Genomic DNA, 57,671 nt, shown 5'->3' with positions numbered 1-57,671 from the left:
ACTTCAGAAGTTATGCCTTATGCCGATAAGATGTTCGATTTGTTTAATGAAAGTTATGCGTCTTTATCCTCCTTCGTAGCTATTACCGATATTCAAAAAGCATATTTTAAGAAAAAATTTATCAGTTTTGTCAATCCAGAGTACATCAAATTTGTCGTCGATAAAGATGATGAACTTATCGGTTTTGCTATTGTAATGCCTTCCTTCTCTAAAGCCCTTCAAAAAGCTAATGGTAAGTTATTACCATTTGGATTCAGACACATTCTTAAAGCAAAAAAGAACAGTAAAGACGTTATTTTCTATCTTATAGGCATTCATCCAAATTATCAAAACAAAGGGGTTCATGCCGTGATTTTTAATGAGTATTATGACATTTTCACAGAAAAAGGCATTCAAACATGTTACAGAACTCCTGAATTAGAAGACAATGAGGCCATCCATAAAATTTGGAAACATTTTGAGCCTGAAGTCTACAGGCGAAGAAAAACATTCAGGAAGACTTTACAATAAAACCGCTAATTTATGAGTGATAAAATTGGACTAAAAGAAGCCATGTCCATTGGCATTGGCGGCATGGTGGGTGGCGGCATATTTGCTGTTTTAGGTCTTGCCGTATCTCTTGCAAAAGGTGCCACACCTGTGGCATTTCTATTCGCTGGTCTGGTCGCTTTTATGACGTCTTATAGCTATGTTAAATTAACCTTAGCATTTCCTGATAATGGTGGAACTGTTAAGTTCATCAATGAAGGTTTTGGTAGAACGGTGTTCAGCGGCGCAATAAACAACTTATTATGGATTAGCTACATCATTATGCTGTCCTTATATGCTTCGGCATTTGGTTCTTATGCACCCAATCTTTTAAGTTTAACTGATAGTGTGAAAATTGACACGCATATATATTCTAGTTTAATCATTTTACTGGCGACGCTCATCAATTATTATAGCATTAAAGTGGTAAGTAAAATTGAGTCTTATTCTGTTATCATCAAACTATTAATTTTACTAGGTTTTATTGGTGTCGGTATTTATGGACTCATAGACAACCCTAACCTAGCACAATTATCCATGAGCCAATGGGAAACTCCCCTTCAAATATTAAGTGCCGGAATGGTCATATTTGTGGCTTATGAAGGTTTTGAACTTATTGCCAATACTGGATCGAACATTCTAGATCCCAAAAAAAATATTCCTAGAGCATTTTATTATTCTGTCGGTTTTGTGATTCTTCTTTATATAGTTATATCAATTGTGACCGTAGGATCGTTAACATTTGACACCATAAAATCTGCAGAAGAATATGTATTAGCGCAAGCTGCTAAACCCATGTTGGGAACTATAGGATTTACGGTTATGACGATAGCAGCTTTAATTTCTACCTTTTCAGCAATTAATGCTTCTTTGTATGGCGGAAGTCGCGTGAGTTATGTGATTGCAGAAGATGATGAACTACCACATGAATTAACTAGTAAACTTTGGAACCAACCTATCGGATTAATTATTACGGCTGTCGCAACACTTTTAGTCGTTAATTTTTTAAATCTTGAAAGCATATCAACAGCAGGAAGCGTTGGGTTTTTAATCATTTTTGCAATAATCAATTTTACTGGTTTCCGTATCCATAAAAAAATTGATGCCAAGAGAGCTATACCTTTAATGGCTTTTTTATTATGTGCTGTATCGCTTGTTGTATTGATCATTAATCAATATCAAAATAACAGAACGGGTGTGATTGTCGCCTTATCCATTATTGCTTTTTGCTTTGTTATAGAATACATTTATAAACGGAAAATACATCACAAAAAATAAAAAAAACCGATTCATAATGAATCGGTTTTAATTTATATATCGTAGAACGTATAAGTAAGCTACTCGCCCATTGCTGCCATAACTGCAGCAGATAAGCGCTTGTAAGTGCCATTGTTGAGTCGTTCGCGAATAGCGTCAAAAGCATCTAAGGTTTCTTCTACATCCTTTAACGTATGTGTAGCCGTTGGTATCATTCTCAGTAAAATCAATCCTTTAGGAATCACAGGATATACAACAATTGAACAGAATATACCATAGTTCTCACGTAAGTCCCTAACCAAAGCCATGGCTTCTGGTATACTTCCTTTCAAATAGACAGGTGTCACACAACTTTGAGTTGTTCCGATATCGAAACCACGTTCTTTCAACCCAGATTGCAATGCATTTACGATGGTCCATAAATTGTCCTTCAACTCAGGCATCGTCTTCAGCATTTCAAGACGCTTTAAAGCACCAACCACTAATTGCATTTGCAATGATTTGGCGAACATTTGAGAGCGTAAGTTATATTTTAAGTAATCGATAATCTCTTGATCTGCAGCAATAAAAGCACCTGTGCTTGCCATTGACTTTGCAAATGTTGCAAAATACACATCGATATCCTCTTGAACACCTTGCTCTTCTCCAGCACCTGCACCAGTTTTACCTAATGTTCCAAAGCCATGAGCATCATCAACAAATAAGCGGAAATTAAATTTTTTCTTCAGGGCTACAATCTCTTTCAATCGACCTTGTTCACCACGCATTCCGAATACGCCTTCAGAAATCACTAAAATTCCACCACCTGTTTGCTCGGCCATTTTAGTGGCACGTTCCAAGTTTTTTTCTAAACTTTCAACATCATTATGCTTGTAGGTAAAACGTTTACCCATGTGTAAACGAACACCGTCAATAATACAGGCGTGTGCATCGACATCATAAACGATGATATCATCTTTCGAAACCAACGCATCCACCGTAGACACCATCCCTTGGTATCCAAAATTTAGTAAATATGCGGCCTCCTTGTTAACGAAATCTGCAAGTTCATTTTGTAATTTCTCATGAAGGTCTGTGTGACCAGACATCATTCTTGCACCCATAGGATAAGCCGACCCATACTGCGCAGCAGCTTCAGCATCAACCTTACGTACTTCTGGGTGGTTAGCTAAACCTAGGTAATCATTTATACTCCAAGTAATCACTTCTTTTCCCTGGAACTTCATTCTATTGGAAATCTGACCTTCGAGCTTTGGAAACACAAAGTAACCTTCAGCTTGAGAAGCCCATTTTCCTAAAGGTCCTTTATCCTTATAAATCTTCTCAAATAAATCCTTCATTAAAGCGAGTTTTTAGTCTTATTAGTTGGGACAAAATTAGTTAATTATATCATGACGACATAATATTTTTATGAACCAATGTTCATTTCCCAATTAAACATAAAAACCCTACCACGATAAGACATGATAGGAGTTTTAAAATGTTATAGTTATTATTTATTTTACGTACTGAATTTTTTCAGTCATTTCGGTTTGACTATCAAAGAACCCTTGATCTTCCATCCACTTATCATTATACACTTTACTCATGTATCTTGAACCGTGATCTGGAAACACAACAACGACTTTGTCTCCTGTCTTGAAAGTTCCTTCTTCATTTAGTTGCTTGAGTGCCTGCATAGCTGCGCCACTCGTGTAACCAACAAATAAACCTTCACTTCGAGAAATTTCTCGTGCTGTATGAGCGCTTTCTTCATCACTCACCTTGACAAACCTATCAATTAAATCGAAGTCTGTCGCGGTTGGAATTAAATTCTTCCCTAAACCTTCAATTCTGTAAGGATAAATTTCCTTTTCATCGAATTCTCTAGTCTCGTGGTATTTCTTTAAAACAGATCCATAAGCATCTACTCCTATCACTTGCACATTAGGATTCTGTTCTTTTAGATATTTGGAAATTCCTGAAATCGTACCTCCAGTACCACTGCAAGCTACTAAATGCGTAATTTGACCTTCCGTTTGTTCCCAAATTTCAGGACCAGTTGTATGGTAATGCGCATCCAAATTTAAAGCATTAAAATACTGATTAATATAGACAGATCCTTTGATCTCATCATGCAAACGTTTTGCAACTTGATAATAAGAACGCGGATCATCTGCACTCACATTGGCAGGGCACACATACACTTGTGCTCCCATAGATTTCAACATATCAATCTTATCTGCTGAAGATTTTGAACTTACCGCCAAGATACACTCATAACCTTTAATAATACTCACCATAGCTATACTGAAACCAGTATTTCCTGATGTTGTTTCGATAATGGTGTCTCCTGGAGTTAAGATGCCTTGTCTTTCAGCTTCTTCTATAATATGAAGTGCAATTCTGTCTTTTGACGAATGACCTGGATTAAACGCTTCAACTTTAGCATAAAAGTCGCCATCGAAATCTTGAGCCATTTTGTTTAATTTGATAAGAGGGGTTTTACCAATTAATTGTAAAACATTATCAAATACTTGTATGTCTTTTTTCATAAATGCTATTTATCAGTTTCATATTTTGGCAATGTGAAACATAAAACCTCGCAAAATTAAGGATTTTTTTTGAATTAGCTACTAATTCCTTCCAAGTCTAGTAAAAATGCATACTCTTGTGCATCCTCTTTTAAAGCTTCAAATCGTCCAGAAGCACCACCATGTCCAGCATCCATATTAGTGACCAAGTACAATTTGTTAGTATCCTGTTTATAAGTTCTCAACTTAGCCACCCATTTTGCAGGCTCCCAATACTGTACTTGAGAATCGTGTAAACCTGTTGTTACCAACAAATTGGGATAGGCTTGCTTTTTCACGTTATCATAAGGAGAATAGGATTTCATATAGTCGTAATATAATTTATCATTAGGATTGCCCCATTCATCATATTCTCCAGTGGTTAAAGGTATGGTTTCATCCAACATAGTCGTCACCACATCTACAAAAGGAACGGCCGCAATGACGCCATTATATAATTGAGGGGCTTCATTTAAAACCACACCCATTAGGAGTCCGCCTGCACTTCCTCCCATCGCATAGAGATGTTCTTCAGAAGTGAATCCTGAAGCGATTAAATGTTTCGAGCAATCAATAAAATCGGTGAACGTATTCTTCTTTTTTAAGAGCTTTCCGTCTTCATACCAATCTCTCCCCAAATATTCACCACCTCGCACGTGCGCTATCACATATATAAACCCTCTGTCTAATAAGCTCAATCTTATAGTTGAAAAATAAGGGTCGATGGTGGAACCGTAACTTCCATACGCATACTGCAACAGTGGAGCCGTTCCATTAATAGGTGTATCCTTTCGTCGCACTAAAGACATTGGAATCTTAGCACCATCTTGAGCAGTAGCCCAAATACGTTGTGAGGTATAATTATCCTTGTCAAAATTAGGATCCAAAACCTCTTGTTCTTTTTTAATCTCTTTGGTTTTTAATCTCATATTGAAATCAATAACCGAAGCTGGCTGTGTCAAGGAATTATAAGTGTAACGTAAAATTTCAGTATCAAAATCTACGTTGGTTCCTGTATTAGCTGTGTAGGTTTCATTGTCAAAAGGCAAGTAATAATCGTCACTTTGGTCCCAGCGTTTAATGCGTATTCGATTGAGTCCATTAGAGCGTTCTGTAATTACTAGGAAGTCCTTAAATATATCTAAATCTTCAAGCAGCACGTTTTTGCGATGCGCTATGACCTCTTGCCAATTCTCAATACGCGTTCTTGATTCTGGAGTTTTCACTAATTTAAAATTAGTGGCCTTTTCATGATTCGTCAATATATAAAACCAACCTTCGAAATGAGAAATACTATATTCTAAACCACGAATTCTTGGCTGAAAAACTTCAAACGCGTCGTCTGGCGAGTCTGCATTTAAAACATGGTATTCATTGGTCATTGTGCTGTAACAGGCAATGATAACATACTTTCGAGATTTGCTTTTGTAGACTGCCACACCGAAGGTGTCGTCATCTTCCGTGTAAACTAAAGTATCTGCTGTATCTAAATTGCCTATGTGATGCTTAAAAATCGTATCCGAACGCAAGGTCTGTTCATTCTTTTTGGCGTAAAAAAGTGTGGCATTATCATTGGCCCAAGTTGAAGATCCTGTCGTATTTTCAATGGCATCTGGAAAGACTTCATTCGACTTTAAATTTTTAATTCTAAGCGTGTATTGCCTTCTTCCGACGGTATCCAATCCGTAAGCTATCATGGAGTTATCCGGACTTACACTCAAACCTACTAATCTAAAATAAGAATGACCTTCGGCCATTTTATTACAATCAAAAAGAAGCTCTTCTTCGGCCTCTAAGGTTGCTTTCTTGCGTGTATAAATAGGATAATCCTTTCCTTTTTCATAACGAACAATATACCAATAACCATTGTATTTATACGGAACTGATGAATCATCCTCTTTTATTCTAGCTTTCATTTCCTCGAAAAGCGAGGTTTCGAACGCTTTGGTGTGGGCCGTCTCACTTTGATAATAATCATTTTCAGCTTTAAGATAGTCCAATACATCTTGATCCTCTCTTTGATTCAACCAAAAATAGGGGTCAATTCTGAGGTCATCGTGAATACTTAATTCTTTAGGGATTTGTTTGGCAATAGGGACGTCAACGGTTTTTTTCATAAATACATGCTTCGGAATAACAAGTCGGATTATTTTCTTTTTAAACCTGCGGCAATTTAGTAATTTTGCGTTTCATAATTTAAAACTTAACAATATGTTTGGAGATATGATGGGAATGATGGGCAAATTAAAAGAAACCCAAAAGAAAGTTGAGGCGACGAAAGAACGTTTACACGGTGTTCTTATCGATGAAAAAAGCAATGACGAGAAGCTCAAAGTAACGATTAGCGCGAATAGAACGATTAAAGCGATTGCTATTGACGACGAATTATTACAAGACAAGGATATGTTGGAGGATTACCTGATTTTAACACTTAACAAAGCCATTGAACGCGCTACAGCTGTTCATGAAGCAGAGGTCGCTGCAGTTGCAAAGGAAGGTATGCCTAACATTCCAGGAATGGATATGTTCAAATAATAAGGCTTATCAGAAATCGTTCAGAATATCTAAAAGGCGTTGATGCATCTCGACAGTATAGTCTAAATGGGTCACCATTCGAAGTTTATTACTTCCCATTCCTATAATACGTATGTTTTTTTTGGATAGCTGTTTTAAAAACTCGCTTTCGTCGACATGTGACTCTAATTCGAAAATAACAATATTGGTTTCAATAGGCTCTACTTTTTTTACGATAGACAAATTACGTAGAACGGCACCTATTTCATTGGCATGTTTATGGTCTTCTGAAAGTCGATCCAAATGGTAGTCTAAGGCATAAAGTCCTGCAGCTGCTGCAAATCCGACTTGACGCATACCTCCTCCCAATATCTTACGAACTCTAATGGCTCCAGACATAAGGTTGGCATCACCTATGAGTACAGAACCCATTGGACAACCTAAACCTTTACTCAAACAAACAGAGATCGTATCAAATAATTGTCCGTAATCTCTCGCATTAGCAGGTGTCGTTGCCATGGCATTCCATAGCCTAGCACCATCTAAGTGGTAACCAAGATTATGTTTATTACAAACTGCTTTGATGCGTTTCAATTCTTCAAAATCCCAACAAGCTCCTCCTCCTTTATTGGTGGTATTTTCTATTTCAACGAGTCGCGTCAACGGACTGTGATAAAAATCTGGCGGATTAATAGATTCTACGACTTGAGATGCTGTAAACATCCCTCTTTCTCCGTCAATCAATTTGCAAGAAATACCACTATTAAATGAAGCGCCTCCTCCTTCATAATTATAAATATGAGCATACTTATCACAAATCACTTGTTCACCAGGATGCGTATGTAATTTTAAGGCTGTTTGATTGGCCATACTACCAGTAGGAAAAAACAAAGCTTGATCTTTTCCAAACATGTCTGCTAAACGTTCTTCCAGCGCATTAACGGTGGGATCTTCTTTATATACATCGTCTCCTACCTCTGCCTCCATCATGGCATTTAGCATCCCTTTCGTAGGTTTAGTAACCGTGTCACTTCTTAAATCTATGATCATATTAATTAGAATTGTAATTACAAAAATCACTACCTATGGGTGAACCATCTGGGATCTTAGGAGCGTTTTTAAGTTTGAATTTATCTGAATGTTCCTTAAACTCTTTAATAATCCTCAAATACTGAGAATTATACGCTGTTAAGTTCTTAGACTCAAGCTCTTTTTCTATGACAGCAATGTAAGAATTAGCCAAAGCTTGCACTTGGAAATACGACGAATCATTTACGGCTAAATTCATCAAATATTTTAGGACATTGTTATTCACCATCTGCTGAATGTCATTCATATAAGGGTCGCTATGCGTCTTTTTAAACGTCGCTTCTATCAGTCTATTGAAGACGTCTTCTAAGCTCAATTGTGAATCATCCAACCGAGACTGAAGCAAAATGCGATTTGCACGCTCGGGATGTAGCAGTAACTTTAAGGTGAATTCACTTGCGGTGTTGGCAGCATTTAAAGGATCAAAAGCCACGCCTACCTGACTTGAAAATGACTCGCGACTTCTGCCGTATCCGAAGGCTCTTGGTGGAAATAACGCCAGCTTATCCTTGGGAATAGCTAAGGTTTCCGAAGCGATTGTACTTATAAGTGCCTCCAGTGCCTTTTTTTGTGTCTTAGCATCAATTGAAGCAACAATAGGCTGCCCATCGCCTTTTATCGCATAATTATAATCCAATCCGCCCACCACTTTTGTTGTGGCTTCGGTTTGGTATCTATGAAAAAAATACAACGGCACAAACACATCTTCCAACACGGAATATGGATCGCCAACACGAATATTATCTTTAGAGAAGTTTGAGATAGCTTTTGCCCTAATTTCTAAAATAGTATGTAATTCATCAGCCGCACTTTTGCCATTATCCCAAAGGTGTGCTAAAGCATGTGCGCCTCCTTGAGCTCTGGCATCTGCATCTGTAATAAATCTTAAACCTTTTTTTTGTGCGCCTTCTAAAATACTGTCTAGTGCTGCCTTTTCATTACGATTTTCATCAAATTCAGCGTAGCTGTAGGCTACAGTTACCTGATCCCATAAGCCAACACCTGTCTCATAGGCGTCACTAAAGTCAATTTGACCATCAGACATTCTTAACTTTGGATGAGGATAATCCATTACAGAAGCACGATTGTTAGTACTTGATGCAAAATTATGAGCAAAGCCTAAAGAATGTCCAACTTCATGAGCGCTCAGCTGCCTGATCCTTGCCAATGCCATTTCTAACATTGGCTGATAATGAGCATCACCTTTTGCAAAAGGTCGATTCATGAGCGCTTGCGCTATCATAAAATCTTGACGAATTCTTAAACTTCCTAAACTTACATGACCTTTAATAATTTCTCCTGTTCTTGGGTCAACTACACTTGCGCCATAACTCCAACCACGTGTTGACCGATGGACCCATTGGATGACATTATACCTACAATCCATTGGATCTGCATTCTCCGGAAGCATTTTCACTTGAAAGGCATTTTCAAAACCAATAGCTTCGAAAGCGTCATTCCACCATTGTGCACCTTCCAAAAGTGCTGAACGCACTGGTTCTGGCGTTCCTGGATCTAAATAATACACAATAGGTTCCACAGCTTCACTCCTGATAGCTTCAGGGTTTTTCTTTTCTAAACGATGGCGAATGATATATCGTTTTTTGATAGGCTCAAAAATGGGCGTAGCATAATCCATATAATTAAATGAAATGGCTCCGCTTCTGGGATCAAATGCTCGTTTTTTAAAATGATCATCTGGTAATTCAATAAAACTATGATGCTGTATGACACTCACTAAAGACGCTGTTGGTGTGACAGTCCTAATTTGTCGACCCTTAGGCTCACCTTTGAAAGTCAAAAGAGCTTCAAACTCGACGTTTTTCGGAAAGGCTTTGGTGCGCTCTAATGATAAGGCACTCTTACTGGAATCTAGCTTGTAAGTACCTTCAGATTTCAACCTTTGTATGACACCATGAGCGTCGTGCAATAAAAAAGGGGTTAAGTCGATAATGTAGTTAGAAGCATTGGTTTCGACTATTTTAAACCCGAACAATACTGATTTTGCAAATGCTTGGTCGATACTTTTTTTCTCTGAATCATTATCAGTTAAAGCTCTAAAGTCTAAATTGGGTTGTACCAATAGTAATTTATTGCCAGCCTTTTCAAACCTTACCAACCGCGTATTTCCCAATTGTCCGCGATCTAACCCAATATCATTAGAACCTACACCTGTAGCTAATGAATTAACATACAGAAAATCCGCATCCAACTTAGAAACTTCCAAATAAATTTTATCCGTAGACGCCTCATAATAAAAGTTAAAAAATCCTTGATAATTCTGTAGTGACTTAGACTTTAATATTTGTGAATTTACGGGAAGTGAAAGTCCGATATAACACAGCAAGAATAGTATTTTTCTCATCTTTGATAATTAAAGGTTAAAGCTACATAAAATTACTTTAAAAATAATAAGACGAATTACTTTTGCTTTGCTAGTTTTAATTATAAATTTGACACAAATTATTCACTATGATTACATCAGATCAAATTAAGGATCTCAATACACGCCTTGACAAACTAAGGCACTATCTTTGACATAGATGCCAAATTAATTGAAATTTCCAACGAAGAGGAACAAACATTCGATCCGAATTTTTGGAATGATTCTAAGCAAGCTGAATTGGTCATGAAATCACTTCGCGAGAAAAAAAGTTGGATTGAAGATTACAAGACCTCTAAGACCTTCGTAGAAGACCTCGAAGTGCTATATGAGTTTTTTAAAGAAGATGAAGCCTCTCCCGAGGACGTTCAAAATAGATATGAAAAAGCGTTGAACAGCATAGAGAAACTGGAGTTCAAGAACATGCTTTCAGATGAAGGAGATTCTTTAAGTGCCGTATTGCAAATTACCGCTGGCGCAGGTGGAACAGAGTCTTGTGATTGGGCTAGTATGCTCATGCGTATGTATTTGATGTATGCTGAAAAAAGTGGCTTTAAAGTCAAAGAGTTGAACTTTCAGGAAGGTGATGTAGCTGGTATAAAAACGGTTACTTTGGAAATTGAAGGTGATTTTGCTTTTGGCTGGTTAAAAGGTGAAAATGGTGTGCATCGTTTGGTACGTATTTCCCCTTTCGATAGTAATGCTAAGCGACACACAAGTTTTGCTTCTGTTTATGTCTATCCATTGGTGGATGACACTATAGAAATTGAAATCAATCCAGCAGATATCGAAATTACTACCGCACGCTCTAGTGGTGCTGGCGGACAAAATGTGAACAAAGTAGAGACCAAAGTGCAATTAACTCATAAACCCACGGGTATTCAAATTTCATGTTCAGAAACCCGTTCTCAGCACGATAATAGATCTCGTGCCATGCAAATGCTGAAGTCGCAATTGTACGAAATAGAATTGCAAAAGCAAATGGCGCAGCGTGAGGATATAGAAGCCGGTAAGATGAAAATCGAATGGGGAAGTCAAATTCGTAATTATGTCATGCATCCTTATAAGTTGGTAAAAGATGTGCGTACCAATCATGAAACAGGTAATGTCGATGCCGTTATGGATGGCGATATAGAACCTTTCTTAAAATCTTACCTTATGATGATGGGACAAAAGGAGGAGAATCCGAATGAGCTTTAATCATGCATTTAACACCGATGATTGATACCATTATTTTTGATTAAAGTAGTGTATTAATAGTCGGGAATCCTGAGTGACTTTACTGAAAATGCTATTTTTGTAGTTGATAATCACAAAACAAGTTAAAGCCACTCCATTTTTGAGAGTTTTTGGAATTCGTTTCAATTCTCTTAAAAACTTGGTTCAGAATTAAAAAACGGTCGCATAAATAGATTAACTATGATAAAAATATATCACAACCCTAGATGTCGTAAATCGCGTGAAGGATTAGAAATCATCGAAAATTCTGGCAAGGATTTTGAAGTCATTAAGTATTTGGAAAACCCATTGTCCGAAACAGAGTTAACATCCGTGATGTCTCTATTAGATATAGCTCCTATTGATCTCGTTCGTAAAAATGAAGCGATTTGGAAGTCAGATTATAAAGGAAAACAACTCTCAGATTCAGAAATAATTAAAGCCATGGTAACCCATCCAAAATTGATTGAAAGACCCATTGTAATCAATGGTAAAAAAGCAGTCATTGGACGTCCGCCATCACAAATAAAAGATATTCTCTAAGATGAAAACAATTTTTAAGTATCTCTTGTTATGCTTCTTCGTAACAACATCTGCTTTCGCTCAAACCGAACAGGAGAAGGCTCAAATGGAAAAATATAAGGAAAAGCTTGAAGGACAAAAGCAAGCCTATATCAAAGACTTTATTGCCACTTTAAAGGTTGATGATTTTCAAAAGGAAATCATCACTCAAAGTATGGATACCTATTTTGATGAAGTGACAAAGATTCATAAACTCGGATTAAGAGAATTAGAACGCAAAGACGCCATCAATAAATTAGACGCGCAACATTTCACAGATGTTAAGGCCATTGTTTCTGAAGACACCATGGACAAAATCATGGACGCAGTTAAAGGTGAATGGGATCATAAAGAGGCTAAAAAGAAACAAAAAAAACGGAAGAAAAATAAGAATTAGATCCGTTTCAGAACAAATTCAAAAGCAACCATCTATTTGTTTAATTTTTAAATTAAAAAGATTAACAAAACATTTATTTGTTTAACAAAAGATTAACCGAAGGACATAGACAATAAAATTAAATTTGTGGTTTTATTAATCTAACCATTTTCCTACGGCAACTATGAATCTTAAACTACCTTTTTTTCTTTTATTTACAATAATCTCTTCCTTTTGTTTAGCGCAAAAGGAAATAACGGTTTCAGGAACCGTTATAGATGCCGATGAGAAATACCCCTTAGAATACGCTACAGTTTCTATTTTAAAATCAAGTGATAAAACATTGGTAATGGGAGAGATCACCGATCCCAAGGGAAAATTTAAAATAGATATCGTTCCAGGCACATACGACGTAAAAATCGAATACCTTTCCTATAAAACCAAAACATACGAAAATAAAGTCCTTGATTCGGACATTAATTTGGGAACCGTAGGACTTACTTTAAACCTTGAAGCTTTAGATGCCGTTGAAGTCGTTGCCGAACGAACAACGGTTGAAATTAAACTCGATAAAAAAATATATAATATAGGTAAGGATTTAACCACTGCTGGTGGTACTGTGAGTGACGCTCTTAATAACGTTCCTTCGGTGTCTGTAGATATTGAAGGTGCGATTAGTCTCAGAGGAAATGAAAATGTTAGAATTCTAATCAACGGAAAACCTTCGGCTTTAGCTGGTTTTGGTGACTCTAATGTGTTGAGCCAACTACCTGCGGAAGCTATTGAACGTGTGGAAGTTATTACGTCTCCATCTGCGAGATATGATGCTGAAGGTACTGCAGGAATCTTAAATATTATTCTTAGGCAAAAAGAAACCTTAGGTTTTAATGGCTCATTAAATTTAAATTTAGGAAATCCTGATCTAGCTGGTGTTGCTGCCACCATCAATTACAGAACGGAAAAGTACAATTTGTTCTCGAACATAGGTTTTAGATATTTTGATGCTCCAAGAAATAGTTTTAGTAATATAGAATATTTTGATCGTATTGTTGATGGTGAAATTGTCCCTCCTGAATACGAATTCGTACGTGAAAAACAAGAAGTAACTCGATTAAATCGCAACTATAACGGTAATATAGGCATGGAATATTTTATTTCAGAAAAAACGTCTATAACAGGTAGTTTATTTTATAGATATGGTGAGGACGCGGATTTATCTGAAAACAATAGTAGGCGATTTAATGACGGTAACACTGTGGAAAGAACTTTACGTTTAGAACGCCAAAATGAAGAAGACAACAGTTACCAAATTGCATTAAATTACATCACTAAATTTAATGAAGGCGGACATCAGCTAACTGCTGATTTTCAATATGAACAAGATGCTGAAGATCAATTTACCTATATAGATGAAAATTATATTGTTTCTGAAGACACGAACCCTGAGCCTTTCCAAATAGAACAAATTTTTCAAACAGAAGATCAGAAGGAATATCTTATCCAAACAGATTATGTACTTCCAATTGGTGAAGATGCACGCTTTGAAGCAGGTTACCGTGGTAATTTTGAAAACGAAATTACCGATTACCGATTAGAACAAGAAAACATTTTAACGGGCGATTTTTTTGTGAATGATACCATTACCAACGTTTTTGATTATGACGAGAATGTAAATGCTGTATATTCTCAATATGGGACAAAGTTTGGTGAATTTTCATTTCTGCTCGGACTCCGTTTAGAACATACACAATTAAAAGGTAAAATCGATTCAAGGTTAACTGAGGCCGAATTAAACGAAGCTTTCGGATTTCCAATTGACACCGATTTTGATAAAAACTACCTTGGACTCTTCCCTACTTTAAATTTGATTTATAATTTGAAAAGCGAAGATAATCAGGAAGAAAGCATCACGCTAGGATATAATCGTAGAATCAATAGACCACGAGGATGGTTTATAAATCCATTTCCAACACGGTCAAGTAGAACCAACGTTTTTCAAGGGAACCCGAACTTAAATCCTGCCTTTTCAAGTGCTTTTGATTTAGGGTATTTGAAGCGTTGGGATAAAATTACCTTAACCTCTTCGGTTTACTACCAATATGAAACTGATTCATTTGAGCGTGTTCAGGAAAACACCGGACAACAAACTACCGATGGCATTGATATCATCAGAACGATCCCAGTAAACCTCTCTACTAATAAACGTACAGGTGCTGAATTTGGCATTCTTTACAATCCGAGTAAGTCATTACGTTTCAATACAAGTTTCAATTTCTTTCAGTTTGAAACTGAAGGTGAATTTAATGGGGTCGACTATGGCGCCAAAAACACGAGCTGGTTTGCAAGATTTAGTGGAAAAGTCACCTTGCCTGCTAAAATTGATTGGCAGACCAATGCCTTTTATAGAGGTGCTCGAGAGAACGCACAAACTCGAACAAAAGGTCTATTCTCGTTAGATTTAGCCTTTAGTAAGGAAATTTTTAAGGACAATGCTACAGTTTCATTGAACGTAAGAGACGTCTTTAATTCAAGAATTAGACGCTCATTTACAACTACAGAGTTTTTTAATAGAGAATCTGAATCTCAATGGAGACAACGTCAAATCACTTTATCCGTGATTTACCGTTTCAATCAACAGAAGAAACGTCAGCGTGACGGAAATAGAGGTGGTGATGATGGCGATGACTTCGATTTTGAAGGCTAAAAATAATGTGAGCTTACTTAAAAAAAATTAAATAGGTCGTAAAAAAAAAAGGAAACTAAAATTAGTTTCCTTTTTTATATCTAAAATGAACAGCTTAGTGTCCTGCTTCTCTTTTTGCTTTTCTTTCTTCTTTGATTTCTTTCATTCGTTCAATAAAGGCTCCACCAACCCAGTAAGGAATCACAAATGTAATCAAGAATATCATCAACCAAAACCCTATGGTAAGTATGGTCAAAAATGCTAAAAATCCTAAATATTGGTCAAATTCAAACATGTGGTTTTTTTTTGTTAATGCAAAGATATAATAAACCAATATGTTTTACAATACTTTGTTTAAGAATTATCAACAGCTTATGAAAAGTCTCAAACTAAACACCAACTTTTCCCACAAAAAACATTGAAAAACCCTAACTTTGTAACAACAAAAAACACATTACCAATTATGGAATTCAGAATAGAAAAGGACACTATGGGTAAGGTAGAAGTACCTGCTGATAAACTTTGGGGAGCTCAAACAGAACGTTCTCGAAATAATTTTAAAATTGGCGCACCAGCCTCTATGCCCTTGGAAGTTGTATACGGCTTTGCCTATCTTAAAAAAGCCGCTGCTTACACCAACGCAGAACTGGGCGTTCTTGATGAAAGCAAGCGCGATTTAATCGCACAAGTATGTGATGAAATTTTAGATGGCAAACATGATGACCAATTTCCTTTAGTTATTTGGCAAACGGGTTCTGGAACGCAAAGCAACATGAATGTGAATGAAGTTATTGCTAATAGAGCTCATCAGCTTGCTGGCAAGGTCATTGGCGAAGGTGAAAAAACCATTCAACCGAATGATGACGTTAATAAGTCGCAATCATCCAATGATACCTTTCCGACTGGTATGCACATTGCTATCTATAAGAAAGTAGTAGAAACTACTATTTCAGGTGTGATAAAATTAAGAAACACACTTCATGAAAAATCGCTTGCCTTTAAAGATGTTGTAAAGATTGGACGAACTCACTTAATGGATGCCACACCGTTAACGCTTGGCCAAGAATTTTCTGGCTATGTTTCGCAATTAGATCACGGTTTAAAAGCTTTGGAAAACACTTTGCCTCATTTGGCAGAACTTGCCTTAGGTGGTACTGCTGTTGGTACAGGTCTTAATACACCAAAGGGTTATAGTGAGCTTGTGGCAGACTATATTGCTAAATTCACTGATTTACCATTTGTATCTGCCGATAATAAATTTGAGGCCCTAGCAGCTCATGATGCCCTTGTAGAAACTCATGGTGCTTTAAAGCAACTGGCCGTATCCTTGAATAAAATTGCCAATGATATCCGTATGATGGCTTCAGGTCCAAGAAGTGGTATTGGTGAGATTATCATTCCTGCAAACGAGCCAGGAAGTTCTATTATGCCAGGAAAAGTCAATCCTACGCAATGTGAAGCATTAACCATGGTCTGTGCCCAGGTTATGGGTAATGACGTTGCGGTAACCGTTGGTGGAACTCAAGGACACTATGAACTCAATGTATTTAAACCGATGATGGCAGCCAATGTTTTACAATCTGCTCAGTTATTAGGTGATGCCTGTGTGAGTTTTGAAGCGCATTGTGCTTCTGGTATTGAACCAAACCATGATGTTATTAAAGAACTTTTGAATAATTCTTTAATGCTTGTAACCGCGTTGAATACGAAAATAGGATACTATAAAGCGGCTGAAATTGCTAATACAGCTCATAAAAATAGTACAACATTGCGAGAAGAAGCCATAAATCTGGGGTATGTCACAGCCGAAGATTATGATGCATGGGTAAAACCAGAGAACATGGTGGGTGAATTAAAGTAAGTAAGCACCACATATTTCAAATACAAAACATCGATAAACCCATCCTTTATCGATGTTTTCATTTATATTAGCAATTGTAAACAACTTTATTATGATAAAAACTGTACTTTCTACAATAATGTTACTGATTAGTGTGACATGCTACTCTCAAACCGTTTGGGAACCTATTCAAAATATTGATCCGAACGTTGGCACCGATCCTTACATTATTAGTTCGGGTGATTTAGATGGCGACACCGATATTGATTTGGTGGTTGGAACCTTTAGTTTTTCCAATGACGTCGTTAAGTGGTATGCCAATGATGGCTCTGGAAATTTTACGCTACAATCCACCGTTTCAACAACGGGAAGTCTCAATGGTGTGGGCGGATTGACGATTGCAGATTTGGACGGAATTAATGGCAATGATATCATTACGGTATCTTATATAGATAATGCCGTAGTTTGGTATGCAAATAATGGCGCTGGAGGGTTTTCAGCTGAACAGTATATTTCTACCGCTGTATCTGGAGCAGGACAAGTCACGGCCACAGACATTAATAATGACGGAAATTTAGATATTTCCGCAGCTGCTTATACAGGGAATGAAGCTGTGTGGTTTGCTGGAAATGGTGACGGCACTTTTGGTCCTAAACAAGTTATTGCAAGTGTGCCTTTACCTGGGAATTTGTCGTTTGATGATTTTGATGGTGATGGTGACCTGGATGCTATTATTGGATTTGATGATGCTGGAGGAACTTCTGGTACCATTGAAATTTATTATAACCAATATGTTGAAAGTGGTACTATGACGGTTTCTTGGGTAAAAGATTTAGTCACAGTGGATAGCGGCAACCCTTATTTATTTATAGCTGAATTTGCTGATGTCAATGATGATGATGTCTTAGATATTATTAAATCTGATAACACTTCTGGTGAAGTGGCTTGGTACAGTAAAATAAAAGATGGTGCCTCAACTGAAACTATTATTTCAGATGCTTCAATCATTGCCAGACCAGCTGTAGTAAAAGTTTCAGATCTAGATAATGATGGATATAATGACGTCATCGTTACAGATGGGAGCTCTGCAGATGATGCTATGATATGGTTTGAAAGTACAGATATAGGTACTTTGAACTCTAGTGCTTTAATTGTAGATAATAATTATCAATTGTTCGGCATTACAGTAAACGATTTTGATGGTGATGGCGATAAAGATATTGCGGCCGTTGGTTTTTTCAGCGACACCTTAGATTGGTACGAAAATAAATTGGAGACTTTGAGTACTGAAGACTTTGATTCAAACGTCATTAGTGTTTATCCCAATCCAACATCAAACACCCTATATATTAATGGGTTGCAGAATGGTACTTCAAACATTCAAATTTATGATGTACTCGGCCAAACGGTATTGACTTCAGAATTCATGTCAAACACAGGTTTGGATATTTCTGAGTTGCACAGAGGGATGTATTTTATACAAATCGAAAACACTAATGATATTATAAAATTCATCAAAAAATAGTTTTTTTATACTGTAAACACAAGGATTATAATCACTTAAAGAATGATAAAAATTATAGGATTTTGTGTCATGGCATGTTTTGGAACACTAACTATGTTTGCTCAAACAACGTTCACAAAGACCCAAACGATAGCACTGCCACTACCCAATGGAAATGCACCATATAACATTGCATCTGGACTTATTGATAATGACCTCTTTCCGGATATTGTTATCAGCACGACGTTTGGAAATACGGTTTATTGGCTGAAAAATGATGGCACTGGTAGTTTTACACTGCAAAGTACGCCTATTGGCCTTTTAAACAATGCTGGTGGTGTGGCCATTGCCGATATTAATAACGACGGAACCAATGATATCGTTTCAACTTCCTATGACGATGGAAAATTGGTTTGGTTTTCAAATGACGGTCTAGGAAATTTTGGATCAGAACAAATAATATCTAATGCCATCAGTGGACCTGGTCAAGTTTACACGAGAACTATAGATAACAATAATACATTGGATGTTGCGGTCTCTGCATATAGTGGCAATGAAGTCATTTGGTTTTCAAATGATGGTGCTGGTAATTTTGGACCTAAAAATATTATTAATAATACCATCCCTAGTCCAGGAGCCTTTGCTATGAGAGATATAGACGATGATGGCGATATTGATAGTGTTATTGGAAATGCGGTCGGATTTGGCGTCCCAAATGATTGTAGAATTGAAGTGTTTTACAATGATGGAAATGGCAATTTTACTGCAGACACAAACATTGTGTCCCTAAATACAAAAGATTATATTTTTAGTATTATGGCCGAAGATGTAGACGATGATTCCAGCTTGGATATCCTAGTCACTGATTTGACAGGCAATGCCTCTTGGTTTAAGCGTACGGAAATTGCGCCTGGAACTGCGACGTATACAGAAACCATTATCACCACGTCTATTGCTAATCCTGCCTGTTTAGATCTAAGAGATTTAGATAATGACACCTTCAAGGATTTTGTATTAACCAGTGCTACTTCTGGAGCGGGTAATGATATTGTTTGGTTTAAAAATGATGGTCTAGGAGGTTTTGGCCCTGAGAACTTGATCGATAATACACAAAGTCAAGCGTACACTATTACATTCGCTGATTTTGAAAATGATGGTGATTTAGACATCTCAACCATTGCCTACAATGACGATAGCGTTAGTGTTTTTAACAACCAATTAATTACACTTTCTGAACCTGAAAATAGCGTAGTAGATGTCACGATTTACCCTAATCCGACAGGGCAATTGTTATATTTTAAAGGACTCACTTCAGACGCAAAAATTTCAATTGTTGACATTTCGGGAAAGATACTGACATCGCAATTTGTAAGGCACGATTCAGCACTAGATATTTCATTCTTGGAACAAGGTACTTACTTCATTAAGTTCCAAAATTCCGATGATGTCTATAAATTTATTAAGAAATAGAATTTCTTTAGTTTTCATTGTTTCCATAAATTTTTAAATTTATGATCTAGCAAACCAGCCTATTATGTCTATTCTAATAATTAATATCAAGGAATTACTACAAGTTAGAGATACCAATGTTACCATCGTTAAAGGTAGCGATATGAATATCCTTCCTGTTTTAAAAAATGCTTATCTTCTTATTGACCACGACACCATTGTAGAATATGGTTCTATGGATGAATACAGTGCGATTGAAGCTGACGAAGTAATTGACGCCTCAGGAAAAATTGTGTTGCCCACCTGGTGTGATTCCCACACTCACATTGTATATGCTGGAGACAGAACTCAAGAATTTGTAGATCGCATTAATGGATTATCCTACGAAGACATTGCCAATCGTGGTGGTGGTATTCTTAATTCTGCTGAAAAGCTCCAAAACACTTCAGAAGACGATCTATACAAACAAGCATCTGATCGTCTTCACGACGTTATCAAAATGGGAACTGGAGCTATCGAGATTAAATCAGGATATGGTCTTACCGTTGATGCCGAAATAAAAATGTTACGTGTCATTAAACGGCTAAAAAAAGATTTTCCAATTAAGGTAAAACCTACCTTGTTAGCAGCCCATGCCATTCCAAAAGCATATAAAGACAATAAAACAGCTTTTATAGATTTGGTGGTTAACGAGATGATTCCAAGAGTAGCCAAAGATAACCTAGCAGATTATATCGATGTTTTTTGTGAAAAGGGCTATTTTGATCTTGAGGATACCGAACGTGTTTTAAAAGCTGGATTAGCACATCGACTGACACCTAAAATACACGTGAATCAATTTAATGCGTTTGGTGGTGTTGAACTTGCCACCAAATATGACGCATTATCCGTTGATCACCTCGAAGAAATGAATCGCGAAGATATGAACGCACTAAAACATTCAAACACAATGCCAGTAGCCTTGCCTTCCTGTTCGTACTTTTTGAGTATTCCTTATACACCTGGAAGAGCCATCATTGATGCAGGCCTTCCCCTAGCCTTAGCCTCAGACTATAACCCTGGATCAACGCCAAGCGGAAATATGAATTTTGTAGTGTCTTCTGCCTGTATTAAAATGAAGCTGACACCCGAAGAAGCCATTAATGCAGCAACAATTAATGGAGCCTATGCCATGGGAATATCCAATATGTATGGTAGTATTTGTCGTGGTAAAAAAGCCAATCTGATTATCACTAAAGAAATTCCTAGTTATCAATACCTGCCTTATGCTTTCGGGAATAACCATATTGATACGGTTATTATCAACGGACAGAAATTTGAATAATCCAATGACGACGCAATGAACCATAAAAAAAACCCAAAAACTCACAAGAGTTTCCGGGTTTTCACCTAACCAATTTTATATTGATTTTTTATTTTAAAGTAAACTCAGAGGTTGAAACTAGCTCTTTGTTATTAAATACATTAACAACATAGCGACCTTTTTCAAATTCATCGTTTGGCGCGACAAATTCGCAAATATTCAAGTTTCTATTCTCATAATTGAACTTACTCACCAAACTGTAGTTTAATACAGTGTCTTCAAATTGAATTTGCTCATTGGCACCTAAGACGTTATTCTTTGGATCCAATACTTGAACATAAAGTTCTTTATCTCCTGCGCCTACCAATTTATTTTTAGCCACTGTGTAACAAACTCTAATTTTGTCACTTCGTTTAGCCCGTTCAGTAGGAATTAATTTCCCTGAACTTCTTTCAATTACACCAAATCCTTTTAAATCGGTAGTTTGCAATACAGCCGCATTTTCAACAACCTCGGCCAATTGTGTGTTTTGTACTAAAAGAGAATCTGTAAACACCGTTCTTTCAGCCAATTGTACAGTCGTACTATCTAAGGACGTTGCTAACAGTGAGTTTTCTACCTTTAACTTGTCATTTTCAGCTAACAACACATCCATTTCCTCTTGTAAAGCCAAGAATTTCTTCTTGTATCTCCAAAGACTATTTACACTATTTTGAGAAATTTTCAAAGAATCCATCAATCCTTGAATACGCTCTCTTGCCTCAAGCAAGTTTTCATTGGCAATTTCATTTTCGCCAATAGCCACATCATATTGCTTGGCCATTGTGCTTAAATCTGCCATCACTTGTTCCTTCTCTCTTGTGAGAGCCGCCTCATTTTCTTTTTTCTCATTGTACAATTTAGAAGTGTAAAAACCTGTTCCTAAAAATAATGCCAATAGAATTCCTAAAGCAATTTTTAAACCTGTACTCTTACTGTTTGAATTTTCCATAAGTTACTATTTGTTTATAGTTATTTTTTAACGTTAATTCTTTCAATTTAATTTGAAGCAGAACTTATAAAATCTGTACTTTTAATACATCAAAATTAATCAATTTTGTTCATGGAACACTTTAAACCTTTTACAAATTCAGAATTAAAAAGCATTCTGAACAAAAGAGCCAAAGAAACCAAATTTGGAGAACATATCTTATTGCTTCCGGACTTCAATGATATATACGAGCAACTGTTAAAATTAGATGTTACGTATGTAATTTTCGGTATCAAAGAGGACGTTGGAATCTTTGCAAACCTAGGAAATATAGGGGCTTACAGAACTTGGGACACAGCCATTAAATTTTTGTTAAACACACAGAGTAATGCTCACACGCAACCTCAAAAGGTCGCTATTTTAGGACATTTAGATTTCGAAAATTACCGCGAAAAGCTATCAAATCTAAATCCAAAAAAGAAAAAAGACCTTATGAAAGCACGAAAAAAAGTGTCTAAAATAGATACTGTCGTCACCTTCTTAGTCTCTCAGATTGTCAAAGCTGGTAAAATTCCTATTGTAATTGGTGGCGGACACAACAATGCCTACGGAGCTATTAAAGGGGCTTCTTTAGCACTAAAAAAACCCTTAAATGTGGTCAATTTTGATGCGCATCATGATTTTAGAGCAGAAGAAGGAAGACACAGTGGAAATGGCTTTAGCTATGCATTCTCTGAAGGTTTTTTAAAAAACTATTTTATTTTCGGGCTTCACGAAAACTATACATCTGAACAAATCTTCAAATCTCTCGATAAGATCAAAGAAGTTGATTACAATACATTTGAAGCCATCATGGTGAGAAAATCCCTAAAGTTCAAAACTGAAATGCAGCGCGCTGCAGATCATGTGAGTCATTCGTCTTTTGGCTTAGAGATTGATTGTGATGCCATTCAGAATATCCCAAGTAGTGCGATGACTCCTAGTGGGTTTTCAGTGACTAAAACACGTCAATTTGTAAATCACTTTGCTGCTTATGAACAAGTTACATATTTACATATTTGTGAAGCGGCTCCAACTATGGAAACAGATGCCCAAGTAGGGAAATTGATTAGCTATCTCATCACCGATTTTATAAGAGCGCATGAATCCCGTTAACATCATTCCTTTTGACAATCAGTACGCTGATGATTTTTACAAATTGAATATCGAGTGGTTATCTACTTATTTCTATGTTGAACCTTTTGACGAAAACGTTTTGAGTCGACCCAATACTTATATCATTAATAAAGGAGGTCATATATTTTTTGCGCAACGAGAATCCATAATTTTAGGAACTGTGGCCCTCATGCCAACAGCAAATCCGCTGGTATTTGAATTAACTAAAATGGCCGTCTTGCCTGATATGCGTGGTCAAAAAATAGGTCAAAAACTTTTAAAATTTTGTATTGCATTTGCCAAAAAACAACAGTGGGAAGCGCTCATGCTTTACTCTGCCACTAAATTAGAAAACGCTATCTATATCTATCGCAAATACGGCTTTAAAGAATTACCATTAGAAACGAATAGCCCATACAGAAGAAGTGATATTAAGATGGAATTACGGTTGAAGTGAGCTATTTAAATGTTGGTCTAATTCCAAGCAATAGTCGTTGTTATTGTCACATAGCGTACTCAAAACTTCTATCATTAATTGTTGCAATTGTTCGTTATCTGGTTGAATTTGATACGCCAAATTAAATTCTGAATAAGCACCAGTCATATTTTGGTCGTTTAAACGCTTTAATCCCGATCTCATCAAAAACTGAAATGCCTCTTGATTGGTAGTTTTGATGCGTGTCTCTTTTTGTTTTTGAACGTCTAAAGAGTAAGTCACCACTTCAGACGCTTTAAAATACATACTTATTAAAAATAACCCTATCAGTAAACAACTTAGGATTTCGGAAATCTGACTTTTATTTTCTGAAGGTTGTAATTTGAATTGACGTTGGTAAGTCGGTAATGTATTACATGAGGGTTTGCTTCTTCCTTTCGAAAAAGCTTTTCTTGGACCTTGTCTATAAATCCAAGTTGCCATACCAAAACCCATGTAACCTGCCATAATGCACTTTACTTATAAGTCTCAATATCTTAGGAAATGTTACATAGTCACAGCGCTATGCTTCTAAAATCTTAGATCTTTGATACCAAGTCGCACAAGTTGAATGCGATTTTTTATAACAATCAATTAATAGGAACTTCCGGTACTCTTCAGGGAATCTAATCGGCGTTGTAGTGCTTCTATTTCCTTGGCATTTTCATTAACCTTCGGAATCGCGGTTACGGAATCTATAACGCGCTGCAAATCGTCATCAGTGATTTCTTCTTGATAGAAATATCCAATGCCTTCACTAGCTCTCCATGCTTCACCTAATTGGTCGTAGACTTCCTTATCCCATGTGCTCGGATGTTTCACGTCAATCCATATAACATCCCGATATTCACTATCAATTAGCGCCAAATCTGGTGTTGCTGATCCATCAAATTGACCAGCCGCATTTTCTTTAATAGCTGAAATTGTTCCTAAGAAAAACAAGCGCTTGCGACCCGCAATATTTTTGATATAAGGTCGAAATTCTACAGGTTTATTGACCGACCAATCAAACTCTTTACGTGATTCGATCACCTTGAGAGGCATAGCTGAAACACCAGCATAGCCTTGCTTTTTAGCTGCGTGATCATAATAATACAGCTTATTAGTGCCATCAGCTGGTACAAACACACTATAGCTTAAGCTCGTACGTTCGTCACCCACAGGTTCTAATCCAAACCAATGATATAAGCCACTATAGGCATCGCTTTCAGAGCCTGCAAAATCAAAATCGGTAACAAAGGGTTGTTGATTTTGATCGTCAGGTAAGTCAGGAATTTTTACGGCAGTTTCCATATTCCATGGTAAAGGATCACTAAAACCACCGAGGAATTTTAACGATTCTGCTTGCAAACGCGATACTTTTTCTGCCAAGGTATTCTGTTTCGTGAGATACGGATAATTTGTCATTTCTTCAGGAGCAATATAGGTGCCCTTTCCTATGGTAATTCGCTCCAAATAATCATTAAAATCATGTTCGCCATTATCAATGATCATGACACCTCCGAACGTTGGGTACGGAAAGAAAAACCCTTTCCATTTAATCAAACTCACCACTTGCACCCATGCTCCTGAGTCGTTTTTCATATAAAACGTGTCGCTAGGCTCATAGTTAATAAGCATCCAAGGATTGAAACGTTGAACGACCGCATTATACGTGTTTCTACTAAATTTTAAGGATTCGCCTATTGAAAAGGTTACTGGAATCCGATTTTCTGCTGAAAATCTAGGGAAAGGTGTCGTACTCGATACGGCAAAGACTTCTTCTGTATTATCGCTAATTTGTTGAAAGGTATAATTTTCAGAAGGCTGAATGGCCATGGTCCATTTATTTTCATTATCTACTCGTACCAAATGCGGCAACGATACATCTTTCGTCTCTCCTACACTTTCATTAGCCATAGAAAATATGTTGCGAAGCGGTTGAATGCGCTCATTCTGTGTGAGTGGTAGTTCATTTATTTCGACCTTATTTAAATCTTTAAAGACATTATACGTTTTCATATAATCGTACATCCCTTGATTCCAACCTAATACATAAAGTAATGCGAAAAACACAAATAACAAGCCTAGAATGCCCAATCGTCTTCCTGTACTTGCTGAACTTCTAAACTTCTTGAGTCCGAAAAACAATACCAAACAGCTCAATAAAATGATAAAGATATATTTTCGAACAAATAACAAGGCTGGTTGATAATCATCACGTAAAACAAACAGCGCAATTAGCAAGATGAGTCCAGCGACGATGGTGATGGTTTTTTGTTTTTTTCCTTTATTCCAATACGATTTTATCATGCCTAAATATTAATAATTAATTTGACGAATGTGCTAAAGTTCGGAAAGCTACATTAAGCCTTTGTCCTTAAGTCGCTCACGAGCCGACTTTTCGTTGGGCTTGGTTTCAGGGGTGTTTTTGATTTCATCTTTGGCTTCTTCGACTGCTTTGTTATCCTTATTCTTCAAATCGTCAATAAAGTCTTTTCCTTTTTCTACAACATGCTCAAATTTATCCTCTAAGGAATCCCCTTGTTCTTCAATCACCTTCGTAGATTTAATCACAAAATTCGCGATGTAAGTTCCTAATAAACTCCCTGCTGCAAATGAAGCAAATGCAGAAATTCCGTAATAACTTGAAAACACATTAATTGGCGTCAAAAATTCCAGAATCAAAGCTGCTACCAAAACCAAAACCACAATGAATAGCAGTCGAGGAATGAAGCTTCGTTTATATACGAAACCTTTCGGATTATCCGGACTCATTTGTAACTCCTTACTATTCATCATCTTGTTGACAAATCGATAAGCGCCATTGCCATTCGATTCTCTCCAGTAGAGGAAAATTCCGAAAAGTACTGCTGCAATAAAAATAATCAAATCTGTTCCCATAATGTGTGGTTTAAATTAGAACCCTTTATAAAGTTAGTCTAAATTTCCTAAATATTGTTACGAATGGTTTCTATAACCCAATCCTTCAGCGAATCGTCCCAAGTTTGATATTGCTTATAAAATTCAACTTTATCGTACCAATATAAGAACAGGACATCTTTAGGAGCGATATTCACCAATAGTTTCCAAATCAAATCTTGATGCTTCGGATGCAAACTAGAGTGTGGTTCATGCATCGCCTGAAATAAATCTTCATCGACAATATCAGATATTTTATACTGGTTACTCGTTTCCAATTTTTCGAGATAGCGTTCTACACTCATGACTTTCTTTCGCGTCTCAATATCTACTTTGTTCAAATAACTCTTAAATAGCAGAGGATCATTTAAAATATCTCGAATCGGGTGCTGTGTACTAGACAGGTGTTTCGCAAATTCAAATTTCTTGATCCGTTCGTAGCGACTTGTTTTAACAATAGCTTCTAGATCGTAAGAAATAATAATGTGGTCTCGCAACTTTGCTACGAGTTCTGGTTGTGAAATATGAAAAATAAATACATCGTGAAGAGTGTCTTTAATCGCTTCTTTATACCACTTCATATCTTCAAATACAACAATTGGTGAAATAAAATCCCGAAGTACATAGACACCACCAAATGATTTCGTATAGAACGAATCGGTCACAAAGTTCACCGATTGCAAATTGAGATCACGCTCACGCAAATCACCATATTTATTGGCCGACTCCAACAGTTGTTTATGGATATCTTCATCAATAAAATTATTCCCCTGCTTAAATTTTTCAATCAATAACAATTGGTCTTCTCTCACATGATCCAATTTATCAATTAAATGGAATTTGATAGTGACGATATGATATTTCAGAACATCCAAAGGTTCATAAAACGCATCAATGCTTTGATCAAAATCTATACATATCGCCGAATCTCTTGTAATATCATTAATCTTATCGCCATGCGTTTTAAACACCTGTTGCATCATATCTCTATCAAATGTGTGATAAGGCGAATAGACTGGCTTTTTGTTCTGTAGAGGTGAAATGATGATGCCGTGCGGATTAGATTCACCATTACACAAGTAGTTGTCATCTCCTTTTTCCTCGGCCACTTCTGGACTCCAACCAATGCCATCTATTGAAAAACTTGAGAGTTTTGTTTCCGTGAATCCTAACTTTTTTAGGCACTTATTATAGCGTTCAACAAGCTTTCCTGAAACAGGAATGAGTTCACTTCGATATAAATTTGCAGCTTTAAGCTTATTCATAGTATTAGTTTCCAAACTGTTCTCTAGCCTCTAAGTCAATTTTTAATTGATTCACCCTTGCATCTACTTTACGTTTAAAATCGGTGTCTGCAATGGTGGCCACATTATCTAAATAACGCACGACTTCTTGTCGGCGAATTTCAGAAAAATCCAAACCTTTCATATTGGAACGCATTAATTCCTGAAGCATATGAAACTTGGTCTCATAATCCTTCTTAAAATAGATCTCAGGATTTTCAAACCAGTCTTCTTCCAAATCAAAATCGGTGAGACGCAAGGACACTGCACTTTGTATATTACGCACATCTCTCGAGGAAAAAAACGGAAAAATCTTCTGTATTTCTTTGTAAAGGTTAGCATAAAACAAATGCTGATTCGATTTAAAATGCTGTTCTACTTTGTTATAGACTTCTAAAACTCGTTCTTCAGTTGGCTTGTCTGAGACTTTTAGAATTTCACCCATATTTTTTGCCAAGCCTTGATCTTGTAGATAACTGTAATTTTCAGGACCTTGCATATTCACAAAATTTGGCATGGTATCGTCCAGCTTTCGCCACCAAAGATGATCTTGGTCTAGGAAGTCATGTTCGGTACGAGCACCATCAATTTTGAATCGCCCTTGCACTCTCGAAATAACCGCTTTATCTAACATTTCTGGAAGATTTGTAAATAAACCAATAGAGCTATTTCCATAATTCACGGCATAAGCGCCTTCTGTATATCGCAGAAAGACACCAATAACTTCTTTTACACCCGCAGAAACGCCTTGTGCTGTTCGCTCCTGTAGGTTGTTTTCGGCATCATCAATGGGTGCAAAAATTAGTTTGGATGGATCTTGTAAAGGCTTCATCCAATCTACCATTTTTTCGGCAGAACCACCTTGAAATGTCGATATCAATGTATCAGGCATTGGATGGAATAAAAAAGGAATATCTAGTTGGTCACAGTGCTCCTTTAAACGTGTCGCAATTGCAGCGATCAACATACTCTTTCCAGTTCCAGGAATTCCGTAGCCCATAAATACAGGCATAAAACCACCAAGCTCCTGAAATGGATTCTTCTTTGCTGTAAAATCATAACTCAATAGCCGTTCTGTTAAACGTCGGGCAAAATGCTTAGCATCTCTGTTACCCACAATTTGTTCAAACTGAATCTTATTAAATTCGACACTTTTTGCGGCACCTTGAAAGATATTATCCCAACCGGATACAGCAAATTCTGATTGCTCTAATTTATAAGTACGATCGACAATCGTTTCGGTATATTCCAAACTGCTTTTACGCATTTGAATCTCTGCAATCAAGGCTTCAAAATATACCACAGTAAAATCTACAACGTCCTTATCGGATTTGATAATTTCGGGATGTCCCAAATATTTATCATAATAGAACAATGCACAGGATATGCCTTTTAAAGGCGTCATAAGCGAGACTTCTGGAATGCCTGCAAATTTATTTTTCATGACACTCAAGTCATCCGAAGCCATGGTTTTTAAATCGTGAAGTATTTTATAGGCTGTGGCGAATAACATAAATGCCGTAGCCGTTTGCATTTTACTCTCGTATTCACGTTTACCAGAGCTGTCTAAAGCTGTTTTATTTTCTGATAAACTTGATAGACCAGACGCATCGTAATAGCTATCCTTAATCCAAATACCAAGCGTAATTCCTTCTTGTACTGCATAAAGCGTTTGATTGAGATGCATAGGAATCGCAATAGACTCAGGCAATAAGCGTTTTTTAAGTTCTAGAATCGTTTTGGACACCGATGTCACTTCTGAGTTACCGTTTCCTTTAGCACGAGACAAGTAAAGTAAAATCGACTCGTCCTTAGCGTCTTTATCTTTATTTTTAGCACGTTGCCCTTGTTCCCATTGAATACTTTTGATGTAAGAAGTAGCTTCATCACGAAGCATATCCAATTCGTTTTGTTTGATGGGAAATGTTGAGTTGTGTTCCATTCGTTAATTAATCATTGGTCGTTTCGGTTAAACCTACTGAAACTTTAGTTGTTTATTTTTAAATCTGCCAATTGAATAGGCGCTTTAGCTAACTTATTCATGACTTCTGGTGTTTTATTATACAATAGCTGTATGATGCGATGTGGCGCAAAAACATAGCGCTGCTTCATGATAGCATTCCACTTTTGAAAGACTTGCTTATTAAAAAAACTTCCTTCTTTAAATTCACTTTTAGAGCGTACTTCATCAATTTTAAATGAAATAGCATAGGATTCCAATGGAATAGTTTTTTGTGCTATCCCTTCCAAAATGGCGTGCGTCACTTTGTTCTCGTCTTTAGCAAATACGTTGTGAATGGGGCCTAAATCTACACGTTTTACCAATTTAGGCATGACTTTAGGCAATCGCTTATCAATGGCATACGCCATAGTGTCTAAGGCTAACTCCCTATCTGCAACCGTTTTGAGTGCGTAATAAATGTCTTCTCTATCTTTTTGAACATTACTGCCATCATAATTAAAATACATATAGCATACAAAAGGCCTATTATGAGACACTTCGTAAAAACTCCAGCTTACCATATATTCACCTGGTGCCTCCTGAGGCGCTTCCATTATTTTACCTTGGACAAAGCGGTTGAATATATATTCCTTTTTTGCAGACGAGTAATAAACAATCGACGCTGCCTGAAATAATTTGCGTTTTGAAATGGGTTCTTTTCTTCTTAACAGGGTATCTAAAAACTCCTCTTTCAAGGTATCGATACTTGTTAATTTACCAAGATATTCCTCTCGCAGTTCCAAATCATTGAACAAATACCGAAATTCTAAATAATTAGGAAACCCGGAATCTGTAAGATCTACCTTCATATGTTCTTCATCATCGTACATATATTTGATTCTCATCGCCTCTATAGAATACAGCAATAGGTCGCTGTATTGCTTAAACAAACGGATTTCAGGATCATTTAATAATTGATTTTGCTGAACAGCGACAATCAATTCCTTCAGTGTAAAGTCTATCATTTTATGATAGAACACATACTGCTCCTTGGAATCCAATATCGCCGAATCTAAAGGGGTTACAATCATTTGATTTATTAATTATTAAAATCTTATTGGTGCTAGCGTCGTTTTCGTCGCGATGAAGTGAAATTCACGTTCCAAATCATATTTAAGTCGTTTAACACTGCGTCTCATTATGAGAAAAGGAATTCCAAACATGAAAGCGGCATGAAGCAAAATGAAAGGTGCTAAAAACAACGGTGCATCATCCGTCCCTACAGACACTAAGAATCCTAAGAGAAATAATACATAAAAAATAGAAATCATGATATAAAACAACTTCAATCCAGTGTTAAAGCCTGATATTTCCATCTCAATCATGAGTGTATCTGATGCTTGCCTAAAGCGTCCTGTTGCTATGGCCATATTCATTTTTGAGTCGAAGAAGCGTCGTCGTCGTTTCAATTTGAAACCTTGGTCATCTACTTGCCCTTTATACTCATTTTTACTTGATGAAAAAACCTCAAAGACATCAGAAAAATAACCGAGATCAGATGGATCCACATGACTTTGCAAACGATTCACAAAGTCTGATTTAGTAGTGTCTAACGCCAACGTACATTGATCTATCAGTTTGTATTTTCTAAGGACGTTCTGCATGTTTTTGATTCCGGATTTTACCGATTTAAAAATTAAAGGTTTCGTTACAAACATGTGTTTTAGTCACAATGGTCTCTCCATGTGCACCATTGGTGGTTTTCTCGGTTATGTGACAAGTCTTATGATCGTTGGAAATAAATATAAATCCCAATGCCACGAAGACCATAAAAAAGAAACCTATTACATACTTGTTGGTACTATTCATAGCGAAATTTGCGTTAAGGATGGAGCTATTGTGGAGCTCCACGACGTGAGCGACTAGCGAGAGCCTGACCCGCTTTTGAGTGAATCAAAAGCGGGAAACGCCATCATTATGTTAAGACAACAAATCGTCGTCGTTAGCTTCTGGTTTAGCTTCACCTTCTGGCTCACCACCATCTGAAGGCGCGTTAGGATCTGCTTTATAATACTCGTCGAAAATCTCTTTCATATCGATTCCATATCGGTCAGCGAAATTCTTTTGAATTTCAGAATCCTTTGATCTAATTTCCTTTAAAGCCTCAGCATAACTACCATAAACCCCTTGCATCACTTTTTCATGAACTGGAATATTATCCATCATTTCCTGGCGTGCTTTCGCACTAGCCGTGTGCATTGCCGCAAGTGTTTCGCCAATATGCTCGTCTGTTTTTACACCAAGATGCTCTAGAATTGCGGCAAACTCTTGGTCTGTTCTGGCCTTTAACGCCACCACATAACCGTCGTAGTATTTTAAACGCTCATCGGTATCACTCTTAAGTTTCGCCCGATGCGTTTGTAAGTTGCTACGTAAAGATGTGAGTACTTTTATGGTTAGATTATGCTTGTGAACAAAACTATCTTTTGACGCTGCAAGTGTGGTATAGGCATTCTTAAGTCCTTCTAACTCTTCCACTTTTTGTTCCAATTGCGTGACACGCTCAAGTGCTTCGGAATACTCCGTAGATTGCTTATCCGCTACCTCCTCTAGTGCTTGACGCGCTTGTTTTAGTAGGGCATATTGTTCTTCTAATTGCGCTTCAACTTGCTTTTTCTTTTCTAAGGCTTTGGTATGATTATTACTCGCTTCAACAATGGCAGTCTTCAAACTTTCCTCCACTTCTTTGATTTCCAATTCACGATCTTTCAAACGTTTAACCGCAGCTTGGCTTTTAAATGATAATTCATTCAAAAGGGTTTGGACATCAGCATTTTCAATACGCTGTTGAAATAAGGCCTTTGCTTTATTATCTGCTGCATCACGCTCTTTTTGTGCATTTCGCAATTCTTCTTCAGCCTTTTTGATCTTCGTTTTTCTTCCCCAAAGATTATTCCACCAAGTATCTGGCGTATTATTAGCATCTTCTAATTCCACTTTGGCACGTTCCAAACGTTTGATAGCATCATCAATAATTTTTTGTTCAGCGGCATTTAAGGCTGAAAAACCTTCGAACATGATACCAACTTCATCTTGATAATCGGTCAAATCTTTTATCGCATCCAATAAAGTTGACCTGTCCTTCTCGGCCATATCTACAACATTATCTAAGGTGGCGTTTAAGATTTTCTGACGACTTTCAGGATCATCTTCTTGTGCTAGTTTCGATTTCATCTGGTCAATGGCTTTTCCCCAATTGACATCTACTTTCTCTGTTTTCTCGTTGGAATTGGTTTCTAATAAATCAAAATCATCAGACATATTATGTGGTGTGTTAAGGTTGAACAATAATTCGGACAAGCAATTTCGTTAAAAAATATGGTTTTTAAAACTTAATCCCTGTAAATTATCAGTAGTAAAACTTAATATTTTGTTACAAACTTTACGAACTAAACATTTGTATTTATCTTTAGGTTAAAATAATTATAACTATGAAACATTTAAACATTATTATTCTAGGGATCTGTATCATTTTGAGTTCTTGTAAATCTGAAAAAAAGGATCAAATGGCTAGTGACAACCAAGTAAATGAGACTGACGTTGCCGTCTCAACTGACATGAAAAAAGAGCCTTTAGACATCACACCCATTTCTCATGCGACCATGGTTATGCGTCATGGAGAAGACCTGATCTATGTAGATCCAACTGGAGGCGCTGAGGCTTTTAGCGCATTTGAAGCTCCTGAATATGTCTTAATTACGGATATCCATGGTGATCATTATCACCAAGAAACCTTACAAGCATTGGATTTATCGGCTTCAACGGTCATCGCTCCTACAGCTGTGATTGAAAAATTACCAGAAGACTTAAAGATTGGTACCGTTGTCGCTATGGATAATGGGACGACAAAAACTTTTGACGATTTTGAAATCGAAGCAATTCCGATGTATAACTTACGTGAGGAAGCCTTGAAATTTCACCCAAAAGGACGTGGTAATGGTTATGTGCTAACTATTGGCGGCGAACGCATCTATATTTCTGGAGACACAGAGGACATACCAGAAATGCGAAACTTAACCGATATTGACAAGGCCTTTGTATGTATGAATTTACCGTATACCATGACGGTTGACAAAGCCGCAGAAGCCGTGCTTGAGTTCAAACCGAAAACGGTGTATCCTTACCATTATAGAGGTACTGATGGGCTTAGTGATGTAGGCAAATTTAAAACTTTAGTTAACCAAGGTGATGATTCGATAGAGGTTGTACAATGGGACTGGTACCAATAAAAAACACCTTTTTTATCGATTAAGTGTAACTTTTTATAGATAAATAACATTTTAATTAAATATTGTTGTATATTTGAACTCCAAATCATTGTAAACTGAAGTCAAATGCTAACCACTTATATATCAAATATCTCACTTGTTAGTACAATACAATTAACCATTGTACTGATTGTGACTGCATCGATATTCATTGTATTTATTGCTATTGCAATTATTAAGATGTATCGACTAAAGGCTGAAAACAAACGTCTGACTGACAGTAGTTTTTACAAAAAAGAAGTGGAACAAAGTTATCAGGATTTTACTGATGGCCATTTATATGATAATAACAATTAATCACTACGTGATGACATGAATAAAAAAAAAGACAGCAAATGCTGTCTTTTTTTTTATTCATTATTAGTTTAGTTTAACGAACCAATTTTTTATACTTTATTCGTTTAGGCATAAGATCACCTCCTAAACGCTTCTTTTTATTTTCTTCGTAATCAGAGAAACTACCTTCAAAGAAATAAACTTGACTATCACCTTCAAAAGCGAGAATGTGCGTACAAATACGATCTAAAAACCATCTATCGTGGGAAATGACCACCGCACAGCCAGCGAAATTTTCTAAACCTTCCTCTAAAGCTCTTAACGTATTAACATCCAAATCGTTGGTAGGCTCATCTAAAAGCAAGACATTACCTTCTTCTTTTAAGGTCATCGCCAGATGTAAACGGTTTCGTTCACCACCAGACAATAATTTTACCTTTTTGTTCTGCTCACTTCCAGAAAAATTAAAGCGACTTAAATAGGCTCTCGAATTGACCTGCTTGCCTCCCATCATGACGAGTTCTTGCTCATCGCTAAAGTTTTGCCAAATGGTTTTTTCTTGATCTATATTTGAATGCGACTGATCTACATAGGCTATTTTAGCAGTCTCTCCTACTATAAACTCACCTTTATCTGGAGTTTCTTCTCCCATAATCATTCTGAAAATGGTAGTTTTTCCAGCACCATTGGGTCCAATAACGCCAACAATACCTGCTTGTGGCAGGTTGAAGTTTAAATCTTCATACAGCAATTTATCACCATAAGCTTTACTCACACCTTTGGCTTGAATTACGTTGGTTCCCAATCGCGGTCCATTAGGGATATAGATCTCTAGCTTTTCATCCAATTGCTTTTGGTCCTGGCTCATCAATTTGTCGTAATTTTTCAAACGTGCCTTTTGCTTTGTCTGTCTTCCTTTAGCACCTTGACGTACCCATTCTAGCTCACGCTCTAATGTTTTTTGTCGCTTAGAAGCTGTTTTACTCTCTTGCGCCATTCGCTTCGATTTTTGATCTAGCCATGACGAATAATTGCCTTTCCACGGGATGCCTTCACCTCTATCCAACTCTAAAATCCACCCAGCGACGTTATCTAAAAAGTATCTATCGTGCGTCACCGCAATTACTGTTCCTTTGTACTGAGCCAAATGATGTTCTAACCAGTGAACCGATTCAGCATCAAGGTGGTTGGTAGGCTCATCCAACAATAACACATCAGGCTCTTGTAATAACAGCCTACAAAGTGCCACGCGACGTCTTTCTCCACCAGATAACACGCCAATTTTCTTATCGCCATCAGGCGTTCTCAAAGCGTCCATGGCAATTTCCAATTTGGTATCTAATTCCCACGCATTGGCCGCATCAATCTGATCTTGAAGTTCCGCTTGACGATTCATCAGTTTTTCCATTTTATCTGGATTACTATAAACTTCCTCCAATCCGAACTGATCATTTATCTTATTGTATTCATCGAGTATAGCGACGGTTTCAGAAGCACCTTCGCGCACCACCTCCATAACGGTTTTCTCATCATCAAGCTGTGGTTCTTGTTCTAAATAGCCCACGGAATACCCTGGAGAAAACACCACATCACCTTGATAGTTCTTATCAACACCGGCAATGATTTTCAACAACGTGGATTTACCAGAACCATTCAATCCAAGAATACCAATCTTAGCACCATAGAAGAAGCTTAGGTAAATATTTTTAAGGACTGGAGTATTGGCAGATTGAAATGTCTTTGTCACTCCAGACATTGAGAAAATTACTTTTTTATCATCACTCATTATACGCGTCCTTTTAATGCATTAAACACCCAAGCTACAGCGAAAAAGCCTATGCCAACAGCTGCAAATCCCCATCCAGCTACATCATCGTATCTGAAGGCGCCAAGCGCTATTAAACCTAATCCTACTATTATCATAATCGTGGTAGCCCAAGCCAACACCGTATTTTTGTTCATTGCCATAATTCATTATTTTTTAAGGGAATTACAAATATCGCATTTTTAAACGAAATTAAAGCATCCTATAAAAGAATGCTTTGATGCTATAAATCCATTGTCACAATTAACTCATAGGAACTTCAATAATGATTAATTCCGATGTTGTGTCGGCATTGATCTGTACTTGTTCTGTTTCATAAATACCCAATGCGTCTCTCGAATTTAAAGCAATCTCTCCAATCTTTATATCTCCTTCAACCACAAAAACATAAAATCCATGATTGTTGGATGAGCTCGTTAATTCAATCGAGCTTCTTGCATCTAAGGACGTTCTGTAAATGTAAGCTTGTTGACTAATAGGAAGCGCATTGCTTAAATTTTTATCCTTAGGCGCAACAACCAATTGTAATTGATTCTTCTTTCCTTCTGAAGGAAAATTTCGTTGCTCGTAATGAGGCGTTACATCTTTTTCTTGCGGTATGATCCACAATTGCAAAAAATTAACAGCATCGGTTGGACTGTCATTAAATTCAGAATGCGTCAACCCTGTTCCTGCACTCATCACTTGTACTTCTCCAACCTCAATAGCGCGTTTGTTTCCCATACTATCTTTGTGGGACAAAGCACCTGTAAGCGGTATCGAAATGATTTCCATATTCTGATGAGGGTGTGTTCCGAAGCCCATTTTAGGCTGTACAACATCATCATTCAAAACACGTAGTGCTCCAAAATTCATACGTTCTGGATTGTGATAATTGGCGAAGCTAAAAGAATGATGGGATTTTAACCAACCATGATTGGCGTAACCTCTCGAATTTGCTTTATGCAGTATTGTTTTCATTATATCTTATTTTATTAATTCACTGGAAGAAATCCCATTTTGCCCATTTGATAGTCTCTCATGGCTTCCATAATTTCTGTTTGTGTATTCATGACGTACGGACCATAGGTCGCTACTGGTTCATTAAAAGGTACTCCTGATAAGAATAGTAATAAACTATCAGCTTCAGCTTTCAGAGTAAACCCTTCGCCATCCTGATTAAATTGTATCAGTTGCGACCCATCCAATTCTAACATCTCGTTCTCATTAATACGAACTTTTCCTTTTAATAGGTACAGAAGTCCTTGATGTGTATCGGGAAAAGGGATGCTTTCAGTTCCTCCAGATTTGGCATCGATCATAAAGGCATTGACAGGCGTCTGGGTCGCTATCCTTCCGTGTTTGCTGTCTAAGGTTCCAGCAATTACCTTGGTAACCACCTTCTTATCTTCTGAAATTACTTTGTGAAAATCCTCATGCTTCTCATGTTGGTAATTTGCAGATATCATTTTTTTTGAAGCTGGCAAGTTCAGCCAAAGCTGAATCCCTTCAATGATGCCTCCTTTTTTTACAAATTCATTAGTGGGTTTCTCGGCATGAATAATGCCACGTCCTGCAGTTGTCCATTGCACATCTCCAGCCTTAACCACACTTTCATGCCCTAGAGAATCTCGGTGTAATTGCTCGCCTTGAACGAGAAACGTCACAGGCTCAAATCCTCTATGAGGATGTGGTCCAAGATCAAATGGATTGTGGGTTTCTGAAATTTCATACGGACCATAATGATGCAACAACACAAATGGATCTATCATATCTATTTGTCGTGTAGGCAATGGTTGACGTAACCTGATGGGTCCCATATTCACAAAGTCACTGGTTCCTATATTTTTTATGGTATTCCTTTTCATATTGATTGTATTTTATTAGTTTCCATGGAAACTATTCGGTTAAAAAAAGCTCATCTCATTTTATCGAGAAGGTCACTCAATTGTTTGGCTTCTTCTTCTGATAAATTTTTCAGCATATCTTTATTGAAATTGCTAGGAATGGCTGCTAATAAGTCTTGTCCTTTCTTGGTAATTTCAATTTTCACTACACGTCTGTCATGCTCTGATGGCAAACGTTGTATCAATTTTTTAGCACAAAGTTTATCCATTAAGCGTGTGGCATTTGGTGAGCGTTCAAGCATTCTATCTTTTATAGTTTGTACGTTCAACGCATCGTTCGCACCATTGAGTATTCTCAAAATATTATACTGTTGTGGTGAAATCCCGTAGTCTTTGAAAAATTCGTTTTGACAACTTGAAATCCAATTGGCTGTATAGATAATATTCAGAAATGCTTTGACTTTCTGATTTTCGAACTTTGAATTGATATCTTTTGCTAAATCACCCATCACTATATTATTTATAATAAAGCATCTTCAAACTGTTGAATTTCCTCAAGTAATTGCTCATTTAATTCCTCATTACTGATTTTACCATTGTCAAAATTGTCATCAAATGACGGCAATGAAAACTTGCCAGTTATATTGGCAGCGTGATACGGAAAACGACTCATAGCAATTTGCAATACGGATTGTCCGCCTCTTGCCCCTGGCGATGCCGCCATTAATAACATTGGCTTATCATAGAATGTTTTAGATTCAATTCTAGACATCCAGTCAAATAAATTTTTAAAGGCAGTGGTATACGCTCCATTGTGCTCTGCTAATGAAATAATCAAACCATCAGCGTTTTTAATATGTTCTAAAAATTTATGAGCATTTTCAGGAATCCCATGAGCTTTTTCTTTATCAATACCATACATTGGTAATTCAAAGTCGTTCAGATCCAAAATGGTAATCTCCGCATCCGTTAGCAATGTTGAAGCATAAGTTGCGAGTTGTTTATTAATTGAACTACGACTGTTACTCCCTGCAAAAACGACAATATTTCTCATAAATTTTAATGTTATTAATTTTAAGCAAATATACGCCATTAGCATTTATTTTCCAAGGAATATATTTCCTAGTCATATTTTTTAACAAAATATTCACTTTATAATCCGTCGTGGGTTTTGTAATTTCGTGGAAATTAATAACGCCATGGATTTAAACTTCAATAAAAACGAAGACCACAATAAATTACTCCTTTCAGATTTAAAAAAACGCCTTGCCAAAGTCAAATTAGGTGGCGGTGAAAAGCGGATTGAAAAGCATCACGCAAAAGGAAAAATGACAGCAAGAGAACGCGTAGATTATTTGCTCGATAGTAAGAAACCTAGTGTAGAAATAGGCGCTTTCGCCGGAGAAGACATGTACAAAGAGCATGGCGGATGTCCTTCTGGTGGTGTCGTCGTCAAAATAGGCTATGTAAGTGGTAAACAGTGTATTGTTGTCGCCAATGATGCGACTGTTAAAGCAGGCGCTTGGTTTCCAATTACTGGAAAAAAGAACTTACGAGCGCAAGAAATTGCCATTGAAAACCGATTACCTATCATTTATTTGGTAGACTCTGCCGGTGTTTATTTACCGATGCAGGATGAAATCTTTCCAGATAAGGAACATTTCGGTAGAATATTCAGAAATAATGCGGTTATGAGCAGTATGGGAATTACTCAGATAGCAGCAGTTATGGGAAGTTGTGTAGCAGGTGGTGCTTACCTTCCTATTATGAGTGATGAAGCCCTCATCGTTGATAAAACTGGTAGTATCTTTTTGGCAGGAAGTTATTTGGTTAAAGCAGCGATTGGTGAAACCATAGACAACGAAACCTTGGGAGGTGCTACAACCCATTGTGAAATTTCTGGTGTCACAGATTACAAAGCGAAAGATGATAAAGACGCCTTGGAAACTATTCAGCGTTTGATGGATAAAATTGGTGATTATGATCAAGCTGGTTTTAATAGATCTGAAGCAAAAAAACCTAAAGACAATCCTGATGATATTTTTGGTATTCTACCACGTTCTAGAGCAGATCAATACGATATGAAAGAGATCATCAAACGTTTAGTAGACGACAGTGAATTTGATGAATACAAAGAAGGCTATGGTCAAACAATCATAACGGCTTATGCAAGAATAGATGGTTGGGCCGTTGGTATTGTAGCCAATCAGCGTAAATTAGTTAAAACCAAAAAAGGCGAAATGCAGTTTGGTGGTGTTATTTATAACGATAGTGCTGATAAAGCGACGCGTTTTATTGCCAATTGTAACCAAAAGAAAATTCCGCTTGTCTTTCTTCAAGATGTTACGGGATTCATGGTTGGTAGTAAATCGGAACATGGTGGCATTATAAAAGATGGTGCTAAAATGGTGAATGCTGTTAGTAATTCCGTAGTACCAAAATTCACGATTGTCATTGGCAATAGTTATGGTGCTGGAAATTACGCCATGTGCGGTAAGGCCTATGATCCGAGGCTTATTGTAGCTTGGCCGAGTGCCGAATTGGCTGTTATGAGTGGCAATAGTGCTGCCAAAGTACTTTTGCAAATTGAAAAAGCATCTCTAGAAAAGCAAGGTGAAAAAATAACAGCAGAGAAAGAAAAGGAATTATTTGACAAGATCAAAAACAGATACGATAATCAAGTATCACCCTATTATGCGGCAGCACGAATTTGGACGGATGCTGTGATTAATCCTTTAGATACGCGAACATGGATTAGCATGGGTATAGAAGCTGCCAATCACGCACCTATTGAAAAGCCTTTCAACATGGGTGTGTTACAGGTATAGCGACCTCACCCTTATCTTAATCTTTTATAACTGAAATGATCTGCGGTATGAGAGTCATGGCCGTTAATAAAACAGCGTTTTTATTTTTAGATTCATTCGCTAGATCATTCGGTTTTGATACAACATTTGACACTGACGTGGACGCCAATGTCTCCGGATTTCGAATCATGACCACTGAACTTGTCGTATGTTCACTAGCATCTTGTTCAGCCAATTTGTAAGCCAATTCAATACCATCGTTATGAAATTCCTTCATATTTGATTGTAAGTGCTCCACAGCATATAAAATGGCCTTTATATTCTTTGAATGTGATTTTTTAAGCGCTATACCATTTAAACCAGCATATGTTACAATGGACAGACTGTCATTTACTGATAATCTATCGGACAGTAACTTGAACGACTGCTTTAAAATAACTTTAGATTCCGTATCTAAACCCGAAGTTGGTGTTTGAATTAGAAGTATTAAGTGCTTTGGTAATTGTTTCGAACTGTCATCCTTTACTGCAGAAATATTTACAGCAAATGGAATGAGGTTTTCAATGGTGACTGATTGGGTTTCAACAGGTATTTCTTGTCCGAAATGAACATGACAAAAAAATAATACAGCGATGGTAAGAAGAACATTTTTCATTGGTTTGGTTATTAGTGATATACCAAACATACAAGCATATTTGAATGCATCCTATTAGCAATGAGTAAAACCTATCTGTGAATGAGGCAACTAGCTCTTTAGCAGTTCTATTGTTTTTGCACGATGCAACTTGCCATTTGGGGTTTCAATAAATTTCGGGAGGAAATACACTGCTTTTGGCACTTCAAATTTATCCAATCCTTCAAATACACTGGCATCTAAGTCTTTCTTTTCTCCTTCAATGACCAAGATGACTTTTTGCCCAAGTGCTTTGTCTAACTCCGAAGAAATGAAGAAACGTGCAGATAACTGGTCTTGTAGTTTGCCTTCAATGTGCTCTGGAAACAATTTAACGCCTCCAGAATTTATCATGTTATCAAAGCGTCCAATAATTTCGAATTCCTTATCGGAAACTAAATTAACGACATCATTAGTAACGATGGTGTTCTCAGATAATTCCTTGGCATCAATCACTAAACAGTCTCTCTCATCTTTTGTTATAGAAATGTCCCTAAGAACCTTAAAATAAGGAGCTTTCTTTTTAGTTTTATTTAGCTTTTTCACAGCAATATGACTTACGGTTTCTGTCATACCATATGTTTCATAAACGGTTGGCTTCACATTTTGAATAGCGTCTCTCAAACTATTCGAAACAGGAGCACCACCCACAATAATCGTTTTTATTTCTTGAAGTCGTTTCAAAGAATTATTCAATTGCAATGGGATCATTGCACAAAAATCATAGGCTTTTTGATCATCATAGGCTGGCATTGTTGTTGGAGCTACCATATCTAATTCCAAACCTAAAATCATAGCTCTTACTAACATCATTTTTCCCGCAATAAACTGACTTGGCAAGCAGTGTAAGGCTGTATTTCCTGGTTCTAATTTAAAGAAATCACCAGTCATTACCGATGAATTGACCATTTCCTGCTTTTTAATTTTGATCAGTTTTGGCAATCCTGTAGAGCCAGAAGTTTTCGTGAGAACATAATCTTTATCATCTAACCAATCCAGCATAAAATCACCCATAACCTGCTCATAAGGCTCACCTTCTTTTACCAAACTATAGGCCACTTCTTTTAATTCCTCATGATTATAGTTAGTGCCATTCAGTTTGAATTTCAAATGAATTTTGTCGAACGTTGGTGTCATAAACTTGATGATTTAAGCTATTATTCTCCTATAATTTTATAGTCCTCCTTTGGTGGCTCTGTAACCTTTCCGAATAAGTTAGACTTCCAGTTCGTCCACTTGTATTTTTTAGCCAATATCCATAAGATAATAGGATATACCACTAATACAGGCACTAATATTTCCGATATTTCATTTGAAGCATTTTCAGCTGTATATACGAATACAGCATCTGTCTGCAATGCCGACCACTTAGAGGTCACCAATAAAGCCGCCATTAAATTGTTTCCGAAGTGAAATCCGAGAGCCAACTCCAATCCATTATCCATTAAAGTCATGATGCCCAGTAACAGTCCCGTACCTATATAAAAAATCATAATGATTGGTCCCATTTCAGCAACCTCTGGATTAGCAGCATGCAAAACACCGAACAGTACAGACGTCAAAATCAAAGGAAACCACTTGTTTTTAACGATAATAGCCACTTGTTGCATTAAATACCCACGAAATAAATATTCCTCCAACCCTATTTGCAATGGAAACAATAATAAACTAATGACAAGGAGAATTGTGAATTTTACTGGATCAAATTGTAGTTCGACCATAGATGGGTCGGAAAAATAACCAATAGTGAACAACACAATTGTCACCACCACAATTAATGAAAATGAAAAAAAAGCGCGACTCCAATCGACCTTTGCTCTTCCTGTTGTTAAGGATTTTAAACTTCGTTTATGTAAATATTTTACAAATAAAAATAACAATCCTAATAAAACGGCAAAGGGAAATAAATTCGCTGCAAGCCAAAAGTTTTTACTAGGAATCAATTCCAATAGCTTTTTTTGCTCTTCGATGACATCAAATCCATCACTAAAAAACAAAAAGAAGATGAGGTTAATTATGAAAAGTCCAGAAACGATGATTAAAGTTAAAATAATTTTCCAGGCATCATTTTCTCCTTTGTAAGCTTGTTGTATGTAATTCATAGGTATTAAATATTAACGTTCCAATGAGCGTTTGTTTCATATTGCAATGTACCATTTTTTACCACTAATGGCGACACAAAATTATTGTTAAATAAACTTCCAGTTCCCAAACCTTGAGGCAATTCATTTTCAAGCGTATAGGTCCATTGCGCAATGGCATTCAATCCTACATTACTCTCTAAAGCGCTGGTTATCCACCATCCTATCTCTCTTTGACTGGCCAAATGAATCCACTCCAGACTTCCTTGAAAACCACCAACTAGCGTTGGTTTCAAAATGATATATTGCGGCTTTATGGTATTGAGCAGTTCTTGCTTTTTTTCAGAGGTGATAACACCTATTAATTCCTCATCTAAGGCAATTGGCAAAGGTGTATGCGCGCAAAGGTTGGCCATTTCTTGCCACTGGTTTTGTTTAATTGGTTGTTCTATGGAGTGTAGTTCAAAATCTGATAAGCGCTTCAGCTTTTCCAATGCATCCTTTGAATGAAAAGCGCCATTGGCATCTACTCTCAATTCTATGTCTTGCGCCGAGAATTCTTGACGAATGGATTTCAGCAAGTTGAGTTCCGTATGAAAGTCGATCGCTCCAATTTTCATTTTTATACAGTTGAAACCTGCTTCAATTTTATCTTTGATTTGCTCTTTCATAAAGGTTTCAGATCCCATCCAAATCAAACCATTAATAGCAATAGGAGATTGATTTCTAGTAAAATTTGAAGGAAACAGCTCAAAACCATTCTCACTTTCTAGGGATTTAAAAGCCATTTCGAGCCCAAATTGAATACTTGGAAATTCATCAAGTTCTAGAAGTAGTCGTTCTAATCCATAATCTATGTGATCGCATGTCCATTGTAATGTGGCTTCAAAATCTGGGCGATCATCAAAACTTAAACCTTGAAACATGCCGCATTCACCAATGCCAGTCTTATCGTTTTGATTCAAAACTAAAAACCAAGTCTTTTTTTCTTTCAAGACACCACGAGATGTTCCACTCGGTGTTTTAAAGTATAAAGTGTAGGGTTTAAAAGTGGCTGTCATCAACAAAATTTATAATACAAAAGTACTAAATGTTCTGGCAGTATTTGAAGTATTATGACTTAGAAATTATGATGAAAACTCAATTGCAATTGTGCTTTACCAATGGTATTCGTTTTCTGATTCATCCAACCCAACTGAAATTTCATACCAGGCTTAAAAACATAACCAATTCCGAGATAGGTTCTATTTCTATCGAAAAAGGCAACAGATCTTCCATCACCAATATCCTTTTGACCGTTGACAAACAATTCATTATAAAGTGCTGCATAAAAAGCGTCCTTTTCCAAATTGCTTTTATTAAGGGGAATGTTCATAAACAAATTATAGCGATACCTTGTCCTAAAATCTTGATCTTCAACAAAACGTTGTTCGTATCTAAAACGATGGGTGAGGTAAACGCGATTTCCTAATTTATGTGGCAGAAGTGCTTCTTGATAAATTCTACTTTCCACAGAGGTGTCGTCACTATCACCAAAGGCTCCAGTGGTTATATGTGCGTATCCTAAGGTGAATTTGGCATTGACACCTTTTGGTCTATAGGTAACTCCTGAGCGTAACAATAATTGTTCTAAATCGCCTGCTAAATTCCAATTACGATATTGTACATCACCCTGAAATCCGAAAGCGCTAGATTTAAATTGATGATCAAAAAAGTACATGTACCAAGCTCCAGTTTTACCAGATTCTACTTGGCCAAACAAAGCATTACAAGACATCGTTAAAAATATTAGGAAAGTTGGGCGAAGCTTCATAGTATAAGTTTGTTGCAAAATAATACCCTAATCGCTCGATAAAAAATGTGTGGCACCAAATAACAGATTTTTAACAATTTTGTACTTTAGCTAAAACCATAGAAATCCCATGTCTGATCCCGAGTTTCCAAATATCATCTTATTAGCCATCCCGTTTTTTATTGTATCCATGCTATTAGAACTGTACGTCACACTACGAAAAGGTGTCAAAACCTATGAAACTAAAGACGCTTTTTCATCGATAGCCATGGGACTTGGCAATGTGTTTTTAGGTTTTTTTAGTAAGGCCTTAGTATTGGTAGCTTTCTTTGTCATTTATGAACATGTGAGACTCTTTACAATACCTATTGCATGGTGGAGTTTTTTATTGCTTTTTTTTGCAGACGATTTCTCGTATTATTGGTTTCATCGCATTTCACATGAATGCCGACTTTTTTGGGCTTCTCATGTGGTTCATCATTCATCACAACATTATAACTTGAGTACGGCTTTAAGACAAACTTGGTCTGGAGGTTTTTATTCCTTTGTTTTTTGGTTGTGGTTACCGCTTTTAGGATTTCATCCAGCCATGATTCTATTACAAATGTCTATCAGTTTATTATATCAATTTTGGATTCATACAGAAACCATCGATAAGCTGCCAAAATGGTTTGAAGCGGTATTCAATACGCCATCACACCATCGTGTACATCATGGAAGCAACCCTTTATATTTGGATAGAAACCATGCAGGTATCTTAATTATTTGGGATAAGCTATTCGGTACGTACCAACCAGAATTAACCGACGAAAAAGTGGTTTACGGATTGGTAAAAAATATCAACACTTATAATCCGGTAAAAATAGCATTCATTGAATGGGCTCACATGTTTAAAGATGTGTTTACAGGAAAAAAATCATTTAAGAACCGATTGTTATACCTTATAAAACCTCCAGGATGGAAACACGACGGTACTGGACGTATCAGTGAGGACTTAAGAAGGACTTGGCAACAACAACATCAGCAACAATGACCTTCACCAATAAAATAATTTGGATTACTGGAGCTTCAAGTGGTATTGGCAAAAGCTTAGCGATAGCCTTATCGCAACAGGACTGCAACCTTATTTTATCTGCAAGGCGTGAAGCGGTTTTAGAAGAGGTGAAATTACAATGTCAAAATCCAAATCGTGTGGCCGTTTTACCTTTAGATTTAGCTAAGAGCGAGGACATGCCAAGTATCACTGAAAGTGCTATTAAATGCTTCGGAAGAATAGATATATTAGTTAATAATGGTGGTATTAGCCAACGTTCACCCATCATTGAAACGTCTATTGAAGTAGACCGTAAACTTATGGAAATTGATTATTTGGGAACTGTAGCGCTATCAAAAGCACTGCTTCCGCATTTCGTTGCGAATCAATTTGGACATTATGTCGTAGTTACCAGTCTCATGGGAAAGTTTAGTTCGCATTATCGATCGTCTTATTGTGGAGCAAAACATGCCTTACACGGTTTTTTCGACGCTTTAAGACTTGAGCATGACAAAGATGGCATTAAAGTGACCATGATATGTCCGGGATTTGTCAATACCAATGTTGCCAGAAATGCATTAACGGCAGACGGCTCAAAGCAAGGACATCAAGATGAAGCAACTGAAAATGGTCTTGATGTAGAGGTTTTTGTCAGGAAAATGATAAAAGCAATCCAAAAAGAAAAGTTCGAGGCTTATATTGGAAAATTTGAACGCTTTGGTGTATACGTGAAGCGATTATCACCAAGACTCATTCATAAATTAGTCTTGAGAAGTAAAGTGCGATAATTACAATTCGATGCTTTCCCCTATTTCTAACAGCATAAGGTCTTTATTTTTATCAAAAAATTGACGCTTTGCAGCTTCATGATCGATTTCAATATATCCGAAGGTGTCAAAATGGTATCCTAATACTTTATCACATTGCACAAAATCGCTGGCCATAATCGCTTCATCAATGCCCATGGTAAAATTATCACCAATAGGCAAAATTGCTAAATCGAGCTTTGTAAACATTGGGATGAGTTTCATGTCCATTGTTAAGGCTGTATCACCAGCAATATAGATATTCTTGTGTTCTCCTTCAATCACAAAACCTCCAGGTTGACCACCATAACTACCATCTGGAAACGAGGATGTATGAATAGCATTCACATATTTTAAATTGCCAAATTCAAAATCCCATTGTCCTCCGTGATTCATCGGGTGGTTCTCTATTCCTAGATTATCAAAATGTGTGGCTATTTCAAAATTTGACACGACAACAGCGCCTGTTCTTTTGGCTATCACTTCCACATCTAAAATATGATCTTGGTGCGCATGTGTCACCAGAATATAATCCGCCTCAAGTTGATCAATATTGATATGTGAGGCTTTAGGATTTGCTGTAATAAAAGGATCTACCAAAATATGTATATCGCCAATTTTAAGCCCTAAACTGGCGTGACCGTAAAACGTAATTTGCATAAGAGGCAAGATTAAAATGAATTAATAAGTCCTAAAATACGAAAAAAACTCAGACAGATTTGAAGAAATTGTCTGAGTTTTTAAAGCCCCAAATTTTATTGTCAACATAATAGCAAACAAATGCCGACCTACAAAATTTCAAGACTAATTTAAGCATTAATTTGTTGATAACCAAACTTTTATGTTAATTATTTCATAAAATATAACCAACACCTAATAGAATAGAAAGGAAAAATGTGGTCAGTGCCAATACTTTTAATTGTGGATCAAAATCTTCTGAAGTCTTGGCTTTTATAATTTTTCTAAGGTGAATAGTTAACGGGATAAAAGCGATTAAGAATAAGAAAATGTAAACTCTTGAGTAATATAATATCGCAAAGATTACCGACAAAATCATGGCGCTAATAATTAAGATAATATGATATTGTTTGGCTCTTTTTTTACCGAGTTTTACCGCCAACGTCACTTTTCCTACTGCTTCATCTGAAGCAATATCACGCATATTATTGAGGTTTAATACGCCCACACTTAATAAACCCACTATAATAGCAGGTAAAATGACATGATGATCTACCTGTTTGGCATACAAAAAATAACTTCCAATCACACTTAGAAGTCCGAAAAACAAAAAAACAAAGACATCGCCAAGTGCCTTATAGCCATAAGGCGAACTGCCAATAGTATAGTTAATTGCTGCATAAACGGACAAACCGGCAAGTATAAAAAAGACAAACGCATAAAAAAAATATTTACTTCCAAAGGAGGCAAAAATTAAGCCCACCGTTAAGACAATAACCACTAAAATATTCATCTTGATACCGTCTAACATTTCCTCTGGAGAAATGGCGCCACTTTGAATCGCTCTTGTTGGTCCCAACCTATTCTCATTATCTGTTCCTTTGACACCATCCCCATAATCATTTGCTAAATTGGACAATATCTGTAAGGCAATGGTAAGTAAGATGGCGAAGGTGAAAATCATACCATCAAAATAGCCATTATAGTGTGCAAAACACGACCCAATTATAATTCCAGAAACTGATAGAGGAAGGGTCCGCAATCGAAATGCAGAAATCCAAGGTTTTATAGTATCTAACATCTGAGACTTTTAGATTATGGAATCCATTTTTTATCAAAGTTGGGCTTTCGCTTTTCTAAAAAAGCATCTCGTCCCTCTTTTGCTTCGTCTGTCATATACGCTAAACGTGTTGCTTCACCGGCAAAAACTTGCTGTCCGACCATACCATCATCTGTAAGGTTCATTGCAAATTTGAGCATTTTGATAGATGTTGGAGATTTTGCTAAAATTTCTTGAGCCCAGTCATAAGCAGTAGTTTCTAATTCATCATGAGGAATCACCGCATTCACCATACCCATCTCGTAAGCCTCCTGAGCCGAGTAATTTCTTCCGAGGAAAAATATCTCACGTGCTTTTTTCTGACCAACCATTTTCGCTAAGTATGCAGACCCATAACCACCATCAAAACTAGTGACATCAGCATCTGTCTGTTTAAATATGGCGTGTTCTTTACTGGCTAAAGTAAGATCACAAACCACGTGCAGACTATGGCCTCCACCAACTGCCCAACCAGGTACCACAGCAATGACTGCCTTTGGCATAAATCGAATAAGGCGCTGAACTTCCAAAATATTTAAACGATGATACCCATCATCACCAACATAGCCTTGGTGTCCTCGCGCTTTCTGATCACCACCAGAACAAAAACTCCATATGCCATCTTTAGTTGATGGCCCTTCCGCAGACAACAATACTACGCCAATATGGACATCTTCATTGGCATCATAAAAAGCGTCATAAAGTTCACTGGTTGTTTTTGGTCGAAAGGCATTTCTAACATTTGGACGGTTAAAGGCAATCCTCGCAACGCCATTACATTTTTGATATGTGATATCTTCATAAGTTTTAGCCGTAACCCAATTAGCTTTCTTCATAAGACGAATAAATTTAATACAAAAATACTGCTTTTAAATATAATAAGTCAACCTTCAAACATCCAAAACCGTTCAATAAAACGTATTATAAACTCGTGACAAATTGTTTATGTGACTTATTTAAAAAAGTTGTGTCTCAAGAAAGGCACTAACATGTTAAGTGTCAAAAAATTAGTTATAAAGAATCATAATAAGGGACTATGAAAATTGTTGAATCTAAAGTAGCTACGCAAATTGTGAAGCAAGAGCAATCTGAAGCCGGTACACTACATTTTTTTAATCATATAGCCGTCGTTGAATTTAATGAAGGCATGCATATCGATTTGGCAACAGCCAGAAAGACCATCCATGATCTCATGGCCTATTTTGGCAACTCCAAGCCATTTGGTATTGTTGCTAATCGGATTAACTCCTACTCCATTGCGCTATTGGAAACGGTAGAAGTAAAATCGATTTTTCCGAATCTCGTAGCTTATGGCATTGTAAGTCATAACGAGGCTGGTAGAATGAATGCCGAAATTGAAAGTCAATTTTGTACCTCAGATAATATTAGCTTTGATAATCTTTATGAGGGACTTGACACGGTATATAAACGCGTTATAAACAAGTTGAGCAAAGCATCACTCAACTAATCGGATACCATCAGGCTCAATCGTTATTAAGCGCTGTTTATAGAGGGTTCCAACCGCTTTTTTGAATGTTTTCTTACTCATTTGAAGCTCTTTTTTAATAGCTTCAGGATCTGATTTATCATTTAAAGGAAGAAATCCGTCTCGACTATCTTCAAGATGTTGCATGACGATTTCAGCATTGGGCTCTATCTTTCTGTAACCAATTTTTCCTAATACAATATCCAATTTATTATCTGGTCTTACTTTCTTGACATACCCTTTTAGTCGGTCACCTACACTAATATCCTTAAATATATCTTCGGAAAAAATTAAACCTAAATGTTGTTTGTTCACAATGACATTCATACCGAGTTCTGAAGGATGAGATACAATCAAATCTACCTCATCAAATTGCTGAACAGTCAAGTCTTTATTATCCAAAAACTGATTTGTTTTGCTGGATGCCACTAACCTATCTGTTTCGTCATCTAAATAACAATACACTAAATACCAACCACCTGCTTTCATTTTAAAAGCCTGTTCCTTAAATGGACAAAACAATTCTTTCACGAGTCCCCAATCTAGAAACGCTCCATGCTTGGTGACTTCATTACATCGCAATAAGGCAAAATCATCACGTACGATATACGGTGTATCGGTAACGGCAACTGGTCTTTCTTCATTATCTAAATACACAAAGACTTCAATCTTATCCCAAATCTTATAAGATTCAGGCACATATCGATTGGGTAATAACACTTCATTTCCTTCAGTGTCTGCTATATACAAACCTTGATCTGTTTCGCGTAGTATTTCTAAGGTATTATAATCTCCTATTCTTATCATGCGGCAAAGATACAGATATTAGTCATTGGAAATAAAAAAAGCGTTATAATTCTAATGAATGATAACGCTCGTATATTTTGAAGAATTCTAATTAATAAGCCGATTCTTTATTGAAGTGTTTTGTCAACAAATAATACACCACAGCACGATACTTATTTCTGTTAGATTTTCCGTAGGTTTCCATAACTGAGTCAATTGCTTTATCTAAATCGGCGCTATCTTTTAATCCCAACTTTTTGATTAAAAAGTTATTTTTTACAGTGGCCAACTCTGATTCATCCGAACCTGAGACCGTTGCAGCATCTGCATTGTAAATAGAAGGTCCGCAACCAATCGTTACTTTAGTCAATAAATCCATATCTGGATTAACACCACATTTGTCTTTTAAATCCGCAGCATACTTTGCTATCAAATCATCTCTTTTACTCATCTTAGTTGTATTTTATTGTTAATAAATAATTTGCTCACTAAATATAGCTAATAATTAGACACCATAAAAGAATGTTCGTCACATTTAATTATTTGATAAAATTGAAGTATTCAAGTAAAATGTCATCATTTTCAGTTCTAGGTGTAAAGATCTCCAATAACCTCGGACGTTTGGATTTGTTATAAAATGTTTTTAATTCGAACTCAAGTTCTTCAGCGTTTTTGGCAGTGTGGTATTCAAAATGAAACATGTCACATAATTGTTTGGCAGACAAGTGATGTGTTGTTTCAAAAAAATAATCAAAATTTTCAGAATTTTTGTGACCTGGTAATATGCGGAAGATACCTCCACCATTATTATTGATTAATATAATCCTGAAGTTATTGGGTATATAGTTATTCCATAGGGCATTACTATCATAGAAGAAGCTGAGATCACCTGTTATAAAATTGGTTTGCTTCGCTTGAACACTGGCACATCCAATGGCTGTTGACGTACTGCCATCTATCCCACTTGTTCCGCGATTGCAATAGACTTCTAAAGTTGGATTCAAATTAAACAATTGCGCATAGCGTACCGTTGAACTATTTCCTAACTGAAGAATGGTTTTATTAGGTAATGACTTTAACACTGATCCAAACACCTTTAAGTCACTAAACTGAATTTGCTTCAAATAGTCTAAGTGCTTTTTGTGTCGACGTTGTTTCACGAGATGCCAGGTATCGAAATAATTACTTTTCGCCACGTGCGTTATTTTAGGAAGAAACTCTGAAAGAAAATCATTTGGACGAGCGACCAAATGTTTCGTCAGGCAAAAAAACGTGTCGTTAGCATTTCTTTCATCGATATGCCAATGTTGCTTTGGTGGATGAGATCTCAAAAAAGCTTTGATCTTTTTAGAAACAATCATACCTCCAAGTGTGATCAAAATATCTGGCTGCAAAGCCTTAAACTCTGCTTCTTCTAAAGGCGCAATAATTTTATCAATACTGGAGAAAAAATTCGGGTGATGCAAGTTAGAAGTCGTCTCTGTAAACACAATAACACTATCGTCATCTGCTAATTCGTTCAGCCATTGCTGTTCAATGTCATTAGGAGGTAAAACACCCACTAAAATCATTTTTTTAGTAGACACATACCATTCATCTAAACAATCTTTTAATTCTGCCTGATCTATTTTGGTTGGCTTTAATTCAAGCTCAACAGCCTTAGGTTTCACCGAAAGAGTCTCACTAGTTTCGTACAATGGTTCATCAAATGGAATATTGATATGAACGGGTCCTTGTCTGAAACGCGCCATATTAATCGCATCATTTATTTCATCTTCATTATGAGATTGTATGCCATGTTGTATTCCTAAAAACCGTTCTAATTTATTTTCTATACTCTTGAAAATTGGCAGCTCTTCTTTTTCTGATAAGCGATGCTCATCCTTTAGGTCTAATTTCAAATTGGCAGAATAAAGGATGTGGTTTTCAAAGACGTCTTTTTGATTAATTGTTTGCCCGTCACCAATCCCGATTAAGTGTTTAGGACGATCTGCAGAAAGCACTATTAAAGGGATTTCACTGTAAAATGCTTCAGCGACCGCTGGATAATAATTTAACAATGCACTTCCTGAAGTACATACGACGGCTACGGGTTGTTTGATCTGTTGTGCAATTCCCATAGCAAAAAAGGCAGCACAGCGTTCATCTACAATACTGTAACATTTGAAATCCTCATCGTTGGTAAATCCAATGGTGAGAGGTGCATTTCTACTACCTGGAGAAATAACTATATGCCGAACGTCTTTTAATTTACACAACTGGATGACCGTTTGTGCAAGCGGAATTTTAGGATATATCATGTAAATACAAAGTTATTTAAATTACAATTCAAAAAAAACAAGATTGACTATAATTAATTTGCTAACTTTCACAGCTATATGTGTAATAACTAAAATTATGAAACGCTTCTCCCTCACCATCCTTCTTTGCTCTGTTTTTTCTTTTTTTAATAGCCATTCCCAAAATAATGAGAATCTGTGGTTACGTCATACAACCATCTCTCCAGATGGTACCAAAATAGCCTTTACCTATAATGCCGATATTTATGTCGTTCCTGTTAAAGGCGGTAAAGCAACCAGACTGACTACCAATAGCGGATACGATACAAGACCTGTTTGGTCTCATGACGGAGAACACATAGCTTTTGCTTCCAACCGTTATGGGAATTTTGATGTTTTCCTCATGACGGCTTCAGGCGCTAACGTTCAGCGTTTAACAAGGCATTCCGCTGATGATTGGCCTACCGATTTTTCCGCTAGCAACGATGCGGTTTGGTTCAATAGTATTCGATTAGACCATCCCAACTCATTACTGTTTCATCAGTTAGGTGAATTATATAGTGTTAAAACGGATGCGACCATGCCTACTCAGATACGTAGTTTCCCTGCCTATGAAGCAAAAACTAATAGTCAAGGCCTTATGCTTTTTGAAGAGATTAAAGGTTATGAAGACGAGTGGCGAAAGCATCATACATCTTCTGTTACAAGAGATATTTGGATGAAGACCACCGAAGGCACCTATAAAAAGCTATCTAATTTTAAAGGAGAAAATCGTAATCCTGTGTTCGGTCCTAACGACACGTTTTACTTTTTGTCAGAAAAATCAGGCACATTCAATGTGTATCAATCCAGTTTTAGCAATCCTGAAACATCAACCCAAGTCTCAAATTTTAATTTACATCCTGTACGGCACTTATCTGCTGCCAATAATGGGACATTAGCTTATAGTTTCAACGGAAGCATTTACACACAAAAATTAGGTGAAGCTCCAATTAGAATTGATGTGGATGTTAGTGGCGATCATACCATTTTGGATACAGAGCTATTATTTGTAAATGGCAATGTGACAGATATGGTACCCTCTCCCAATGGTAAAGAAATTATTTTTATTCATAGAGGTGATGTTTTTGTGACGTCCGTAGATGGTCAATTAACGAGACGTTTAACTGAAACACCTGAGCAGGAACGCAGCATTGACATTAGCCCAGATGGCAGAACCATTGTCTATGCCAGTGAGCGTAATAATAGTTGGAATTTGTACACTCAGCAGATTTCTAGAAAAGATGATTCTTATTTTTTGAATGCGTTAGAACTTGAAGAATCGGTTTTATTGGCGAATTCTTCTGAAAGCTTTCAACCGCGATTTTCTCCAAACGGCGAAACGGTTGCTTATTTAGAAGAGCGAACGAAGCTTCGAACGATTCATCTAAAAACCAAAAAGATTACTAAAATCCATGATGGTGAAAAACATTTCTCCTACGCTGATGGAGATCAAGATTTTCAATGGAGTCCTGATGGTCAGTGGATTGCCATAACTTTCTATCCTGATCAATATTGGTTTGGTGAAATAGGCATTTTAAAATCTGATGGTACTGGCGAATTAATCAATATCTCAAAAAGCGGTTTTAGTGACTTCTCACCAAAATGGTCACAGGACGGAACCCTCTTATATTGGGCTTCTGATAAAAATGGCATGCATAGCGTTGCTAAAACGGGTCCTTCTCAATTAGATGTTTATGGCGTATTCTTAACGCAAAAGGCATATGATACTTTTAAATTGGATAAAGATGAATTTGCGTTTTATGATGAGGAATCTGATAAGGATAAAAAGCCTTCAGACGACAAGAAAAAAGATGCCAAATTAAAAGATAAGGAAGTCCCTAAATTGACACCGATGACCATAGAATTTGACCACTTAGATCAAAGAAAAACAAAACTGTCTCTGTTCTCCACAAATCTATCGGATATGCTCATTACAAAAGACGCAAAATCACTGCTATATTTGGGCAGGGTTGATAACAAAACAGACCTATGGGAATTAGACTTAAGAACAAAAGAAATAAAATCGCTAGGAAAATTTGATCGTGGCGGTTCTCTGGCCTTCGGAAAAGATGCAAAGGAGGTTTTTATATTGAGTCGTGGTCGAATTTCAAAGATCGAACTCAGTTCTGGAAAATCGAAACCTGTTGGTATTAAAGATGAAATGACCTTTAACCTATCTGCAGAGCGTTTATACCTTATAGATCACGTTGCTAGACAAGTCAAGAAAAAATTTCTTGACCCTAATCTTCACGGTGCACCTTGGGATACGCTATCTGCGAACTATAAAAAATTTGTACCACATTTAAATAATGATCATGACTTTAAAGACGTCTTAGGTGAGCTTTTAGGAGAACTCAATGCGTCACACACTGGAGCGCGCTACAGGCATTTAGATCCTAAAGGCGATCAAACGGCTTCTCTAGGAATTTTTGTCGATGAGCGTTACGATGGTGACGGACTTAAAATTTCCGAAGTCATGGAAGGAAGTCCTTTAGTAAATGGCGAAAAGAAAGTCAAAGCAGGTGTGATTATTGAAGCCATAGATGATCATACCATCACTAAAGGATCTAATTACTTTGGCTTATTAAATAGAAAAAATAACACGGTGGTGACACTAACGTATTTCGACCCTTCTAATGAAAGCCGATGGAAAGAACGTGTTAAGCCTATTTCATTAGGTGAAGAAAATGAATTGCGCTATCAACGATGGATAAAGAAGAATCGTGAGATGGTCCACAAACTATCTAACAATCAGATTGGTTATATGCATATCCGAAACATGAGTGATGGAAGTTTCCGAGAGTTTTTAGATAAAGTGATGGGCGATGAAGTACATAAGAAAGCGCTTGTAGTGGACACACGTTTTAATGGCGGTGGCGACTTGGTAGATGACATCACCACCTTTTTAAGTGGTAAAAAATATATGGAATTTCAAAATGGTGGAAAAATAGTAGGAACAGAGTCTCAACGTCGCTGGACCAAACCCAGTATCATGCTTGTAGGCGAATCTAACTACTCTGATGCTCATTGTACACCTGTAGGTTACAAAGACCTTCAAATCGGAAAATTAGTGGGTATGCCAGTTCCTGGCACTTGTAGTTTTGTTTGGTGGGAGCGTATTCAAAATGGTATGATCTTCGGCATTCCAAATATGCAGGTATTGGACATCAAAGGTGATGTTTTAGAAAATAAGGAGTTGGTGCCAGACATCATTGTAAAAAATGATTTTGATGATATCACAAATGGGAAAGATGAACAAATAGAAGCCGCAGTTTCAGAGCTTATGAAATCAATAGATTAATATTTTAACTCTGATTTTATGCCGAAAATTGAATATCGTGTATATGTTGTCGAACTCTCAAAACGCGTCTTTACTGAAAATTCAAGATTTAGAGCGGCTAATCCACAATTTAATGGTGTCTTACAATGTTTGTATGTTGGCATGACGAGTAAAACACCCAAAGAACGTTTCCTTCAGCACAAAACGGGATATCGAAACAAAAAAGGCTATAAACTCTCCTCTAACATCGTGGAAAAATATGGTTTGTATTTACGTCCGAGTCTATACAATCACATTGCACCGATGACAACGCGTGCAGAAGCCGTTAAGATGGAAGAAACATTAGCCTTGGAATTACGACGACAACGATATGCTGTTTGGTTCAATTAAATATCAATGAAGAACACGTCTTATCAAGGCCATACTCTCATCTAATGAGGTGGTATTGGTATCAATTGGGAAATTATTAGGACCGTAGGGTTTATATTCGTGAATGTTAGGTTTTGAAAACAAACCGATGGTTGGTGTTAAAGCCGCAGCAGCTAAATGCATCATTCCACTGTCTGCTCCTATAAACACTTCTGTATTGTG

Annotated in this window: 55 protein-coding genes (2 of these 55 only partly in view); 22 read left to right on the top strand and 33 right to left on the bottom strand. The window is 36.8% G+C overall.

Annotated elements, in window-relative coordinates; genetic code table 11:
• Positions 1–510: the 3' end of a GTP cyclohydrolase gene (locus tag ACU8DI_RS05590; protein ID WP_447111769.1), read on the top strand. Its footprint begins 615 nt before the window's first position; only the last 510 of its 1,125 coding nucleotides appear in the window; its start codon lies beyond the left edge, outside the window; the stop codon is at positions 508–510.
• 12 nt (positions 511–522) lie between these two features.
• Complete coding sequence (locus tag ACU8DI_RS05585) at positions 523–1,806, top strand: APC family permease (protein WP_447111768.1); 1,284 nt, start codon at positions 523–525, stop codon at positions 1,804–1,806.
• A gap of 59 nt (positions 1,807–1,865) precedes the next feature.
• Here ACU8DI_RS05585 and ACU8DI_RS05580 read toward each other — a convergent pair whose 3' ends face one another.
• The 3 genes from ACU8DI_RS05580 to ACU8DI_RS05570 all read right to left on the bottom strand — a co-directional run bounded on the left by ACU8DI_RS05580 (position 1,866) and on the right by ACU8DI_RS05570 (position 6,454).
• Positions 1,866–3,125, bottom strand: a complete 1,260-nt coding sequence (locus ACU8DI_RS05580; RefSeq protein ID WP_447111767.1) for an aminotransferase class I/II-fold pyridoxal phosphate-dependent enzyme — start codon at positions 3,123–3,125, stop codon at positions 1,866–1,868.
• A 156-nt stretch (positions 3,126–3,281) separates the two neighbouring features.
• Positions 3,282–4,319, bottom strand: coding sequence for a PLP-dependent cysteine synthase family protein (locus ACU8DI_RS05575; protein ID WP_447111766.1), 1,038 nt, complete (start codon positions 4,317–4,319; stop codon positions 3,282–3,284).
• Positions 4,320–4,393: 74 nt separating this feature from the next.
• Positions 4,394–6,454, bottom strand: a complete 2,061-nt coding sequence (locus ACU8DI_RS05570) for a S9 family peptidase (protein ID WP_447111765.1) — start codon at positions 6,452–6,454, stop codon at positions 4,394–4,396.
• 94 nt (positions 6,455–6,548) lie between these two features.
• On the opposite strand from ACU8DI_RS05570, the gene ACU8DI_RS05565 reads away from it, so the two are divergent.
• On the top strand, positions 6,549–6,872 hold the full coding sequence (locus ACU8DI_RS05565) for a YbaB/EbfC family nucleoid-associated protein (RefSeq protein WP_447111764.1): 324 nt from the start codon (positions 6,549–6,551) through the stop codon (positions 6,870–6,872).
• Between the two features lie 9 nt (positions 6,873–6,881).
• Here the strand turns inward: ACU8DI_RS05565 and ACU8DI_RS05560 are convergent, their stop codons facing one another.
• Both ACU8DI_RS05560 and ACU8DI_RS05555 read right to left on the bottom strand, forming a co-directional pair.
• Positions 6,882–7,901 carry a threonine aldolase family protein gene (locus ACU8DI_RS05560; protein ID WP_447111763.1) on the bottom strand — a complete coding sequence of 340 codons (1,020 nt, stop codon included), beginning with the start codon at positions 7,899–7,901 and terminating at the stop codon, positions 6,882–6,884.
• A gap of 1 nt (position 7,902) precedes the next feature.
• On the bottom strand, positions 7,903–10,305 hold the full coding sequence (locus ACU8DI_RS05555) for a zinc-dependent metalloprotease (RefSeq protein ID WP_447111762.1): 2,403 nt from the start codon (positions 10,303–10,305) through the stop codon (positions 7,903–7,905).
• A gap of 107 nt (positions 10,306–10,412) precedes the next feature.
• Between ACU8DI_RS05555 and prfB the strand changes: the two genes are divergently transcribed.
• The 4 genes from prfB to ACU8DI_RS05535 all read left to right on the top strand — a co-directional run bounded on the left by prfB (position 10,413) and on the right by ACU8DI_RS05535 (position 15,182).
• A protein-coding gene (gene prfB, locus ACU8DI_RS05550) for a peptide chain release factor 2 (protein WP_447111761.1) occupies positions 10,413–11,523 on the top strand; the annotation gives its coding sequence in 2 pieces (ribosomal slippage) (positions 10,413–10,475 and positions 10,477–11,523; 1,110 coding nt in all).
• 219 nt (positions 11,524–11,742) lie between these two features.
• Positions 11,743–12,084: an arsenate reductase (glutaredoxin) gene (gene arsC, locus ACU8DI_RS05545; protein ID WP_447111760.1), complete on the top strand. Its 342-nt coding sequence runs from the start codon at positions 11,743–11,745 to the stop codon at positions 12,082–12,084.
• A gap of 1 nt (position 12,085) precedes the next feature.
• On the top strand, positions 12,086–12,499 hold the full coding sequence (locus tag ACU8DI_RS05540; protein WP_447111759.1) for a hypothetical protein: 414 nt from the start codon (positions 12,086–12,088) through the stop codon (positions 12,497–12,499).
• A gap of 163 nt (positions 12,500–12,662) precedes the next feature.
• The gene (locus tag ACU8DI_RS05535) at positions 12,663–15,182 is read left to right on the top strand and encodes an outer membrane beta-barrel protein (protein WP_447111758.1); all 2,520 of its coding nucleotides are present in this window, start codon (positions 12,663–12,665) and stop codon (positions 15,180–15,182) included.
• A 94-nt stretch (positions 15,183–15,276) separates the two neighbouring features.
• On the opposite strand, the gene ACU8DI_RS05530 is transcribed toward ACU8DI_RS05535, so the two are convergent.
• Positions 15,277–15,456: a hypothetical protein gene (locus tag ACU8DI_RS05530; protein WP_447111757.1), complete on the bottom strand. Its 180-nt coding sequence runs from the start codon at positions 15,454–15,456 to the stop codon at positions 15,277–15,279.
• A gap of 168 nt (positions 15,457–15,624) precedes the next feature.
• Between ACU8DI_RS05530 and fumC the strand changes: the two genes are divergently transcribed.
• From fumC to hutI, 4 genes are all read left to right on the top strand, one after another.
• Positions 15,625–17,022 (top strand): class II fumarate hydratase, encoded by a 1,398-nt coding sequence (gene fumC / locus ACU8DI_RS05525; RefSeq protein ID WP_447111756.1) that lies wholly within the window; start codon positions 15,625–15,627, stop codon positions 17,020–17,022.
• Between the two features lie 91 nt (positions 17,023–17,113).
• Entirely contained in the window at positions 17,114–18,526 is a 1,413-nt protein-coding gene (locus ACU8DI_RS05520; protein WP_447111755.1) for a T9SS type A sorting domain-containing protein, read from the top strand.
• A gap of 42 nt (positions 18,527–18,568) precedes the next feature.
• On the top strand, positions 18,569–19,975 hold the full coding sequence (locus tag ACU8DI_RS05515; protein ID WP_447111754.1) for a T9SS type A sorting domain-containing protein: 1,407 nt from the start codon (positions 18,569–18,571) through the stop codon (positions 19,973–19,975).
• Between the two features lie 64 nt (positions 19,976–20,039).
• Complete coding sequence (gene hutI / locus ACU8DI_RS05510) at positions 20,040–21,278, top strand: imidazolonepropionase (protein WP_447111753.1); 1,239 nt, start codon at positions 20,040–20,042, stop codon at positions 21,276–21,278.
• 88 nt (positions 21,279–21,366) lie between these two features.
• On the opposite strand, the gene ACU8DI_RS05505 is transcribed toward hutI, so the two are convergent.
• Positions 21,367–22,248, bottom strand: coding sequence for a chromosome partitioning protein ParA (locus ACU8DI_RS05505; protein WP_447111752.1), 882 nt, complete (start codon positions 22,246–22,248; stop codon positions 21,367–21,369).
• A 111-nt stretch (positions 22,249–22,359) separates the two neighbouring features.
• On the opposite strand from ACU8DI_RS05505, the gene ACU8DI_RS05500 reads away from it, so the two are divergent.
• Positions 22,360–23,382 carry a formimidoylglutamase gene (locus ACU8DI_RS05500; RefSeq protein WP_447111751.1) on the top strand — a complete coding sequence of 341 codons (1,023 nt, stop codon included), beginning with the start codon at positions 22,360–22,362 and terminating at the stop codon, positions 23,380–23,382.
• On the top strand, positions 23,369–23,839 hold the full coding sequence (locus ACU8DI_RS05495; RefSeq protein ID WP_447111750.1) for a GNAT family N-acetyltransferase: 471 nt from the start codon (positions 23,369–23,371) through the stop codon (positions 23,837–23,839). Before ACU8DI_RS05500 ends, ACU8DI_RS05495 begins: the two co-directional genes overlap by 14 nt.
• Here ACU8DI_RS05495 and ACU8DI_RS05490 read toward each other — a convergent pair.
• From ACU8DI_RS05490 to ACU8DI_RS05460, 7 genes are all read right to left on the bottom strand, one after another.
• Entirely contained in the window at positions 23,825–24,325 is a 501-nt protein-coding gene (locus tag ACU8DI_RS05490; protein WP_447111749.1) for a hypothetical protein, read from the bottom strand. The genes ACU8DI_RS05495 and ACU8DI_RS05490 overlap by 15 nt on opposite strands.
• Positions 24,326–24,451: 126 nt before the next feature.
• Positions 24,452–26,149: a hypothetical protein gene (locus ACU8DI_RS05485; RefSeq protein WP_447111748.1), complete on the bottom strand. Its 1,698-nt coding sequence runs from the start codon at positions 26,147–26,149 to the stop codon at positions 24,452–24,454.
• 48 nt (positions 26,150–26,197) lie between these two features.
• Complete coding sequence (locus ACU8DI_RS05480) at positions 26,198–26,740, bottom strand: hypothetical protein (RefSeq protein ID WP_447111747.1); 543 nt, start codon at positions 26,738–26,740, stop codon at positions 26,198–26,200.
• Positions 26,741–26,787: 47 nt separating this feature from the next.
• Entirely contained in the window at positions 26,788–28,023 is a 1,236-nt protein-coding gene (locus ACU8DI_RS05475; protein WP_447111746.1) for a DUF6638 family protein, read from the bottom strand.
• Between the two features lie 4 nt (positions 28,024–28,027).
• A complete protein-coding gene (locus tag ACU8DI_RS05470; RefSeq protein WP_447111745.1) occupies positions 28,028–29,983 on the bottom strand; it encodes an AAA family ATPase in 1,956 nt (651 codons plus the stop codon).
• 44 nt (positions 29,984–30,027) lie between these two features.
• Positions 30,028–31,074 carry a hypothetical protein gene (locus ACU8DI_RS05465; RefSeq protein ID WP_447111744.1) on the bottom strand — a complete coding sequence of 349 codons (1,047 nt, stop codon included), beginning with the start codon at positions 31,072–31,074 and terminating at the stop codon, positions 30,028–30,030.
• A gap of 15 nt (positions 31,075–31,089) precedes the next feature.
• On the bottom strand, positions 31,090–31,647 hold the full coding sequence (locus ACU8DI_RS05460; protein ID WP_447111743.1) for a hypothetical protein: 558 nt from the start codon (positions 31,645–31,647) through the stop codon (positions 31,090–31,092).
• Positions 31,648–31,699: 52 nt separating this feature from the next.
• Here ACU8DI_RS05460 and ACU8DI_RS05455 point away from each other — a divergent pair, with 52 nt between their 5' ends.
• Positions 31,700–31,909, top strand: a complete 210-nt coding sequence (locus tag ACU8DI_RS05455) for a hypothetical protein (protein WP_447111742.1) — start codon at positions 31,700–31,702, stop codon at positions 31,907–31,909.
• A gap of 54 nt (positions 31,910–31,963) precedes the next feature.
• Here ACU8DI_RS05455 and ACU8DI_RS05450 read toward each other — a convergent pair whose 3' ends face one another.
• Positions 31,964–33,304, bottom strand: a complete 1,341-nt coding sequence (locus ACU8DI_RS05450) for a microtubule-binding protein (protein ID WP_447111741.1) — start codon at positions 33,302–33,304, stop codon at positions 31,964–31,966.
• A gap of 170 nt (positions 33,305–33,474) precedes the next feature.
• Here ACU8DI_RS05450 and ACU8DI_RS05445 point away from each other — a divergent pair, with 170 nt between their 5' ends.
• Together ACU8DI_RS05445 and ACU8DI_RS05440 are read left to right on the top strand one after the other, a co-directional pair.
• The gene (locus ACU8DI_RS05445; RefSeq protein ID WP_447111740.1) at positions 33,475–34,272 is read left to right on the top strand and encodes an MBL fold metallo-hydrolase; all 798 of its coding nucleotides are present in this window, start codon (positions 33,475–33,477) and stop codon (positions 34,270–34,272) included.
• A 105-nt stretch (positions 34,273–34,377) separates the two neighbouring features.
• Positions 34,378–34,608 (top strand): hypothetical protein, encoded by a 231-nt coding sequence (locus ACU8DI_RS05440; RefSeq protein WP_447111739.1) that lies wholly within the window; start codon positions 34,378–34,380, stop codon positions 34,606–34,608.
• 73 nt (positions 34,609–34,681) lie between these two features.
• On the opposite strand, the gene ettA is transcribed toward ACU8DI_RS05440, so the two are convergent.
• From ettA to ACU8DI_RS05410, 6 genes are all read right to left on the bottom strand, one after another.
• Positions 34,682–36,373, bottom strand: coding sequence for an energy-dependent translational throttle protein EttA (ettA, locus tag ACU8DI_RS05435; RefSeq protein WP_447111738.1), 1,692 nt, complete (start codon positions 36,371–36,373; stop codon positions 34,682–34,684).
• The gene (locus ACU8DI_RS05430; protein WP_447111737.1) at positions 36,373–36,555 is read right to left on the bottom strand and encodes a CAL67264 family membrane protein; all 183 of its coding nucleotides are present in this window, start codon (positions 36,553–36,555) and stop codon (positions 36,373–36,375) included. The genes ettA and ACU8DI_RS05430 overlap by 1 nt, the downstream gene beginning before the upstream one ends.
• A 100-nt stretch (positions 36,556–36,655) precedes the next feature.
• Positions 36,656–37,372: a pirin family protein gene (locus tag ACU8DI_RS05425; RefSeq protein ID WP_447111736.1), complete on the bottom strand. Its 717-nt coding sequence runs from the start codon at positions 37,370–37,372 to the stop codon at positions 36,656–36,658.
• 14 nt (positions 37,373–37,386) lie between these two features.
• Positions 37,387–38,259 (bottom strand): pirin family protein, encoded by an 873-nt coding sequence (locus ACU8DI_RS05420; protein ID WP_447111735.1) that lies wholly within the window; start codon positions 38,257–38,259, stop codon positions 37,387–37,389.
• Positions 38,260–38,309: 50 nt separating this feature from the next.
• Positions 38,310–38,747: a MarR family winged helix-turn-helix transcriptional regulator gene (locus ACU8DI_RS05415; protein WP_447111734.1), complete on the bottom strand. Its 438-nt coding sequence runs from the start codon at positions 38,745–38,747 to the stop codon at positions 38,310–38,312.
• Positions 38,748–38,758: 11 nt separating this feature from the next.
• Positions 38,759–39,292, bottom strand: coding sequence for an NADPH-dependent FMN reductase (locus ACU8DI_RS05410; protein WP_447111733.1), 534 nt, complete (start codon positions 39,290–39,292; stop codon positions 38,759–38,761).
• 145 nt (positions 39,293–39,437) lie between these two features.
• Between ACU8DI_RS05410 and ACU8DI_RS05405 the strand changes: the two genes are divergently transcribed.
• The gene (locus tag ACU8DI_RS05405; RefSeq protein ID WP_447111732.1) at positions 39,438–41,066 is read left to right on the top strand and encodes an acyl-CoA carboxylase subunit beta; all 1,629 of its coding nucleotides are present in this window, start codon (positions 39,438–39,440) and stop codon (positions 41,064–41,066) included.
• Between the two features lie 16 nt (positions 41,067–41,082).
• Here ACU8DI_RS05405 and ACU8DI_RS05400 read toward each other — a convergent pair whose 3' ends face one another.
• The 5 genes from ACU8DI_RS05400 to ACU8DI_RS05380 all read right to left on the bottom strand — a co-directional run bounded on the left by ACU8DI_RS05400 (position 41,083) and on the right by ACU8DI_RS05380 (position 45,612).
• Complete coding sequence (locus ACU8DI_RS05400) at positions 41,083–41,700, bottom strand: hypothetical protein (protein WP_447111731.1); 618 nt, start codon at positions 41,698–41,700, stop codon at positions 41,083–41,085.
• Between the two features lie 90 nt (positions 41,701–41,790).
• Entirely contained in the window at positions 41,791–42,855 is a 1,065-nt protein-coding gene (locus ACU8DI_RS05395; protein WP_447111730.1) for an AMP-binding protein, read from the bottom strand.
• A gap of 20 nt (positions 42,856–42,875) precedes the next feature.
• The gene (locus ACU8DI_RS05390; protein WP_447111729.1) at positions 42,876–43,820 is read right to left on the bottom strand and encodes a CPBP family intramembrane glutamic endopeptidase; all 945 of its coding nucleotides are present in this window, start codon (positions 43,818–43,820) and stop codon (positions 42,876–42,878) included.
• A 5-nt stretch (positions 43,821–43,825) separates the two neighbouring features.
• Positions 43,826–44,860, bottom strand: a complete 1,035-nt coding sequence (locus ACU8DI_RS05385; protein WP_447111728.1) for an o-succinylbenzoate synthase — start codon at positions 44,858–44,860, stop codon at positions 43,826–43,828.
• A gap of 59 nt (positions 44,861–44,919) precedes the next feature.
• Positions 44,920–45,612 carry a DUF2490 domain-containing protein gene (locus ACU8DI_RS05380; RefSeq protein ID WP_447111727.1) on the bottom strand — a complete coding sequence of 231 codons (693 nt, stop codon included), beginning with the start codon at positions 45,610–45,612 and terminating at the stop codon, positions 44,920–44,922.
• A gap of 109 nt (positions 45,613–45,721) precedes the next feature.
• On the opposite strand from ACU8DI_RS05380, the gene ACU8DI_RS05375 reads away from it, so the two are divergent.
• Positions 45,722–46,624, top strand: a complete 903-nt coding sequence (locus ACU8DI_RS05375; protein ID WP_447111726.1) for a sterol desaturase family protein — start codon at positions 45,722–45,724, stop codon at positions 46,622–46,624.
• Positions 46,621–47,412 carry an SDR family oxidoreductase gene (locus ACU8DI_RS05370; RefSeq protein WP_447111725.1) on the top strand — a complete coding sequence of 264 codons (792 nt, stop codon included), beginning with the start codon at positions 46,621–46,623 and terminating at the stop codon, positions 47,410–47,412. Before ACU8DI_RS05375 ends, ACU8DI_RS05370 begins: the two co-directional genes overlap by 4 nt.
• Here ACU8DI_RS05370 and ACU8DI_RS05365 read toward each other — a convergent pair whose 3' ends face one another.
• The 3 genes from ACU8DI_RS05365 to ACU8DI_RS05355 form a co-directional block, all read right to left on the bottom strand.
• The gene (locus ACU8DI_RS05365) at positions 47,413–48,090 is read right to left on the bottom strand and encodes a metal-dependent hydrolase (RefSeq protein ID WP_447111724.1); all 678 of its coding nucleotides are present in this window, start codon (positions 48,088–48,090) and stop codon (positions 47,413–47,415) included. It abuts the gene before it with no gap.
• Positions 48,091–48,283: 193 nt separating this feature from the next.
• Positions 48,284–49,189, bottom strand: a complete 906-nt coding sequence (menA, locus tag ACU8DI_RS05360) for a 1,4-dihydroxy-2-naphthoate octaprenyltransferase (RefSeq protein WP_447111723.1) — start codon at positions 49,187–49,189, stop codon at positions 48,284–48,286.
• A gap of 14 nt (positions 49,190–49,203) precedes the next feature.
• Positions 49,204–50,043: a 1,4-dihydroxy-2-naphthoyl-CoA synthase gene (locus tag ACU8DI_RS05355; protein ID WP_447111722.1), complete on the bottom strand. Its 840-nt coding sequence runs from the start codon at positions 50,041–50,043 to the stop codon at positions 49,204–49,206.
• A gap of 200 nt (positions 50,044–50,243) precedes the next feature.
• Here ACU8DI_RS05355 and ACU8DI_RS05350 point away from each other — a divergent pair, with 200 nt between their 5' ends.
• Positions 50,244–50,675 (top strand): hypothetical protein, encoded by a 432-nt coding sequence (locus ACU8DI_RS05350; protein WP_447111721.1) that lies wholly within the window; start codon positions 50,244–50,246, stop codon positions 50,673–50,675.
• Here the strand turns inward: ACU8DI_RS05350 and ACU8DI_RS05345 are convergent.
• The 3 genes from ACU8DI_RS05345 to menD all read right to left on the bottom strand — a co-directional run bounded on the left by ACU8DI_RS05345 (position 50,664) and on the right by menD (position 53,779).
• Positions 50,664–51,500 carry a CvfB family protein gene (locus ACU8DI_RS05345; protein WP_447111720.1) on the bottom strand — a complete coding sequence of 279 codons (837 nt, stop codon included), beginning with the start codon at positions 51,498–51,500 and terminating at the stop codon, positions 50,664–50,666. The genes ACU8DI_RS05350 and ACU8DI_RS05345 overlap by 12 nt on opposite strands.
• A gap of 91 nt (positions 51,501–51,591) precedes the next feature.
• Positions 51,592–51,930: a DUF2853 family protein gene (locus ACU8DI_RS05340; protein WP_447111719.1), complete on the bottom strand. Its 339-nt coding sequence runs from the start codon at positions 51,928–51,930 to the stop codon at positions 51,592–51,594.
• Positions 51,931–52,018: 88 nt separating this feature from the next.
• The gene (gene menD / locus ACU8DI_RS05335) at positions 52,019–53,779 is read right to left on the bottom strand and encodes a 2-succinyl-5-enolpyruvyl-6-hydroxy-3-cyclohexene-1-carboxylic-acid synthase (RefSeq protein ID WP_447111718.1); all 1,761 of its coding nucleotides are present in this window, start codon (positions 53,777–53,779) and stop codon (positions 52,019–52,021) included.
• A 97-nt stretch (positions 53,780–53,876) separates the two neighbouring features.
• On the opposite strand from menD, the gene ACU8DI_RS05330 reads away from it, so the two are divergent.
• Both ACU8DI_RS05330 and ACU8DI_RS05325 read left to right on the top strand, forming a co-directional pair.
• Positions 53,877–57,101 carry a S41 family peptidase gene (locus ACU8DI_RS05330; RefSeq protein WP_447111717.1) on the top strand — a complete coding sequence of 1,075 codons (3,225 nt, stop codon included), beginning with the start codon at positions 53,877–53,879 and terminating at the stop codon, positions 57,099–57,101.
• A gap of 18 nt (positions 57,102–57,119) precedes the next feature.
• On the top strand, positions 57,120–57,470 hold the full coding sequence (locus ACU8DI_RS05325) for a ribose-5-phosphate isomerase (RefSeq protein ID WP_447111716.1): 351 nt from the start codon (positions 57,120–57,122) through the stop codon (positions 57,468–57,470).
• 3 nt (positions 57,471–57,473) lie between these two features.
• Here the strand turns inward: ACU8DI_RS05325 and ACU8DI_RS05320 are convergent, their stop codons facing one another.
• On the bottom strand, positions 57,474–57,671 hold the 3' end of the coding sequence (locus tag ACU8DI_RS05320; RefSeq protein ID WP_447111715.1) for a glycosyltransferase family 9 protein. 858 nt of this gene lie beyond the right edge of the window; only the last 198 of its 1,056 coding nucleotides appear in the window; its start codon lies off the right edge, out of view; its stop codon occupies positions 57,474–57,476.

The organism is Psychroserpens sp. BH13MA-6, from assembly GCF_052983595.1.
This window is presented reverse-complemented; position numbering and strand designations above follow the sequence as displayed.

Coding starts and splice junctions, on each gene's coding strand:
- ACU8DI_RS05585 (WP_447111768.1), top strand. CDS start 523: ATGAGTGATAAAATTGGACTAAAAGAAGCCATGTCCATTGGCATTGGC.
- ACU8DI_RS05515 (WP_447111754.1), top strand. CDS start 18,569: ATGATAAAAATTATAGGATTTTGTGTCATGGCATGTTTTGGAACACTA.
- ACU8DI_RS05420 (WP_447111735.1), bottom strand. CDS start 38,259: ATGAAAAGGAATACCATAAAAAATATAGGAACCAGTGACTTTGTGAAT.
- ACU8DI_RS05325 (WP_447111716.1), top strand. CDS start 57,120: ATGCCGAAAATTGAATATCGTGTATATGTTGTCGAACTCTCAAAACGC.
- ACU8DI_RS05355 (WP_447111722.1), bottom strand. CDS start 50,043: ATGAAGAAAGCTAATTGGGTTACGGCTAAAACTTATGAAGATATCACA.
- menA (WP_447111723.1), bottom strand. CDS start 49,189: ATGTTAGATACTATAAAACCTTGGATTTCTGCATTTCGATTGCGGACC.
- ACU8DI_RS05375 (WP_447111726.1), top strand. CDS start 45,722: ATGTCTGATCCCGAGTTTCCAAATATCATCTTATTAGCCATCCCGTTT.
- ACU8DI_RS05570 (WP_447111765.1), bottom strand. CDS start 6,454: ATGAAAAAAACCGTTGACGTCCCTATTGCCAAACAAATCCCTAAAGAA.
- menD (WP_447111718.1), bottom strand. CDS start 53,779: ATGATATATCCTAAAATTCCGCTTGCACAAACGGTCATCCAGTTGTGT.
- ACU8DI_RS05370 (WP_447111725.1), top strand. CDS start 46,621: ATGACCTTCACCAATAAAATAATTTGGATTACTGGAGCTTCAAGTGGT.
- ACU8DI_RS05400 (WP_447111731.1), bottom strand. CDS start 41,700: ATGAAAAATGTTCTTCTTACCATCGCTGTATTATTTTTTTGTCATGTT.
- ACU8DI_RS05350 (WP_447111721.1), top strand. CDS start 50,244: ATGAAAATTGTTGAATCTAAAGTAGCTACGCAAATTGTGAAGCAAGAG.
- ACU8DI_RS05500 (WP_447111751.1), top strand. CDS start 22,360: ATGGAACACTTTAAACCTTTTACAAATTCAGAATTAAAAAGCATTCTG.
- ACU8DI_RS05475 (WP_447111746.1), bottom strand. CDS start 28,023: ATGAATAAGCTTAAAGCTGCAAATTTATATCGAAGTGAACTCATTCCT.
- ACU8DI_RS05415 (WP_447111734.1), bottom strand. CDS start 38,747: ATGGGTGATTTAGCAAAAGATATCAATTCAAAGTTCGAAAATCAGAAA.
- ACU8DI_RS05470 (WP_447111745.1), bottom strand. CDS start 29,983: ATGGAACACAACTCAACATTTCCCATCAAACAAAACGAATTGGATATG.
- arsC (WP_447111760.1), top strand. CDS start 11,743: ATGATAAAAATATATCACAACCCTAGATGTCGTAAATCGCGTGAAGGA.
- ACU8DI_RS05330 (WP_447111717.1), top strand. CDS start 53,877: ATGAAACGCTTCTCCCTCACCATCCTTCTTTGCTCTGTTTTTTCTTTT.
- ACU8DI_RS05520 (WP_447111755.1), top strand. CDS start 17,114: ATGATAAAAACTGTACTTTCTACAATAATGTTACTGATTAGTGTGACA.
- ACU8DI_RS05430 (WP_447111737.1), bottom strand. CDS start 36,555: ATGGCAATGAACAAAAATACGGTGTTGGCTTGGGCTACCACGATTATG.
- ACU8DI_RS05380 (WP_447111727.1), bottom strand. CDS start 45,612: ATGAAGCTTCGCCCAACTTTCCTAATATTTTTAACGATGTCTTGTAAT.
- ACU8DI_RS05580 (WP_447111767.1), bottom strand. CDS start 3,125: ATGAAGGATTTATTTGAGAAGATTTATAAGGATAAAGGACCTTTAGGA.
- ACU8DI_RS05385 (WP_447111728.1), bottom strand. CDS start 44,860: ATGACAGCCACTTTTAAACCCTACACTTTATACTTTAAAACACCGAGT.
- ACU8DI_RS05540 (WP_447111759.1), top strand. CDS start 12,086: ATGAAAACAATTTTTAAGTATCTCTTGTTATGCTTCTTCGTAACAACA.
- fumC (WP_447111756.1), top strand. CDS start 15,625: ATGGAATTCAGAATAGAAAAGGACACTATGGGTAAGGTAGAAGTACCT.
- ACU8DI_RS05560 (WP_447111763.1), bottom strand. CDS start 7,901: ATGATCATAGATTTAAGAAGTGACACGGTTACTAAACCTACGAAAGGG.
- ACU8DI_RS05395 (WP_447111730.1), bottom strand. CDS start 42,855: ATGACACCAACGTTCGACAAAATTCATTTGAAATTCAAACTGAATGGC.
- ACU8DI_RS05455 (WP_447111742.1), top strand. CDS start 31,700: ATGTGTTTTAGTCACAATGGTCTCTCCATGTGCACCATTGGTGGTTTT.
- ACU8DI_RS05480 (WP_447111747.1), bottom strand. CDS start 26,740: ATGGGAACAGATTTGATTATTTTTATTGCAGCAGTACTTTTCGGAATT.
- ACU8DI_RS05530 (WP_447111757.1), bottom strand. CDS start 15,456: ATGTTTGAATTTGACCAATATTTAGGATTTTTAGCATTTTTGACCATA.
- hutI (WP_447111753.1), top strand. CDS start 20,040: ATGTCTATTCTAATAATTAATATCAAGGAATTACTACAAGTTAGAGAT.
- ettA (WP_447111738.1), bottom strand. CDS start 36,373: ATGAGTGATGATAAAAAAGTAATTTTCTCAATGTCTGGAGTGACAAAG.
- ACU8DI_RS05460 (WP_447111743.1), bottom strand. CDS start 31,647: ATGCAGAACGTCCTTAGAAAATACAAACTGATAGATCAATGTACGTTG.
- ACU8DI_RS05445 (WP_447111740.1), top strand. CDS start 33,475: ATGAAACATTTAAACATTATTATTCTAGGGATCTGTATCATTTTGAGT.
- ACU8DI_RS05365 (WP_447111724.1), bottom strand. CDS start 48,090: ATGCAAATTACGTTTTACGGTCACGCCAGTTTAGGGCTTAAAATTGGC.
- ACU8DI_RS05410 (WP_447111733.1), bottom strand. CDS start 39,292: ATGAGAAATATTGTCGTTTTTGCAGGGAGTAACAGTCGTAGTTCAATT.
- ACU8DI_RS05345 (WP_447111720.1), bottom strand. CDS start 51,500: ATGATAAGAATAGGAGATTATAATACCTTAGAAATACTACGCGAAACA.
- ACU8DI_RS05505 (WP_447111752.1), bottom strand. CDS start 22,248: ATGGAAAATTCAAACAGTAAGAGTACAGGTTTAAAAATTGCTTTAGGA.
- ACU8DI_RS05440 (WP_447111739.1), top strand. CDS start 34,378: ATGCTAACCACTTATATATCAAATATCTCACTTGTTAGTACAATACAA.
- ACU8DI_RS05495 (WP_447111750.1), top strand. CDS start 23,369: ATGAATCCCGTTAACATCATTCCTTTTGACAATCAGTACGCTGATGAT.
- ACU8DI_RS05340 (WP_447111719.1), bottom strand. CDS start 51,930: ATGAGTAAAAGAGATGATTTGATAGCAAAGTATGCTGCGGATTTAAAA.
- ACU8DI_RS05485 (WP_447111748.1), bottom strand. CDS start 26,149: ATGATAAAATCGTATTGGAATAAAGGAAAAAAACAAAAAACCATCACC.
- ACU8DI_RS05535 (WP_447111758.1), top strand. CDS start 12,663: ATGAATCTTAAACTACCTTTTTTTCTTTTATTTACAATAATCTCTTCC.
- ACU8DI_RS05465 (WP_447111744.1), bottom strand. CDS start 31,074: ATGATTGTAACCCCTTTAGATTCGGCGATATTGGATTCCAAGGAGCAG.
- ACU8DI_RS05390 (WP_447111729.1), bottom strand. CDS start 43,820: ATGAATTACATACAACAAGCTTACAAAGGAGAAAATGATGCCTGGAAA.
- ACU8DI_RS05450 (WP_447111741.1), bottom strand. CDS start 33,304: ATGTCTGATGATTTTGATTTATTAGAAACCAATTCCAACGAGAAAACA.
- ACU8DI_RS05490 (WP_447111749.1), bottom strand. CDS start 24,325: ATGGCAGGTTACATGGGTTTTGGTATGGCAACTTGGATTTATAGACAA.
- ACU8DI_RS05405 (WP_447111732.1), top strand. CDS start 39,438: ATGGATTTAAACTTCAATAAAAACGAAGACCACAATAAATTACTCCTT.
- ACU8DI_RS05555 (WP_447111762.1), bottom strand. CDS start 10,305: ATGAGAAAAATACTATTCTTGCTGTGTTATATCGGACTTTCACTTCCC.
- ACU8DI_RS05425 (WP_447111736.1), bottom strand. CDS start 37,372: ATGAAAACAATACTGCATAAAGCAAATTCGAGAGGTTACGCCAATCAT.
- ACU8DI_RS05575 (WP_447111766.1), bottom strand. CDS start 4,319: ATGAAAAAAGACATACAAGTATTTGATAATGTTTTACAATTAATTGGT.
- ACU8DI_RS05565 (WP_447111764.1), top strand. CDS start 6,549: ATGTTTGGAGATATGATGGGAATGATGGGCAAATTAAAAGAAACCCAA.